Raw genomic sequence first — 56,927 nt, forward strand, 5'->3', positions numbered from 1 at the left:
AGCGGAAAAGCGACGTTCTCCCCGACGCTCATGTGGGGGAACAGCGCGTAGTTCTGAAAGACGATTCCGATCTCCCGCTTGTGAGGTGGAGAAAATGTAATATCCTCATCCCCGAGGAAAATGGCCCCGGAGCTGGGCTGCACGAAGCCGCCGAGGATACCGAGAAAGGTGGTTTTGCCGGAGCCGGATGGCCCAAGAATAGATACGAACTCGCCGGGGCTGATGTCGAGACTTACGTTGTCGAGAGCTCGAAAACTTCCGTAGGTTTTCGTCGCAGATTTGATCGAGACCCCTACACCCTTAGGTTTCGCCATGAGATCCCTTACTCCATATTCCTAGGCTTTTCTGAGAAAACTAAATTCTTTTACTGTGTTCTTCCGCAAAACTTCTTACGCATAGTGATGAAGACTTGAATACCGCCAGCCGGGAAGGCGGAGAGAAAGCTGCGTTGCCCGGTTTCCTTGCGACATCATCAGGTCTGTCTTGGAGAGGAAGAGATCAAAAGCCGGGATGCGACGCTATTGAAAAAAAGTCAGGGCCTATGTTACATGATGTAATGACCTCGCTGCGCAGATCCTTACCTTCGATGAATGCACTCTTCACGTTGGAGGCTGCGGCCCGATGCGGTAACTTCTCGCGTGCTGCCGATGAACTCAACGTAACCCCGGCCGCTGTGAGTCGAATGATCTCGCGGGTTGAGGAGCACCTGGGTATCAAGCTGTTTTACCGCATGCCCTCGGGAGCCGCTCTCACCGAGGAGGGGAAGCTCCTGTTCGATAGCATCACGCGAGGATTTACCGGCATCGAGGCCGCGATCAGGGAGATCAAAGACCGCCAGAATGGAATGGAGACTGTGACACTGTCCGTTTCGACAGGCTTCACGACCCATTGGCTGATGCCGCGGATGGGGAAGTTCAAGGCGGCCTTTCCGTCCGTCGACTTGAGATTCCAGCTTCTGAACGGGCCGCTCGGCGGGCCCGTCGACGACGTTGATCTCGGAATGCGCTTCGTCAGCGGCTCCGACGAGCGGCACGAGGCCGTGTTCGTCATGCCGGAAATCCTACTGCCGATCTGCACTCCCCTCTACTTGGAGCAGCACATCCGCGAGGAGCAGGGCGCCGAGGTCGTTGCGGGCACAGTCGTCAATCTCAGCAACGCCCAACCCGACTGGTCCGGGCTCTTCTCGCCCCGGCGCGGCGGAGAGGCCCTCAACTCCCTGATCTTTTCCGATTATGCCGTCGTCGTGCAGGCAGCGCTCCTGGGACAGGGCGTGGCGCTCGGATGGCTAAACGTAGTCGCCCATTGGCTGCGCACGAAGGCGCTGGTGCCGGCTCGATTGGATCTGATGAAGACCGAGCGTCTCTGCCATCTGGTGCGCGCCCGCGCGAGACCGCACAGGCCGATCGTATACCATATCTGCGACTGGATCATCTCGGAACTGCACGAGGATCTGGCGGAGATCGCCAAGGAATATCCGATGCTGAATCTCGAAGCGGAGCTCAGGAGGAGCCCCTGAGAGCGCGCCTCAATCGTCGTGAGGAGGGCCGTTCTCCTGCTACCGAGCCAGTTCGCGCTCGACGCTCGACGCGATCTCAAGAAGCCGGCGGTCCTGTCCATTGCGTCCAGTCAGCATGAGACCGATAGGACTCGGCATGTCGGGAAGCGGAAGGGAAATGCTGGTGAGGTCGAACAGGTTGGCGACTCTGGTGTTGCGCAGGATGAGGAGATCCGTGCGGCTGTAGAGTTCGGGGTCGAGGGCCAGCGGCGCGATCAGGGGAGCGGAAATCGCCGTCGCCGGCATGACCATGACATCTACCGGCTTCAGCCGCTCGTCCATGGCCGCAGCCAGGGCCCGTCGCTGCCGCATCATCCGAAGATATGCCGGCGCCGGGATCGTGCCGCCCCTGGCGATGCCCACCTGCACGCGCGGATCGATCCTGTCAGCCCTCGCTACGATCCAATCCGCGTGGATCTCGCTTGCCTCAACCGACGCAATCGACGCGAGGGAAGTTGCCCGCGCCATTCCTTCGAGCAGATCCTCGATGTCGTGGTCGAGGATCGTCGCCCCGGCCTTCGAGAGGCGGCCGAGGCTCGCCTCGAAGGCCTCCGTCACCAGCGGCTCGGTCTCCGCAAACAGGCGGCCGCGCGGCACCCCGATCCGGAGCCCGCTCAGCGGAAAGGGCGCAAGGACGGCCGGCTCCTCGCCCGCCATGACCGCATCGGCGAAGGCGCAGTCCTGAACGGAACGGGCGAGCGGCCCGACCGAGTCGAGGCTCAGCGAGAGCGGAAACACGCCCTTGATCGGCACCCGGCGCGCGGTCGGCTTGAAACCGACCACCCCGTTGAGCGTCGCCGGGATGCGCACCGAGCCGCCGGTGTCGCTGCCAATCGAGATCGTGCTTGTGCCCTCCGCGACCGACACGCCCGCCCCCGAGGAGGAGCCACCGGGAATGCCCGCCGGGTCGGCGGCGTTGCCGGGGGTGCCGTAATGCGGGTTCAGGCCGAGACCGGAGAAGGCGAACTCGACCATGTTGGTCTTGCCGAGGATCACTGCCCCCGCCTGACGCAGCCGACGCACGACCTCCGCGTCCTGCCGCGCGGGCGGCGCGTCGCGCAGGATGCGCGATCCGGCCGCGGTGGCCTCGCCGGCGACGTCGAACAGATCCTTGATCGAGACGATCGCTCCGTCGATCGGGCCGAGGGGCACCCCCGCCTGCGAGCGGGCATCGGCAGCGTCGGCCGCCGCGCGGGCCGTCTCCGCATAGACGCGCAGGAACACGCGCTCGTCGTCCGCGCGCGCGGCCAGACGCGCCAGGATGCCCTCAAGTCTCTCGCGAACAATGCCCATCTCATTCCCCAGAAGGCGGATGCCATGATGCTCCTTAGAAAGCTTTCGGCTGTGAGCTCGGCGCTTCCAGTACGGCTTGATCAGGAGACCCTTACGGTTATGCCGGGTTTGTCAAACCCTAACATGGCCATCACCAGCGAGGGATGGGAAAGTGGGCGCGAGAGCTGAATGGCGGAAACTTCGAGATTGTGAGAAGACTCGTGGATGGGGCACCTGAGGGCGGAAGCGGGCCGTGTAAGCTCCGAGACTGGTTGCTGTCGATCCTATCCTGTCACGAGCCGCGCGGCTGCTGTCGTAGACCACCTCTCGCAGTACAGACCGCTGACGCGCGTCGTCTACAGCATCGGATTGGTCCCAAAAGTGCATCTGCACTTTTGGGACCAATCCGATGCTATCTCCTTCAATGAGAGCATCGTTGAGTGCGGAACCGGAGGTCCGCGTCAGCGAAAACCGGATCCACTTTTCGCTGACGCGGCCCTTCGGGTCCGCACGATGCTCTAGCTCGATCAGCATAAGCGGCCAATATTGGCCTAGGCCTGTGCAGATAAGTCTCAATTGCGGGTGAAGAACCCAGTTGGGTTTGCTGTGTTGGGCGCTTGCCGCCCACGGCAGCGCTCCTGCCGAAGGGAGTACAGATGCGGAGGGCGCCCGTTCTCAGAGATAGACTGATCTCCCGTGGCCTTCAGCGCAGCTTAGGGCAGCAGTGTCGGATCGCCGGCAGCAATGCCCCAGGCTTGGTTCTGAGGTGTCTGATTGGACTATGACGACACTGGCGGCCGACATCGAAGTCTGCGGAGCATTGGTTTACAATTTAGCTGTACCCGATTGTGACTTAATCATCACAAGACTGAGCCGTTTACAGATAGTTGCTGAAATTGTTGAGGTGCAAGCTGCCTCTTGATCTGCGGGTCCAAGGTTCGCGTCCTTGTACACCCACCAAAGTGTTCGAGGACTTAGGCAAAGTGGGTAGAGCGTCTTCTAAAGCTGTGTCCGTACTATGTCCAAAACGAACTCCCCCGAAATACCGCCGCTCGCCTGCATTGAGCTTAGCGATCCTGCAGGTTACGCTTCGCGCGCAAGTCCTTTGGTCGGGTGCAGCAAACCAGGTCTAAACCTTTCCGCGCCAGACTGGCTTTAGTCGAAGTCGAGGCGCGATGTTGAGATCACAGGTTTTCTTCTGGGCCATACTGGTGCTGGCCCTCCTCAGTTCGGGCGGTGCCCAAATCCAAGGCGTCCAAGCACAGGTGCTTGCTGCCTCAATCACTTCATCTCCCCAGGATCAGGCTGTTCTCAAGGAATTCCCCGGTCGTTCGCTGTATCTGGACATCATCAGACGAGAGGCGGTCTCTCGTGGACTTCCCGCTGCCATTGCCGATGCGGTGGTGCGGATCGAGAGCGGGTACAACCCAACGGCTGTTGGCTCAGTCGGGGAGATCGGGCTCATGCAGGTTCGACCCACCACAGCTGCGATGATGGGCTTTAGCGGCACGACTGCTGATCTGGCTCAGCCGGAGACGAACATCCGCTATGGAGTGGCTTACCTCGCAAAAGCCTGGCGTTTAGCTGGTGGGGACCTCTGCCGGGCGCTGATGAAGTACCGGGCCGGTCACGGTGAGGGCAGCATGTCTCCGTTGAGCGCCGAGTACTGTCGTAGGGCCCAAGTGCATCTGGCCGCGATCGGGTGGTTCCCTGAAACGGAAGTGCGCCCGCCGCCGGGCGTCAACACGGCTCCCGTTCGGTTGGCCGATGCAAGCCCTCAAGAGGCGGAGATCAATAGGGGACCGAAGATGGTCTCGGTGCGGTCGTCCGGTGCTCTGTTGGCCGCGAACCGTGCGCTAATGGCGGAGGCCTGGCGTCGGATCTCTATTGCGGCGAGAAGGTGATGCTTCCAGAAAGCGTATACGTCTAGGCCCTGGGTGGAGGAGGGGCGGTACCTTAGAAGCGCACTCGTTTGCGCCACTGAGGGCGACTGCCGCACCAGGGGCTCGCCTGTCCTGGTCTCACTCGAGTGCGACCTTGGATGTTGCCGACCGGAACAACAAGTGAGGGTTAGATCCACCGCTCAGTGGATCAGGCCACCGTGACGACGGCGGGCATCTCGATATCGATCTCGGAAGCGGAGTTGCTCGTAGGCTTCTCATCAGATCATGGCCTTGCGCCAGCCGGCCCGTGCCGCATCATGTTCGGAGCAGAACCAACGTTCACCTTTGGGTCAGGTGATCCGTATGGCGTAGTAATAGGGCTGGTTTGGCACGTAATCTCTGCCCGCCTGTGTCGGGGCTGATGTTGGCCTTAATGCTGCAGCCCTTCTCCACGATGAATTTCTGCCATTCTTGAATCTCCATTAGGAGTAGGACTTTTTAGTCACGGCAGTAGCCTAGATGTACTCAGTATTTATACCTGAACTGAAATCAGAGATACCGGGCTAGTACTGAGGAGAACTACCAGCAAGGACATCAATTTCGGTAAGACATGACTCCTAACGTTCAGATTCCGAGTTGGAACTACTGTGAAAGGGGGAGCCATGAAGCCTTCACTCATCCTCGCTGTGTCGGGAATTGCAATGCTCCTAGCGTATCCGACATCATCACACGCACAGGGGGCAAGCCTTAGACAGCAATGCATTCCGGACGTCCCCGACGTTTCAAGGTACGCGAACTGCGGCCTGCAGGTGGTGCGAGGACACGAAGTATGCCGGTGCGCAATCCTCCCCCAGGCACAACGCACGACTACCCGACAGCTCGACCAAGATGCCAAATTTACAAGCCTGACGGAGGGCGTGCCCAGGCGTGATGGTGCGGTTGGCCATTCCGTCACTCTTATCCCGGTTAATCCGTTGCCGCCCCCCACCTGTCTGCAAAGCGGTTGGATCAATCCCGCAACTGGGGTGGAGAGCTGCTCGAACGACAGCGACCGTGGCACTGACAGGGCCAGCAACGACAGAGGAGGCTCCGGTGGCGGTGGCTCGGGTGGCTCCGGTAGCGGTGGCAAGGGCGGTGGTGGCTCCGGCGGGGGTGGCACAGGCAGCGGTGGTTCTGGCGGAGCTGGTTCCGGTAGTGGTGGCACTGGAGGTGGCACGGGTGGTGGCGGCTCCTCGGGTGGAGGCTCTGTCGGTGGTGGCTCATCCGGCGGGGGCTCATCCGGCGGTGGCTCCTCGGGTGGTGGATCGTCGGGTGGAGGCTCCGGCGGTAGCTCTGGTGGCGGCGGATCCTCGGGTGGTGGATCGTCGGGTGGAGGCTCCGGCGGTAGCTCTGGTGGCGGCGGATCCTCGGGTAGTGGTTCCTCGGGTGGCGGCTCTGGCAGCGGCTCTGGCAGCGGCTCCTCGGGTGGTAGCTCCGGTGGCGGCGGCGCCTCGGGCGGCGGTTCCTCGAGCGGTGATTCCTCCGGTGGCGGCTCATCCGGCGGGGGCTCTGGCGGTGGTGGGAGCAATAGCGGTCCCGGCAACGGCAACGGCAACAACGGCAATCCCGGCAACGGCGGAGGAAACACGGGCGGGTCCGGACCAGGCACTGGCAATGGTGGCACTAACAATGGCGGCGGCAACGGCGGCGATGGCACCGGCAATGGTGGCACTAACAACAGCGGTGGGAAGGGCAGTAACGGCAACGGCAGCGGAGGCGCCCCTCCTGGCACGGGCGGCCTTGCAAATAGCTCCCAGGGATCTGGCAATGGTGGCGGTTCGGGCGGAAGAGGCGGCAGAGATCGCTGACGTGGTCTCGAGCCTGGCCTGATGAAGTCAGAACTGAATCTACGGTAGCAGGGGGCAGCACATATTAGCGCTGCAACGGACAATAAGGTTCGCGACAAACATTATAGAAACCGTCAGTACCCTTGGTGTTTGTCATGTGCCCCCTACGGTCTGATGAGACACTGGACAGCCGAACAACCCAAACACTGCGGGGTTGTTCGTTCTCCGCACCTGCCCCCGGCTGGGAAGCCTTACACCCCCAGCTAGGGCCACAGGCGCCCGAAGCCGGAGATTCGCAATGGCCCCCTCAGTTAGGGCGCTATTATTAAATGTTACCGTCAGAGCAAATGTCGCTGAGGGCCGTGTGTGGAATAAGGCTGAGACAGGCGCGGCGCTGGAGGCTATCCACCCGTTTCGGACGCTTGATGTCCGTGCAGCTCTCCGGCTTCCGGGCTGGAAATGGTGACGGCGTTCGCATGATCTTGAGACGCTTATGCGGGTAAGCACAAAGATAGCGATTCTTTTTTGGGCGGCATCACTCGCCGGAGCGTGCGGGCCACAGGGTGCCACGCACGAGAACCAGCGCGCCCCGGCGGCAAAGATCAAAATGGACCTTGACGAGGTGCGGTCGAAGTTGGTGGCGGCCGGGATCCCCGCCACGGCGATCCGGCCCGGCAAGGATCCTGATTACGACATCGATATCCTGATCCTGTCGCCGACCGATCAGATGCTGGCGAAGGCTGACCGAGACGCAATGGCCAAGCTACAGATCGACAGCCATTATGCATTCGACTTCGCCACTGAGGAGCAGCGGGTGGCCTTCGCGCCATTCGTGGTGGCCGAAAACGCCCGGCGTGACCGCGAGGCAGCAATCGCGGTGCTGAGCCAAGACGGCAAGCTCGACAAAGTCCCGCGGTTCGACGGAAGAGAGCCGATGTCCGCCTTCGCGCACCGGCTCGAGCAATTTTGCGGTTTTGAGCCGGGCGAGGCGCTTCGCGTGGTGGACCTGCACTGGCTTGAGTTCAATAACCCATCCTTCGGCCGGGAAACTGCAGTGGCTCAAGCGGAGGGTCGCTCGATTGAATCGTTCTGGTGTCTCAAGCGAGTTATAGACGCCACCGGTCTCAGCCGGCACTTCATCGGCAATCGCTTCCGCAATCCTGACGATGCCACATGACCTCCGCTGCATCCCGGTCCCGGATGTGAGCCGCAGATTGCGTTATTCTACAGCATCGAACCAAAAGTGGATTTGCACTTTTGGGACCCATCCGATGCTTTCTCCTTGAATGAGAGCATCGTGTGACGCGGAAAACCGGATCCACTTTTCACTGGCGTGGCCCTTCGGGTCGCTGACGCAGACCTTCGGTTCCGCACGATGCTCTAGGTGCGGCAGCCGTTCCATTCACACGCGCCAAATTGGCCGAGTGCGGACTCTCGGAATGAGCCGCGATATCGCATAGTTGCCTTTGGGGAACCAGATAGCGTGTCACCTGAGCGTACTCGGAAGACGATCCGGACACTGCTCGGCCCAATAAAGCGAACCGCGAAGACGCTTCGACAGCACCGCGGTGCGCTCACGAATACTGACGAATGCCACGGCTGAAAGCAAAACGAGGACCACGCCCCCCGGCATTGGTCCTCGTCTTTCCCCTCGCCCAAGAACTCCAGGCGAGGAAAACATACCGCAACTCTCGCTGACCCACAGGGGCTAAAAGGGAGTACCCCGTGCGAATTGAAGGAGGAGAGGAGCAAGGGTGGGGCTTGGGGCTACAACGGCCCTCGTCCTCTCCTTGCCCAATGCGAAGGGGGCAAATCGCATTGGGCCATAAGATCATAGCTCAATGCTCATCGCCGCAGCGCGGCTAAGGCGCTGTACCTCACCTGCGTCAAACAATCTCCACCATCGGCAACCGCTCCGGCTCGGCCTTGTGTCGGGGAAGACGGGCCGCCAGCACAGCCGCGATCGGCCCCGACTTCATGGCAAGAAATCTGCCCGCCAGTCCTCAGCATCGATGGACACGAACCCGCTGGTTCGGACCGACCACATAGCTTTGGACCGCGCAGCCAGGACGATCAGCCCGCTGCGGGAGTGCCGGGAGAACTGTGCCAGTCACATCGACATCCCGCGGTGCGATATTCACGTTAGTCTCGCGTGGCCAGATTTGGGCGGTCGCTGGGACGGGGGTTCCATCTGGGTAGCGCAGCACCGGGTCGACGACTGTTCCATCCGGATTGCGAAGGATCTGATCGGCCTGAGCCAGCACCGCCTCGGGCAGAGCTGCCCCAAGAGCCAGAAGACCGAGAAGCAGCATGCGGTTGAGCATGGGTTATCTCCCGTCAGAAAGCCCCTGAAGAAAACGGAAGAACAGGGCTGCCAGTTCATCCGTGGTTAGCCGTGCCAGGATCGCCCCGCTGCGGTCTGGCAGCAGGACAAAGGTTGATCAGGAGGCCAAGAACTTCAGCAGCTTGATCGCGGCTGTCAGCAACCGCACTGCCAACACGCTTGGCCAGATAGAAGCTGACCTTTGGCTCAGAGGACGTGAGCTGGCTCGCCAAGTGCTACCTCGTTCTGCACCAGGTCGACCCGGAGTAGGACATCCGGCGCTTTTACTCCCTCAGGATCGAGCGGGATCTCTTCGGGACCGTGCGCCTAGTGCGCAACGGGGACCGGATCCGCACCAACGGGCAGGAGTTGGTTGAGATCTTTGACGAGGAGGCCGGCGCGGGGCTGGAGATCTTGGCACAGGCCAAGTGGCGACGGGGCTATCGGGACCTCTGATTTCACACCGCGGAGTGCCCGCTATCGACTCATTCCGGGCATTTAGTTGGTTGTGTCGAGCCAGTCTTTAAGCCAGCTCTCCAAGCTGGGATCAAGATCAGTGAACGCCTCCTCGATGGTCAGTTCATCGTCGTAGTAATAGTCATTGAACGCTACGATGACGCCGCGTTCAAGGTCGTATGAGGCAGGGCCGACATTGTGGGTCAACGGCAAGAGATGCGGCGGCCAGGCAGCTTCCCCGGTGTAACCGGGGCCGCGACGGCGAAGGTCGTCATATTCCAGACCGATGCGCTCCAGCGAATAAAACCCTGGCCCGTGCCGGGGCCGAAACCCCATCAGCGATCGAAGAGAGCTGTCGTAAGTCATGCGGGATCGGCCTGCCGATCTTCTCCTCGATCACATCAAAGCCAGTTTCTGTCGCAGGTGGCGCAAGAGGGGAGTTGTTCGTGTCCTCACTCGACGCGCTGAGCCATCCGTCGGCTCGCGTGACATGCATGGGGCATCTTCCGACCCCAGCGTTCCATTTGCTCGGCCGAGAGGCGAACGGAGTTCGGCGAACCGGGGCTCTCCAAGTCAAAGAGCTCAGCGAGCTTATCAGGATCATCTACGACGCCGACAGGCTCGCGCTTCGGCGCAGCGCTCCGTCGACGCGGGTCCTGGATACGCAGCTTGATGGAGGAGATGAGTTCGGGTGAGAGGCTTGGGCACATTTTTCATTCTGCTTGCTCAATGGGCGAAAGCAAGATGCAACGGCAGCGCAGTAACTGTCTCGTAACCACAACTTGAAGCGACCCTGATCCAATCCAGGCATGCGGCGTTCTCCGTCTGCTTGAACGGGGAGGACTGCCCATGACCATTCTCGATCCGATCACCGGAAACCTCGTCACCATCGACACCTCGATCAGACCACGTCGCTAAGGCGCTGGAGGCCATCGCCCAGACGAAGCGGTGGCAGGGCTACCGGGATTTGTGATGGCTTACATTCCAACGCCCATTGTGCCGCAGGATAGCAGTCTATTTATTTCTGCCACCGCCGTTACCGCTGTTGCCACCCCCGCCGCCATTCCCATTGCCGTTGTTGCCGCTACCGCCGTTGCCGTTGCCGCTGTTGCCTCCGCCGCCCCCGTTGCCATTGCCGTTGTTGCCGTTGTTGCCGCCAGTACCTCCAGCGCCGCCGTTGCCCCCCGGGCCTGCGGGCGGCCCGCTGGAGAAAGCGCCACTGATCGCAGTGTTCGCTTGCTGCCACTGGGCTGCAAGCTGAGTGCCAGTCGCCGCGATGGAGATCAGCGCCGCGCCCGCGATCAGGCCGAGCAAAAGCGAATACTCAACCATTGCCGCGCCGGCATCATCCCGAACGACATGCTGCCAGAACCGCCCCCGTGGCCCCATTCCTGTCTCCTGTCGATGTTGTCCAACTATTAGTGACAGCGTTCCTATCGAGCCGCGAGCGATCAAGCGGAGTAATCACGCGGGGTGAGCCTTGTACCGCCCGCCTCGCGCGAGGCGGGTACGCCGTTGCATTCCACAACGCTGATTACCCGCAAATTGAGAAATAACCCATAAGGTCCAATATGGAACCTGAAAAAGCGTATTCGTGAAGTCTTCGCGGCGGCTTATGGAACGCGCCGCGCCCATTCAGTGAAACCGGCCCTGGTGGAGGCCGCGGCGCGCGATACTCGTTACTGCTTTCGCGTCAGATGCCGAAATGCTGCTTGAGGAGTTGGATTGGACGGTGCGCACCACCGCGTTCCGCTTCCGGACAGGAGTTAACCTGTGGCCGCCCTTTCATCGCTATCCTTTGAAGAATGGATCGCCTTCGTCTTTGATCACCCGGCCACGGGGCCGGAGTGGTACTGGGCAGAGGATGTGCCCTACTGGGACGCGCCGGCCCGGCTAACCACCGAATATGTGACGAGACTGTTCGAGGATCCTCTCCCGGCGCTCACCGGGTTCACCGATGCCGAAGTGAACATGGGACTGAATTATCTGATCAGTCCGGGTCTCGGGGAGCATCTGTTCTGCCTCGATGACCCTTCCGTGGAGATCCAGGCACGGGTGCGCTGCGTCCGCGCGTGCGAGAGTCTGTTCCGCCAGCTCTTCCGGCCCCGATGCTCGCCGCATCTGTCCCACCGCGACGAGCCCGGACGGTTCCCGCTCAATGCGGTGTGCTACATGTGGTGGGATCTCATGCCGGTCCATGGCGGCCCGCAAGAGGAAGACCGCCGCGCGCTGCACGCGGCCGCTTTGGAGACCATGGGGGCCATTCTTCGGATGGATTCGGTCGCTTGCCAGGAAAGCGCGCTTCATGGGCTCGGTCACTGGCACACAGCTTTCCCGGAGGAGACCGCGCGCATGATCGACGCCTTCATCCGGTCGCACCCGCATAGCCGGCCTGAACTGCTGGCATACGCAAGGGGGGCACGCTGCGGCTGCGTGCTTTAAGAGATGGAGCCGGCGGTACAGCCGCGGTCGGCCCCGCCTTTCCTAGGTGCCAGCCCTACTCAGTCCAGTGCGCTGCGCTCGTCACCTCGAAAAATCCGGCCGTTTACACGGGTTAGCTGTGGTCCTACTCCCGAGGATGAAGAAATCTCATCTTCAGTAGTCTCTGGAACTGACCGAGCGTGACCATATTGTTCTAGGTGCTTGCCGCCAATGGAGCCAAATGATGCGCACCTTGGATCGCCTTACCCTGATCAGCACCTGTCTTGCCACCACCGTAGTGATCTTCACGACTGTGCCGGTTGTCCAGCAATTCCTGCCACGACGAGAGACGCTGTTTGACTTCCGGCGGCGTGAGCAGCCGGTCGTGCAAACGGTCGACCTGTCGCGTCTGACCCCTCAGATCCGACAGGCCGTCGAGAAGGCCCGAGAGCAGGGGCTCCACCAAGCCCGCTTGGAACTCGACAAGCTGCACGCCCGCATCATGGCCAAGGTCGATGGCGCGTTCCTGGACTGGTACTTTGGCTATGTGACCCAGCAGCGCATGGCCTGGGGGTACGCGTTCAACAAGGCCGCAAGCTGGGTCTCCGGCAGCGATGCCGACAAGGACCTCCAGGAGCATATTGCCCGAGAGTTCGGCCTGCGCGTCATACCGGCGCCGGTCCTCGACGAGGAGCTCCAGAGGATTGCCCGGCAGTCGGTTGCGGTGTTCCTGACATCTCTCCAGGATCACCTGCAAAGCATCCCCAAACAGTACGAGATCCCGCCCGCGCAATGGGAGGCTTACCTGGCAAGCATCTCGACCATGGTCAGCCTGACGGAGGGCAGCCGCAGTGTCCCGCTGACCCTCAAGGCCTTTGCCGCCGGCCTGGTCTGGAGCGGCACAGGCGTGGTGGCCAGCCTGGCACCTGCCGTGACGGCTCAACTCGCCAGAACGGCGGTTGTCGCAGGAACCACCCGCGCAACCGGAGTTCTGACAGGGGCGGTCGCCCGGAAAGCTCTAACGACTGTCGGGCGGCAAGCCGCCGCGCGAGGGGCCGCGGCATCGGCTGGCTCCTGGGGGCCTGTTGTGGGAGGGGCTGCTCTGTTAGGGCTGATCGTCTGGGAGATCTGGGACCACAGGAGCACGGTTGCAGAGAACCGGCCCTTGCTGCGCAACAACATCGATCATTTTCTGCGGCTGTACGAGCACAGTCTTGTCGAACCGGCCGGCATGATTGGCACGATTCTCCACGACCTGGAGACCAGGATCGTCACGAACATTGTCAGCACATAGGCTACTGGCTGAACAAAAAGGCGCTCGGCAGAGAACCGCAAATGTTGCCGCTTGATTGAAGGCTTTGGGTAGGCTGAGTTCCCTTGTGGTGCTTGGGTTGTTTAGCTCCTGTTCGGGCTCGCGGCACTCCTGCATTGGTCCGAAAACGGCTCACCTATACTGATTAGCAGGAGATCAGAAGCGTCGCCGGATACGGATCCCTACAGCTCACAGCGTCGGCTTGATCGTTTTTATCGTGTGTGAAGAGCCGTCCTGTCTTCGCAATGCATCCTGGTGGAAGCGGGGCAGAACCAACAGGCTTATATCCCATCTGCCGCATCAGGTTTGTGACGAGATAGCCCGCTTGTGCCGTATCTTCGTTATGCTTGCCATAGTCAGACCCAAGGGCCTCTTTGAGAAGCGAGTCAATGAATGCCAAGGGCGGCAGACCCTGTTTAACAGCCGCGAGAGCCGCCCGCTTCCCTTCAGGCGAGAAGATGACTTGCTCCATGACCTTTGAGATAAGACCAGTGTGGCAATGGCGATCGTTCTCGAACTTCGCGCCGGCTTGCCAGTTACCTGCGGCCCGCAATTCAAGGGAGTGGGCGGATGCTTGGTACAGCAAAGGAACAATGCAGAACGAAGTGAGAGGAGAAGCGTCATCTAAATGAAAGGAGAGGTCATCATGGACGCCGCGACCTACTTGGTTACTTACGCTTTCCTCACCAACATCCAGCCTGCTCCTCTCCTGCTGCTGATGGCAATCGCCATTCGCTTCGGCTGGAATGTCGCCCATGACATTGGAACCCGCCGTCGCATCGAACAGCGGTTTAACCAGATTATCTGACGAGGCCAGTAACAGACCGGATGTCTAAGCTGCTGAGGGTGTCGACACGCAATTGCCAGCGCGGCTGGACCCAGGACAGAACAGTGCGATGTCGGATGACACCTGCTCGCGTGTCATCCTCCTCCGCCCTGTCTAGGTTGTGGGCTGCCCACGCGAGCAGGTGTCATCCGAGGCCGCTGGGCCGCCTCACCCAGTTTTTCTTCAGATACCTACGACTGCCAGCACATGGATCGCGCCTGATTCGACCTGATGATTGCGGTGCTTGATGTTGAGACCAGGCGCGGCCATCTGGTGGCGATTCATGCCCTGATCCCGGGCCCGCTCATGAGAGGGATATTCTCACAGCCACTACACCGAATGGGGCCGAAGGTGCAGCCCGCCAGTATTGGGGATATCACCATCCGCTCCACGGGCTTCAGCGGTCCAAACCATCCCAAGTCCTCATGAATCACCAGAGAGCTGGGGGAAGGCGGGGGCGGGAACGGTCAGGTCGATAGCCCCCAAACAAGCCCTGCGTCAGGTCTGCGCGCCGGTGCTTGAGAGATGATTGGTTTTCGGAGCTTTCAGCAGGCATGAACGCGAACTGTTGCTCCAGAGAGCACGGTGTACGTCCTCGTCGTGCACGCAGGGCGCGGGAGTGCATTGATGGCGGGAGGCGCTGCGGCTTCGGGAACAGCCTCCAACGAGGGGTCGAGTGCGCCTGTGACATCAACATCCTGTTGCGGAGGGAGGGGGAGTTCAGGTTCTGCTTGGGTCGGTGATGAGGCCGCTGTGGCAGGAGGGATGATTGCCTCCATAGGAGGATCGACCCAGAGGCGCCGCTCCTTGGCAACGGCGTGCAAGGACGGAGTCATCAGACAAAGGAAACACGCCGCAACGGTGCGCAACTTGATCGGCACTTTATCAGCTCCTCTAGCGCTATAACGTGGTGAGCTGTGCTTCGGTTTCTGCGGCTGTACTATTGTGTCGGCCGGCGGAATAGGCACTTCATCCGCGATGGCATCAGGTCTGCCATATGTTTCGTAGCGTTTTACTGCAATGGCAACGGCACGCCTGGTTGGCGATCGTCCAGAACTGCGTCGCAGCCTTATAGACCGCGCGAAAACGTCAATTTGTTTTAAGGACCAATCGACGGTTGCGCGTTTGTGGCTAGCATGGCTCCTGTCGATCAGGCTGCCACCTCACGCGCCGCTTGCAGGTGCCAGCCCACTTGTGGCTACTCCGGAAGAAGCCATCGGTCGTCTCGGTGATCGCTTGCGGCCCTCTGACGGCCCGATATGCTATCAGGCATATTGGGGGGCGAAATGGATCAGTCGCAGTTCACAAATACGGTGTCCAGCATCCAGGCGTCAGGTCGTATCGGGCCCGAGCAAGTCCTGCAGCTGCGTCGGATCATCTACGGCGGCCGGGTTGTGTCAAAGCAGCACATTGAGGGGCTGTTCACCCTTGATTGCACCTGCTCTGAGAAGAGCGATGCCTGGACCGACCTGTATGCGGAAGCCATCGCCGACTTTCTCGTCGAACATCAGGAGCCTGCGGGCTATGTCGATGACCGAAATGCTGACTGGCTCATCGAGCAGGTCAGTCGGGACGGACGGATTGACACCGCTGCGGAGCTTGAAGCGGTGATCGGTGTTCTGGAAAAGTCGAAGAAGAGTCCGGAACGGCTGGTGCGCTTCGCCCTTGAGGCCGCGCGCGACACCGTCCTTCAGGGATCGGGACCGGCGCGCCGCGGCGGAGAATACAAGCCAGGGATCGTCACTGAGGCTGATGTGCAGTTCCTGCGGCGCATTCTCTATGCCTATGGTGGCGATCAGCACATTGCTGTCTCGCGTGCCGAGGCAGAGGTCCTGTTTGAGATCAACGACGCCACCGCAGAAGCTGAGAACCACCCGGCATGGTCTGATTTGTTCGTCAAAGCTGTCGCCAACTCCGTGCTGTTCTATTCTGGCTATACCGTCCCGACCCGCGAGGAGGCTCTGCAGCGAGAGCGCTGGCTCGACGAGCCCATAGATGTGGGCTCGTTCTTCGGACGGATGCTGGAGGGGCTGGCAGGGGTGTTCACTGGCTACCGCGCGCCCGAGGCCCGTGCGAAGGAGACAGGCGTCTGGGGCAAGGCCGAGGTTCGGCAGGCGGGCCACATCACCGGTGACGAGGCACATTGGCTGAGCGCTCGTCTGCAGCGGGACGGAATGCTGCACGAAAATGAACGGGCTCTGTTGGCCTTTCTGCGCGACAAGGCGGTTCTGATCGATCCGGCCTTGCAGGTCGCATAGAGCGGCACGATGGATCAGAATTGCTGTGCAGGCCAGTGACAGTGTGCAACCCATGCTGATGCTAGGTTTCTCAGCGTCCCTGCCATCACAGCGAGAAGACAGAGGTGAGCCAGTGCGGCAGCGTAAGGGAGCTCTGTCGCGCTGTACAATGGTGCATGGCCATCAAGCGGCCTCAGTGCCCACAATACCGGTACGGCGGAGTGGATCATGGCAGGATGACTTCCTGTGCGGCTACGTCCCGGGCCAGGGCACAATTGTCACCGACCGATCCCTTTGCGCCGCTTCAAGCCGCCAAGAAATGCGGCAGGAGTGATGTCAATTCTGCTGGGGTGGTGTGATGCAAACGGCCATGAATGTCATGGGGGCTCTCTCGCTCGGGGTCTACGCGATCCCCATTCTGTTCATCCTCTGGAAGGTTGTAAGAACACCTCTCCGAAGCTGGCTGCCCTTCCTGTTTTTGATCGGCCTGATTTTATTGATCCAGGGACTGGGCGAGTTGATTGGCGCCGACACGATGACCACGCTTATGTACTGGCTCGCCGGCTTTAGGTGGTAGACGAATTCTGGTCTGGCCGATTTAAGGAAAACATCCAAGATGGGATCCTCTTGATCCCTGCCGATCAGAGGACGTTTGTATAAAGCCCCAGCGAGAGGCATCTAAGTTGTCCGTGCGGCTGCGGGCAATTGGGCTGCTCCGCATCACGACCAGAAGCTCAACGCAGGTGAAGGTCGCTCAGAAAGTGAGCGGCACGTCCGGCGCCCGAGACGGGATCGTAGCCCGCGGATGAGCCGACTGATACTGATGGGCGAGGTGCCACCTGAGAGCTGCCCAAGCCCGCGGTCGCTCGTTGTTTCAGGCGGAGCGCAGGTGCGGATGTTCCAAGAACGGCTGTGTACGTGCCGGAGACGAGAGCGGCTTAATCTTCACAGGAAGCTGGCACTCGCTGTTCGAGGCGGAACCTCCAAGCCCGCGTTGGCGGCCTCTTGCGGCCTGACCAGATCCGCTTGTCGCCGTCGAAAGCGCGGATAGCAGGAGTTTAGGCAGTGTGGCATGATTAACTTCTTAAACGAGGGCTCTTTTCAGTGTCTCTTTCGGCGTATTGCATACCCAGTAAGCATTAGGCCATCCGGTCTATGGCTTGCTTAGACCGCTCACTGCGTACTCTCGGAGGAACGGATTAATAAGACCTTAGTGGTTACCTCTGGAGGGAGCAGCAATGTCAGCAGAAACTCTCTGTCGCAGCACCGGTGAAAGCCTCCAGGACGCGAGGGCAGTGAGAAACGTCGGGCAGGCCGTGAAGACAATTCTGTTTGGTCGGAACCCGTTGATCCGCGTAGGGTTCGAACATCTCCTCGCTGGGACCTGCTTTGCCGTAGCAGGCGTTGCGTCCGATGACGCCTCCCTGTCGCACTGCTGCTCAGGTGATGCACCTGACTTATTTATCGTCGATGGCAGTGATCCCTTGCAGCAGGTGATCGAGACGGCTCGTAGCTTGAGGTGTCAGTACCCCGAGGCTCGGATCATGATCGTTGGACACACCTTTGATCCGAACTTCGTGCGGCAGGGGAGGGATGCAGGGGCTGATGGCTTCTGCCTGTCGACCACGGGGCGTGACGTTCTGATTAAGTCTCTGGAGCTCGCAATGTTGGGTGAGGCCGTTCTGCCAGCGGCTTTGGTGTCCTCCTTGCTCGATGACCTCCCGGTTCGCTCAGAACCAGGGTTCTTGGATGCCAAGTCGTCCGTGCAGACCTCGCCTGATCTGAGAGTGCACAATCTCTCAAACCGGGAGGTCGAGATCCTGAAATGTCTGATGCAGGGAGCCTCCAACAAGATTATTGCCCGGCAGTTTGACGTCGTAGAGGCTACAGTTAAAGTTCACATCAAGGCCATCTTGAGAAAGATCGGTGCGGCTAACCGCACGCAAGCGGCTATGTGGGCCACGACCCGCCTGTCGACCGGGAGCAGCGCCGCGATGAGCGCCTGATCGGCGGATTTTAAACGGGCTGGCGAAGCGGCACAGGTAGACCAACTCACAGCCGCAGAGCCATCAGTTCTGGTCGAACGGTGACTTGCTCCAGCCGATCCGGACTGCACCCATGCGGACCTCGGGTGCACCGCCTCGATTCATCATGGGGCCGTTTTAGATACGGCAGGCCAGTGCAGGTAAGCGCTTCAGGGGCAGGGACCATACGGGCATGATCCCTCCAGGGGGTGACGGTCAGCCTCCCGGTTTTGAAAGGGCCTGAGCCACGGTCGTCCAGGCCGCGCCGATCGGTAGGGTAGGGCTCAGCAGATGGCGCCCAGGGTCCCCGTCAGAACCACAGTGCGAACGATGAGGAGCGCGAGTCGCTCCATGGTGACTGTTTCGACTTCGCTCGTCTAATCAGGGAAAGGCAATGGCGGGTCGATTTCCAGAGGAACATGGCCGTCCTGACACGCACCGTCGTCGGGAAACCCGAGGCGTGCACAAGGACCGGACATAAGAGGGTTTGAGGTTCGCCTATATGCCTCTTCAAGCGCCTCAATCCTCACGACGGGACTGATGGGCCAGCCAGAGGTAATCAGCCGGATCCGAGGCCGATCGAAGGATGTACTATGGAAGGCGAGGGTGAAATCGGTGGGTTCTGTTCCGATTTCTCTTGAGAGATGAGAGATGACAACAGGCTGAGGGGCCAGACCGCATCGTTCGTTTGTCAAGTCGAGGGCAGGCAGGAGGTTTTTGCTGAGAACGCTGGGGCGATCACTGTGACGCGCGGAGCAGATGATAACCTCCTTGGGATCTAACATAGGAATAGACTGTTGACTATTTGTGTGGTGTGCTCAAGTCACACAAAAATCGCTGCTGCTAGACGAGGGAGGCGTTTCTCATGTGGACCCTGTACGGTTCGATCGCGATTGGCGGGGTGCTTCTGGCGTTCGCTCCGCCCAAGGATGTGGTGGAGCAGAAGAGTGTCGCCCACGAGGTGGCCTTCATGCTCACGTGGCCCTTCTACCTCCTGCTCGATATTTTCGTGCAGTCCAGGCGCAGGAGACGTCCATAGCCTCGGAAGGTCCAGAGGCGATCACACGTTCTGGCGATCGATTGCAGTGGCTGACTTGCGCGCGTAGCGCAAGTCGTGCGGATGCCAGTGAGCGGGACATTGCCGGCCGTTAGCACTCCAGCCCGTGTCCGGAAAGGACGGCTCTCCGGCCACTGCATACACCATAGGTCTAAGTCGCATTCAGGGTGCCGGGTCGCCTCATCATGATTTAGGTCCCCACGCCTGGTGGTCCGAACGACTCGCTCGTCAGCCGCGTCGTGGCTGGGGTGTAGAACCCATCGGGCTGGCCGCTGCACTCAGGGGGTGGGGGTGGGTTGATGAAAGCCGGAATGAAGCCGTCGAGGAACGTGAACTGAAGCCGTTTGCAAATTGTCACCGTGACCCGCACCGGCGGACCGCCGGGCCGCCCCACGAAGCCAAGGGCGTATTCTGAGGAATCGAACGTCTGATAGGTGACAGTGACCTCGCTGGCTTGCAGGGTGGGAAAGGCCCGTTGCATCTGCGGTATGATCTGGGAAAAATCGCAGCCGACGGTTCCTGACTTGCAAATGTAGGATGTGCCGGGGGCAGGCTTGCATCCTCCCGCCACAATCTCGCAGCTCTCTCCAATGGTATCTGGTACCCACCATCCGATGCTTGCCAGATCTGTTCGAAGAGTTGTGGACACAGGCTGGTTAACGACTGCCCATCGGGCGCCGAGTTGAGCCGCCTTGGTGGCGGCATTCGCTTGGAACAGAAACAGCCCTATCTCGATGGCCCCCACGGTTAGTAACAGGACAAGCGGGAGCACAATAGCCATTTCGACCATTGCCGCGCCCGCCGTGTCGCGAAGCGTCATTCTGATCTGTCGCATTCTGATCCCCAGCACTTTCCACGTAGGAAAGCATGCTCAGAGAGCAGTTTCCAGCGCACTACCCCATTCGATCAAGAGGCTAATTCTTATGAGGCATTCACGCGACCATCGGGCGTATCAAAGGTGCCACCAGTACATTCCCGACCCGATGGCACCCTCCGGCATCGGACGTTACCTCGGGGGATCAGCAGTCAAAAGCATTTTGCCTGAGGACCAGCATTGCCCTAATCAGTCCTGATCCTGAACCAGTGACGCTTACGTTCATCCAGTTACAGCATCGGACCCACAAGTGGATTTGCACTTTTGGGGCTCATCCGATGCTTTCTCCTTGAATGAGAGCATCGGCACAGGAGCTTGCCCGCGTGACCATGTCTTCATTCGCCGACAGCCAGTGCTTTGCGGTTGAGGCGCCTCATCCCCCAAACGGAGCGGGGCACGCCCTGGATTGTTGGGACAGTGATCGTTGTGCAGTAACGGAGTGCTGGGTGCTAAGGCCACCTCCTCACTGGATGTAAGCGCGCTGCTGACGTGCATTGAGCGCGCGCCTACGCGAGAGTGCTCAAATTACCGACGCAGGGCTTTTTGCTGTTGTGCCTCTCCTGCGGGTCCGCCCTGCGATGCTCTTCAAGCACACTAGATGTTGCACCTCAGTTCCCCGTGCTGGTGAAAGATCTGCGCTGCGTCTTATCTGTCCCTCATCTTTAGGGGACCTGCAGGGCGAGATACTATTCTTCTGGGCAGGGGCTATCATCCTTCGGAGGTAGCCGTGCCGAATTGCAAATACCCATCCTCCATGGAATCAATAGGGCATCATTCTTAGGGGGCTTCATGAGCAAGCAATCACTTATGCGCCGGCTCGCTCGTGACGAGAGAGCGGCGGTGATCGTCTGGTTTGCGTTTACACTCCCGGTCATCCTCGGCATGTTTGCGCTTTCGCTCGATCTCGGGCGATACACGAGCATGCATACCGAGTTGAAGGACATGGCCGATGCCGCCGCTCTTGCGGCGGCAAATGCTTTGGATGGAACCGATACGGCCATCCAGAAGGCCGATGCGGCTGCCGCTGCGGTGGTCAACAATTCCAAGTTTGCTGATTCCTGGGGGGATGGAGCTCGTATCAGCCTCGTCTATGCCTCAAGTTACGACAATCTCGGAGCGGGGAACTACCTCGCTAAAGGGGTTGCCGCCGACGAGAAAAAGGCCGCATGGGTCCAGGCCATCACCAACGTCGGAACTGTGAACGGTCTGATCATCCAGGTGCTCGGTGGTGACCCGACCATGACGGCCAGCGTCCGATCAACGGCCGGCACGCAAACAGTAGCATGTGCCGTTCAGCCGCTCTTCATGTGCCTGCCGTCGGGTGGCACCACCTTGACACCGGGCACGATGGTCCGGGTCAGGGAGCAGCCGGGCAGCCAGTGGGGGCCCGGCAACTTCGGTCTTCTTGATCCTCCCAATGCAGCCCCAAACCAGAAAAATGACCTGTTGCAACATGGGCTTGCCGCAAGCTCCCCAAATGTGTGCTACGTCAATGCTCTGACGCCGGCACAAGGTGGCCAAGCAGGCAAGGTGAGAGAGGCGATCAACGCCCGGTTCGACATTTGGGATAACAACCCGGATGCAGACGTCCGAATTCCGCCAGGCCCAAACAACTTCAAGGGGATTGCACCTCAAAATAACAGTGCTTGCGTCAAATCCATTCCCATCGACCCTTATCCACGCAATGGCGGCGTCATGCCGCGCGACAGCTGCTTCCCCGACGGATGCAACGGCCCTTATGGTAACGGTGACTGGCAGGCGGGAGCTGCGACTTACTGGTCCACTCATCACACGACAGCTTATCCCGGCTTTGCGACACGCTTCGCAATGTACATGGCCGAACTGGGTCTCGACGCAGACGGTAATGCTCTGGAATCCGGTCAGCCCGCTCTCAAACCATCGGATCCCGAATACCTAACGATGGGGCCTGTTTGCGCTGCTCAGAGGGGTATCACCGGTCCGACAGGAACCTGGGAACGGCGCGTCATCTATGCTGCGATGATCGATTGTGTGGTGCATGCCGATTGGCTGGTGGGCAATTCGACGAAATCGCCAATCAAGGATGCGGACATCGGCCAGTTCTTTCTGACGGAGCCAACCGAACAGGGGCAGGAAGTCTATATGGAATTCATCAAGCGGATCACCAAGGACGACGACGAGGGTAAGCTTCACGCGATCGTTCAACTTTACCCGAACCCGCAAGATGGAAATTAGACGGCACCATGTCATCGCCTTTGTGGTGCTTCAGGCGATGATCGCGGTCATTTGGGCCGTCGATGTATGGTCTCGAAAGCCATCCGGGTTCATCACAGCACAAGGCGCGCTGCTGTGCCCATCCCCGGACAGCTTGGAGTTTTCGGTCGTAAGGCCGAGCGTGGCTGATGCGCTCGGGTGCAAGGAGTTTCCCTGGGGTGTGCGCGTTTATCGTGCCGACGACACCAGCTTTGAGCCGCCCGGGGTTTGGAAGGTTTATCTTTACGAAAAGCTGGAGGCTGGAGTGCATGAACGGGCGTGGGGTCGACGCAGTGATTTCTTGATGCCGGATGGATCCGTGATCATTGAGGGGGCGACAGTGCAAATCCACGCGCGTGTCCCTAGTTGCAGCAAGCCACAGGAGTGTAGGTGAAAGCGTTGTCAGTCGCGCGGTGTGACCAGCGCCGATGCTGGCATCGAGAGTCAGTCGTAGCAAGTTTCGACCATCAGATTACAATCTCGACGGCCGTACTACCATTGCCTGTTGTTCATCGCTCCTATCAAAATGGCCTTTCAGATAGGCTTGGGGCTAGTAGATTGAAGAGGTAAAGATCGTGGCGCAAATAACTCTCTTCCTGTTTCCGGCCATCATGGCTTTTGCAGCAGCCAGTGACCTTCTCACCATGAAAATCCCGAACTGGCTGACAGGGGGGCTCGTACTTGCGTTTCCCCTTGTGGCCCTTCTCACCGGCTTGGATTTGTCGACCCTCCTGTACCATGTCTTGGCTGGTGTCATCCTGCTCGCGGCGGGAATGGCGATGTTCGCGCCCGGATGGATGGGGGGCGGCGATGCGAAACTCCTCGCTGGAGTGGCGCTGTGGTTCGGACTGAGTTCTGCGCTTGTGAATTTCCTGCTGATTGCAGCTATAGCAGGCGGTGCGCTAACCCTCGCTTTTCTCGCAATGCGCAGTATTCCGCTTCCCGCTTTCACACTGACTTGGGATTGGTTGCAGCGACTTCACAATAAGAAGTCAGGCATCCCTTACGGAATTGCGCTCGCGAGTGCCGGGCTGGTTGTCTACCAGGACTCAGGAATAGGGCGGTCACTCATCAGCCTTGCGGGCTAACATGTCCTGAGGCTGATGCATCGATGGGACTTTTGGTCCGTTGGGAAGCGAACTGGTTGGGCGGGTGGAGGATGTCGCGCTGGTCGGAGACAGCTTAATTGGGCAATTGGCTCTGAAAATCCGGAGTCGTGAGCCGTCTAGTATTAGCGTTTGTAGACTACGTGCCTGGAGCCGCAGTGGCCGGGTCGTCGATGACCTGGACAAAGGTAAAGCACCGACTACGGCATTATTTAACACGAGCGGGACAGCTTTTTGCCTGCGGTGAGTGTGGACGAATAGTGTGCCGTGCATCATCAGGTCTCGATTACGTCTCGGGAGCCACGGGCATTGAAAGCGACGTTGTTGTGGGACGGACCGATCGCGCTTCCGCATCAGTACCGGGGTATCTCAGTGGCAGCCTACCACAGGAGTCGCGTGTATCTGCCTGAGTTCCCGCATGTCTCATGTCCCAATGCGCATGCGGAGTATAGATCATGATGAGGTCGTTATTGTCCGCGCCCGAGACCGCCTTCAGGATGCGGTTCCGTACGCTGGTCGTGGGCGAAAACAAAGAGTGCTGATGGCAGATCGTAGACCAAGTAACAATGGTTGGAGATAATGTTTCAGGAGACCGGGCGCCACGGAAGCATCTCGTTCACTGCGGGATGGTTACTCACTTCCGGCATGCCGCAGAGGCATTCGGCACCTGCAGCGCAAAAACGCGTGCAGGCCGCTCGACGGGTGATCATGCATAAAATCCTCCCACGTGCGAGAGGTCGCCTGTCAGCTCAATGTTAACGACAGTCTTTCACAGAGGCTCGAGCTAACAAGGTTCAGCTGACGTGGCGGCGGCCGCTGGACCGTTGTTGATGTTGATTGTGGGGCTGCCAAATCCTCCGCCTTGCGCCCCGGAGTTATTGCCGCCGCGTGGTCCACACTCATAGCGGCGGACAGTACGGGCAATGCGTTCACCGCTGAACGCAATGTCCTTCTGGCGTGCATGGGGAGGCCAGGGGTCGGTCACATGGGTGACGACATTGGTCTGGACGGCTTCACCGGCACTAAAGGCAATGGTGTCCTTGCGGTCCATGTACTCTGAACACCCGGCAAGGCCGAGACCGCTGATGAGCACAGCAAGAGCAGTCAAACCTCGCACTTGATACCTCGTCATGGCCTTTGCCTTCCGTTTAGGTTCTCTTTCAGCCGCTCGGGTCTGGATTGTTCACGCTCAGCCGGCCTCTGGCGTCTCAGCCACCCGGAGGCAGGCATTTCCTTAGTTCTTGGCTCTAACGACCGGCACTGGATTCGCAGTCTTGACCTTCGCAAAGGCCGCTGGAGCAAGATCACCTTGTTGGGGCAGAATATGTCCGTAGGGCCCGGTCAACTTTGCGCCATTCGCTATGATCCACTGCTGGGTCGGCGACACGGCCGACGGCGTCACTGGCTTCTCAACCTCAAGCTTGCCCGTGATGAAAAGATCAGCATCGTTGGCGGGCACGGTCGTGTCGAGAGGCGACGCGATCAGGTCTCCAGGCTTGCCTGGCTTGACGAGATGCGGCGTCACGATGACAACGAGCTCAGTCTCGCGTGACTGGAACTGCGTGCTCCGGAACAAGGCTCCGAGGACCGGAAGGGAACCAAGCCAGGGGAGTTGCTCCACGTTGCGCTCAGTGATGTTCTGCAGCAATCCGGCCATGGCGAAACTCTGGCCGTCGCGCAGTTCAACGGTCGTTCTGGCACTCCGAACCGTAATGCCCGGGATAGAAATTCCCGAAGTCTGAACTGCCAGCGTCGGATCGATGTCGCTGACCTCAGGGGCCAGTTCCAGATTGATCAGGCCGTTCGACAAAACGGTTGGTGTAAAATTGAGCCTGACGCCGAAGGGTTCGAACTGGACGGTGATCGTCGGAACGCCAGCCTGTGTCGTCGAGGCAACCGGGATCGGGATCTTGCCACCAGCGTGGAAGGTCGCGGTGCCGCCAGACAGCGCAACTAAGTTCGGCTCCGCGAGGCGGCGAACCAGCCCTTTGCTCTCGAGTGCGTCGATGTGCAGGTCCAGCATGCGTGAATTATTGGCGAAGCGAAGTAGGACATGCGCAAATGGTTGTGTGCCACCGATCAGTGTGGAGAGGAGATTACCTTCCTCGTCACGTCCTCCACGTCCGATAAATGCATCATTGCGACGCCCCAGATAATCTGAACGGATACCCAGATCTCGGCCGGCACTGCGGTTCACCTCAATGAAGCGCACCTTCAGCATGACCTGTTGCGGCGATGCGACTTTGGTCGCATTAATGACGCCGCCTGGTGATACGCTTCTGGCAATCTCAACGGCGCGATCCACGGCCTGGCTGTCAGCGGCTGTTCCTTCGAGGATCACTTGATCGCCACTGCCCCGGACCCGGATGCCGCCAGCGCCGCCGCCGGCATAGACCTTTTCAGCCACACTGGCGGTGTCGGGTCCGACCTCAACATCAACAACGGCGACAACCTGTTTTCGCTCGTTCAAGATCGAAACGTTGGTCGTGCCAACCTTCTTACCCAGAATGTAGAGCGTCTGATCGCTCAACGGGATGACATCAGCAATCTCCGTTGCGCCAACCAGAACATCCGTGAAGGGCTGCTCAATGCGCACCGTTTGAGATTTGTTGATAGGGACCCGCTTCCGAATCAAGTTGGCGCCGCCTGAAACCGTCTCTGGACGCCCCTGGGCATAGCTTGGTGCCGGGATCAGCAGAGATGAGCCGGTGATGACGCTGGCTGACAGCGCAAGGACAATTGCCGCAGCAAGTCTCGGTTTGTGCTTTGCAGCCATGTCACCCCTCACAGGTAGTCACAAAGGTTCTAGTTAATCGTTTTCTACTGGTCCCCTTAGGGCATAACAAGCGCGATGTTTAGGTTTGGTGAAGAGATCGTGGTCTTCGCGGACAACTGGGATCGAAATGCCACAGTATGCATAAACGGCTTGAACAGGCCGGCAACGATGTGTCGTGTCCAGAGATTTCTTGACGGCTGCAGCCACTATCCGCGGGACAACGGCTGAGAGTGCCAATTTATCACGTCAGCGCATGGATGGTGCCGGATCTGGGTGGCCCCGTGTGGATCTGAACTCTTGCTCAAGAGAACGGGAGCGATCTGCGGTCGTCCCATTCTCGTCAGGTGCGAGCCTGGTCCGGTCTAACACGAGAGATTGGCTATTCGGGATTCAGAGTGCAGGTGCTTGCGTACGCGAGACGGACAACTGAGGTTAAATGATAGAACTGATTGGGCGATTGGGCGTCCGTCATTGAACTCCGTGTCCGGGTTCGTGGGTCAGAAGACTTCAACAGGATGTCTGCTGGCGAAGGTTCGAGAGAATCGGACGGCTAGCTTGTTGTGCGATGCTTCGCGGTGCCGAGCTGCGAGTGGCACCGCGTTTTTGAGCTTGAAGTTGGCGGTAGATCGTCTGTGGCTTTGCTCCCAGCCCAACTGGCAGGAGTACCTCCAAAGGAGATTTCCGCAGTGCGCGGCGCTGTTCTCGGCGTCCTATCCCAAAGTTTCCGGCTCTAACTCGCCCGTATAGTTCCGTACTTAGGAAGTATTAAATCGGCCTGGTCCGAATTGACTCTCTTCGTGGTAAAGATTTTCCTAATTGCGTCGGGCCAAGATCGGTTCGAAGTAAAGGGCTAGGGGTTCTAGCTCAACAAGGGGAAGCTAGATATGACGAAGTTTATCAAAGGTTTTGTGCGCAATGAAGATGGTGCAACGATGGTCGAATACGGCCTGCTGGTCGGCCTGATCAGTATCGCTGCTCTCGCGACTCTTATTCTTCTTGGGCCAGAACTAAATGATATGTTCAATCGGGTCCTGGTGGCGCTGCAGGCCCTGTGATGCCTACCTAACTCCAAGATGCACCCTGCTGATAATCCAGTCTAAGCAGGGTGCCTCCTCTGAATAACTCCGATTTAAGGGTGACAATTGCTCGTACTGAGCAATTTCAACTAACGCGCAAGAGGCAGCAATGAGAGCCGGATCGGCTATTTCGTTAGGGGTTGCAATCGTTCTCGGTGGTGCCGCGGCATACCTTTCAAAGGGCCTGATTCAGCCGGGGGCTTCTGGCGCAACCAAGTCATCGCTTGCTGGTACAGCTGTCGTTGCAGCGCAGCCTCTGGCTTTCGGAACACCGCTGACGCCTGATAATGTTCGTGAAATTTCCTGGCCGTCTGAAAACATTCCGGATGGAGCCTTTCGCACTGTCGAAGAGTTTCTGAAGGATGGACGGCGGGTTGCGCTAGCCTCGTTCCAGAAAGACGAGCCCATTCTCAGCCAGAAAGTGACCGGCCCGAACCAGCGGGCAACGCTTTCAACACTCATTGAGGAGGGGAAGCGCGCGGTGTCGGTCCGGGTTGACGAGGTTCGCGGTGTGGCCGGCTTCATTCTTCCGGGCGACCGAGTCGACGTGATCCTGACCCGCGGCGAGAATAGTCAAAGCTCCGATAAGGCCTCTGCTGACGTCCTCATCCAGAATACCAAGGTCCTGGCGATTGACCAGATCATCGATGAGAAGCAAGAAAAGCCGACGATCGCAAAGGCCGTGACTCTTGAGCTCGATATGCAGCAGGCCCAGAAGGTGGTGCTGGCGCAGGGGATTGGCCGATTGTCACTCGTGCTCAGACAAGCGGGGGAAGCCGAAGCCGCGCCCGCCCGGCGGGTGCTGGCGTCGGAACTCAGTGCAGGCGAAATTATCGAAGCCAGTCGCAAGGAAGCTGAGAAGGTCGAGGAAAAGAAGGTGCCCCTGCGGGCAGTGGCTCTCGTGCCGCAGCCACTGGTTAACGTGATCCGGAACGCCGTGAAGCGTGAGCAGTATACTGTTCACAGCGAGAGATCTCCTGTGCAGGTCACATCTGCTGATGTGCCCGAGAAAGCGAAATAGCTGCGCCTGGTAATGTGGCTGCACTGTCGCCCCTCGGCTCCTCTCCGGTGGCTGATGTTCTGGTGTCCTTGAAGGCTTTATCCCTGCGGTGAGAATGACGCTACCGGTCTGCCGCCGAACAGGCCCCGAGGGGGACAACTGCTCCAGTAGCCCCTTTTAGGGGGGCAGACATGGGCGATTTCTTAATAATGGTGGGGGAATTCATGCAGACCTTTGTTATTCATACCGACCCGGCAAACGAGCGCATCGAGACCTTGACCCGTTTGCTGCAACAGTTGGGGCATTCGTCTTCCATTACTGCGGGCTGGCCCGAGGCATCCGAGGGTCCGGGCTATTCGCGGAGCCACAAATTCATCACCGTTCCAGATACGGCTGGGGACGCTAGCCTGGCTGAGAAGGCCGTTCAGTACCTGACGGCCGACCAGAGTGGATCATTCCTGGTTTACATCGCCGATACCATGGCTCCGGATCTCTACAAGCGCCTCGTGAAATCAGGGCGGGGCGAGTGGATCTCTTGGCAGGCGGTCCCGCAGGAATTCCCGGACCTGGTCAACAAACTGAGCGTCTCAGCCGGCGAGGGGGCGGTGGCGCGTGTTATTAGTTTTCTCCCAAGCGCAGGAGGAGTCGGAAACACGACGCTTGCCCTGGAAACCGGATTCTGCCTTGCATCGGAAAAGAAGAAGGATGGGCTGAGAGTCGCTGTGGTCGATCTGAATTTTCAAACCAGCACGCTCGCGGATCTCCTCGACCTAGAGCCGAGTCTCGATGTGTCCGAGCTCATTGACAGGCCTGAGCGGCTGGACGACCGGCTGATCGATGTGTTCACGAGCCGTCATTCTTCGCGTCTGGATGTCTTTTCGAGCCCCACACGCTTCGACCATCGTGAGCTACCGTATTCGGGTGTCGTATTCTCTCTGCTGGATGGGCTTAGCCGACGGTATGATTTTGTCATCATCGATCTACCGCACCAATGGGCGCCCTGGGTCGATAGCGTGCTCCAGGGCTCTGATGCTGTCACCATCGTCGGCGGGAGCACTGTGCCGGCGGTCAAGCAGCTCATGAAGCGCGTCCAGCACGTGGACTCCTTGGATATTCCGCTGGAGCGAACGAAGGTCGTCGTCAACCAGTGCGATGCCACCCTATTCGGGTCGGTTGCCAGAAAGCCCGACATTGATAGGGTTCTGGTCCGGAGCACTCCGATCTACATTCGGCGGGATGCTGCGACGGCAAATCAGGCGGCCAATACGGGAAGGCCTATGCTGGACCTCGCACCCCGTCGGCCCGTCAGCAAGAGTATCCGCCAACTAGCAACCTGGATGCAAACCGCGATGGGCTAGCCTCACAACTTGCTGCGACTGCTTAAAGGGAGGGGGAAAGACGATGCGTTGGGGAAGATCCGAGCGGTGGCGCGCGAGCGAAGCCAAGAGTCAGGGCGTGGCTCTGGCCCTGATGCCGAAAGAGCCAGAACCTAAGACCGAAACCAAGATCTACGAGGAAGTCGTCGCTTCGAAGCCGACACTGATTGACGAGAAGGTCAAACTGCACGGCCAGTTGATTGAAGAGTTTAACCTGGCCCTTATTGAACGCGTCTCGCCGGAGGACTTGGCTCGCCAGGTGAAGCAGTTCGTCACTGAGTACGTGCAACGGGAGCGCGTGCCGCTCAATCAGAAGGAACTGGAGGCATTTTCCGACGAAGTGCTCGATGAGATGATCGGTCTTGGTCCGATCGAGCCGCTCCTGAAGGATCCAACGGTCAGCGATATCCTGATCAACGGGCACATGTCGGTTTTTGTAGAGCGCTTCGGACAATTGGAGCCGACAGCGACCCGCTTCAAGGACGAAGCCCATCTTCTGCGTATCGTCAATAAAATGGTCGCAACCATCGGCAGACGGGTGGACGAGGCTTCCCCGATGGTCGATGCCCGTCTGGCCGACGGGTCGCGCGTCAACGTTGCAGTCAGACCGGTTGCTGTCGACGGTCCCCTCGTTTCGATCCGCAAGTTCTCAAAACGCCCCTTCTCGTTGGACCGCCTCGTCGAGATCGGGGCACTGAAACCCGCCATCGCTGAGGTTCTTACAGCTGCGGTGAGCGGCCGGATGTCTATCATTGTATCGGGAGGTACCGGCTCAGGTAAAACGACGATGCTCAATGCCCTGTCATCGTACATCTCTCCCAAGGAACGCCTCATCACAATCGAGGATGCTGCCGAATTGCAGCTGCAGCAGCCGCACGTCGCGCGAATGGAGACCCGCCCTCCCAACATCGAGGGAAAGGGCGAAATCCGTCAGCGGGAATTGGTCAAGAACGCCCTGCGTATGCGCCCGGATCGGATCATCATGGGTGAGTGTCGTGGCGAGGAAGCCTTCGATATGTTGCAGGCGATGAATACCGGCCATGAAGGCTCGATGACTACCATTCACGCCAATAATCCGCGGGATGCGATCAAGCGCCTCGAGCAGATGGTGGGAATGGCGTCCATGCCTATGTCGATGGGAGCGATCCGCGGCCAGATTGCTTCCGCCATTCAGATCGTCGTTCAACTCCAGCGTCTCAGTGACGGTAAGCGGCGGTTGATGAGCGTATCCGAAATTACCGGCATGGAGGGCGAGGTCATCCAAATGCAGGAAATCTTCAAGTACGTCCGGGAAGGCATGGACGATCAGAACAACGTGATCGGCTCCTTCAGAGCCACGGGCGTGCGGCCGAAATTCGCCCAGGAGCTAAAATCGCATGGAGTGGACCTGCCCGGTCACCTCTTCGATCCCACTGTTGTTTTGTGAGACGTGCCATGAGTGAGCAGTGGACAATCTACATTCTGGTCTTTGGAGCCGTCTTTCTGGCAGTCCAGGGGCTCCGAGGCGTTCTTGCCACCCGGAAGCAAACACGGCGGACTGCAGAGAGGTTCGCCACGATCGACAACTTTGCCAAAAACCGCGAGGAGGTGGAGCTTCTCAAAAAGCGCACCGCCCTGAGGGGATGGCCAAGTGCTTTAAATCGGTTGAACAAACTAGTTATTCAATCCGGGACGAACCTGGATGGCACCAAACTGCTCCTTATCTATGCCGCTTTGTTTGCCGTCATATACGTCTTGACATGGAGGCTGAGCTCTGTTGCTGGCCTTGCGATCAGTGGCACCGTGCCAGCTGTGCTGCTGTTCCTTGTTCTTCTTCGGAAACGGTCGCGGCGTATGGGAAAGTTCGGTGAGCAGTTGCCGGATGTTCTTGATGTCGTTGTTCGGAGTCTCAAGGCGGGGCATCCTCTGCCGGTAGCCCTCTCCTTGGTCGGGCGGGAAATGCCGTCCCCGGCAGGGTCCGAATTCATGGTGGCCTTTGAAGAGATCAGCTACGGCCGTGAGGTGCGGGAAGCCCTGGAGGGCGTCTACGACAGGGTAGGGCACCCTGACTTGAAATTCCTGATCACGTCGATTGCTATTGCGCATCAGACGGGTGGCAATTTGGGTGAGATCCTGTCGCGCCTCTCTAAGCTGATCCGGGAGCGGTTTCGGATGAAACGGAAGATCAAGGCCCTCTCAGCCGAGGGGCGGATAGGTGGATATGTGCTATCGGCCGTGCCACTTGTAGTTTTTGGAGCTGTATCAGGTTTGAACCCTAGCTATTATGCCGAGTTCTGGGGGCACTCAGGCCAGAATACTATGCTCGGCCTTGCCACTTTTCTTCTTATTACAGGGAACATCATCATCTACAAGCTCGTGAACTTTAAGGTTTAGTGCAATGATAGATCCTACTGTATCGGCGTGGGCTGTTCCGCTCCTCATCTTCCTGTCGGTTGGACTTTTCGGATTTTTCATTGCAGCAAGTCTGCTGGAGGGGCGAAAGGTACGTGACCGCTATGCCGCTGCCTTTGCGGGTGGGGCCGTAGCTAATGGTGTGCCTCAAAATGCGGCTGACCGTCGCTTTCATGTAGATGCAAAGAAGCTGGGTCTCGATGCTGAGGCGAATAAGAAACTCCGGAACGATTTGATCAGGGCCGGGTACTTTGCTCCGAATGCCGTTCTGATCTACATGATCGTCCGGACTGTTTTAGTGATTCTTCTACCGCTGGCTGCCTACCTGGCGGTTCTGACGTATTTCGGGCACTTGCACGGTCTGCTGAAGTTTTTGATCGTTGCGGGCGCGTTTCTTGTCTCCTACTATTTGGGAAAAGCTTACCTGGGCCGCCGCCAGCGGCTATTGGAAAACGAGCATCGCCTCTTTTTCCCTGATTTCCTGGACATGCTGGTCGTCTGCGTCGACGCAGGTCTGAGCTTGGAGGCGGCCTTGGAGCGTGTCGCGCTGGAGATCGACACGAGCCAGCGGGCCTTCCGTATAAACCTGCAACTCATGATGGCCGAGATGCGGGCCGGCAAGAGGACGATTGACGCTCTCAAGGCTTTTTCGGAGCGTCTGGGGCTCGAAGAGGCCGCATCCCTCGCCACACTCCTCCAGCAATCGCTTGAACTCGGAACGGATGTCTCGGCGTCACTTTCAACCTACAGTGAGGAAATGCGGGACAAGCGAATGTCCCGGGCGGAGCAGAAGGCCTTTGCGTTGCCCGTCAAGATCACCCTACCGCTTGCGCTCTTTATCCTTCCGACAATTTTTATTGCCATCATGACGCCTGCTGTGATCAAGATGTCGACAACACTGTTCAAGTGAGTGCATATCAAGATCAAACGACTGGGGCATACCACGTGAGTAAACAGCTTTTTCTGGCACTTCCGCTTGTAGTTCTGATGGCGGGTTGTCAGTCTGTAACAGGGGGCAACGACGGCCTGGGAGGCACGCCTTCACCCGAAGCTTTCGTTGCCAGCAATGATCCGGCTTATCTGGGACGTGAGCACTTCACTCGGGCTAACTACGCCCTTGCCGAGGAGAATTTCCGCAAGGCCGTGGAGTTGAAGCCAAACGATGCAGCGTCATGGGTTGGTTTGGCTGCCAGTTATGACCAGTTGGGGCGCTTCGATCTTGCTGATCGTGCTTATGAAAAAGCCACCCAGCTTTCCGGCAATACTTTCGAAATCCTGAACAATCGTGGCTTTTCCTACATGCTGCGGGGTGACAACCGACAGGCGACCGTGATGTTCAAGAGGGCGAAAAGCCTGCGCCCGAACGATCCTGTGGTGAGCAATAACCTGCTCCTTCTGACGCAGGCCCGCACCTGATTCTCCTGTGCGGCCCGCAAGCCGTCTCTTTTTGGAGCATGGTATCGTCGCGCCGGCGCATTGATACTCCATCATCCAGAGAGGCTGTCCATGAAATCTAAAGTTGTCTTTCACGGTGCGGTTATTGGGATAGCCTTCACGGTCCTGCCGATAGCAGCATCTGGTAGCGAAATATCTGCTATGAGGCCGTTCATCGGCGAGACAACCCGGGAGTTCGAGGCCAGGAAACGGGGTATCGCCCTCGATAAAGAAAACGGCTCAGGGGATGCTTTCCGGGTGCCTGCCGATTCGAGCGGGCACTTTTTCGTTGAGCCGCTGCTCGATGGCGAACGTGTTCGCATGTTGGTCGATACGGGAGCCAGCCTTGTAGCGCTCTCTCATGAGGATGCCGAACGAATGTCCCTCTCCGTGTCCACGAGGGACTTCACCCGGCAGGTTGCAACTGCAAACGGGGTCGTGGAAGCTGCTCCAGTGCAGATTGCTGAAATCCAGCTCGCGGGCATCACCGTGCGCAACGTTGAAGCCCTCGTGTTGCCACCCGGTCGCCTCAAGACAAGCCTTCTCGGCATGACATTCTTGAAGAGACTCAGTGCCTTTGAGATCTTCGAGGGCCAGCTGGTTCTGCGGCAATAGAGGCGCTTGGTTTAGCGGCTTGGTAAACTCTTCGACTGAGAACCAGCAGGCGGTTCCGACCGGCGCCATGAGTATTTAGTCGTTGGAGAGAGAGCACATTGGAGGTTGCGTACAGGTGACTCTTGCTCCAGGCATCAAAACAAAGCCAGTAGAGATTCAGGCGCGCTCGCGCAAAGTATTTGGTCAGCGGGGAACGATCTGACCCGAAAGTTTCCGCTTCCAGGGGCTGTTTCGTCCACATGGGAGTGGCCGCTTCGAAGCCTCGGCCCTAAGATGCCGGATCTTCTAGCGTTTGGCACAGGCGGTTTGCCGGTGATCGCCCTTGGTTTTCTCACAGGCGCATGATTCATGGGCCGGCCCCAAATTGGAGAGATCGTCCGCGCCTCCGAGTTCGAGTGCACGGATGTGTTCGACGATCCATCGCTCACGTGCACCGTCAATCCTGCAGCCGCACAGGACACACCTGCCACCCGTCCTTTCCCAGGCCTGAAGCCGTCGACGTGCTGTCAAGTTCCGCCGAACCGTTGTGCCCACATCCACCGTGAGAACGAATGGCATGGCAGACCTGCTTCGTTCGTTGGGAGATAAAGAGGAAGTGCCGCGGGATCGCGCCTGCCGAATATCCTCAAGGAGGTCAGCGATCCGGTTAAAAAGGTGCTTACATTTAACCTGCAAGGCCTCACAGGCCGCGATGAGGTCAGGGGTCTTGCATTCGCGACGAGTCTTCGCGGGGACGGGGTGCACCCGAATCCCAAGGCAGGCAACGGTCGGGAGCCGGGTTTTGGTGGCCGATGATGTCGCTGCAGTCGTGACCGACGGCTTTGGATCGGAAGTACGGCGAGCTTTTGTCATGTTAGAGCCTCCTGCCTGAGATGAAGAGCTCTCGAAGGCGAGCGACCGAAACCAGGTCTGCTGAGAGGTTGGTCGCTCTGGGTAATGCTGTTCAATGTATAAATTCATCGACAGATGTATAGTCCCTCAACAAGTGATAATCTATGATAGCAAAATTTATTATTTTTACAGGTAAATACTTTAGGTATTGTATGATAGGTAAAATTAGTGCTTTTTCTGAACTATGCATATGTCATTTTAAAAATGACTCAATGGTTTTGGTGCGGATCGCTCATTACGGAGTCAAAGGAGAGGGCCTTCGTTCAGTCCCGGTGGAGTAAGCGGCGGAGGAGTGTTATCGGATCGCAACGCGTTAGCTGGAACGTCTCAGCCGCCCGGAGCGCAGTCATTTGCTGTGCGACCGCCGCGCTCCTCTGCAATGACCACTGCTTGCCCGCGCCAAACTGGTTGCCTTTTCTTGTTTCCTCTTATGCTGACTTAGAACATTTTTCGGCGAAGTGGATCCGGTTCGCCGTCAAAAATGCGGCAAACCAAAGAAAAGAGATGATTCCACGCAAGTGGAAACAGCTCTAGGCCGCCGCCGTCATCCTGATCGCTGCATTGACGCAGACAGTCATCGTCATGGCTCTCGTCGGCAATCAGAGTGCCGATCTCGATTCCTTTGACCGTGGGCTCAGCGCCGATGTTGTCATGCCGCTTTCCATCTGGATGGACGAGGCTACAACGACGCCATCTCGGTTTAGGGCAGCCCCGTCAACCGCGAGGGCCCCGCCGCTCGGGTCGGGCTGCACGGCGACGAGGCAACACATCCGTTTTAGGGATCGTGAAGGGTAGCGTGAGAAAGTGGGGGCAGGCTATATCCCCCCGCCCTCATCAGCATTCGATGCTTTATCTTCGGCCCACTATGCCGCGAGTTCGCTGTTTTCAAGCATCTGTGCAATCGCTGCATAGTCTGTCTTCCCCGTTGCTAGGGTCGGCAGAGACGAGACATGGATGACCTCGCGCGGGATCATGAGCTCCGGCAGCCCGGCCGCCCCGGCGAGCTCGATCCAACGCTGGCGAGTCAGGCCCACTGCTTCGGTCACCAGGATCACCTGCTCTCCCTTGCGAGCATCGGGGCGCGCCACGGCGGCATGCCGGACCTCGGGTGCAAAGCAGGAAGCCGCCTCCTCGACTGCTCCGAGTGACACCATTTCGCCCGCGATCTTGGCAAAGCGCTTGGCCCGACCACGGATTGCAACGAACCCGTCGTCATCGACCGTCACAATATCTCCAGTGTCATACCAGCCTTCGGCAGGGGCATCGAGGATTCCGGGGTTTGCGGCCCGGAAATAACCAAGCATGACGTTCGGCCCCCTCACGATGAGCCGCCCGCCTTCAGCGATCCCGGGCACCGGCTCAAGGCGGTAGCTGATCCCAGGCATGAAGCGGCCGACCGTGCCGGCTTTGGCGTGCATTGGTGTGTTGAACGAAATCACTGGCGCGGTCTCGGTTGCGCCATACCCCTCCAGGATGCGCACACCAAACCGATCACTCCAGATCTTGCGGGTTTCGTCGGAGACCCTCTCGGCGCCTGCCCCGATCAGGCGCACCGCATGAAAATCATAAGGATTGGCCATGCGGGCGTAGCCGCGGAGGAAAGTGTCGGTGCCGAACATGACCGTCGCATTGGTCTGATAGACCAGCTCCGGCACGATGCGGTAGTGGAGCGGCGATGGATAGAGGAAGGTGCGCACACCGGCGAGCACCGGCAGCAGGGTTCCGACTGTCAGCCCGAAGGAATGGAACATCGGCAGCGCGTTAAAGCAGACATCGCTCCGGTTGAAGGCGATCCGCGCGCCCACCTGATGCCGGTTAGCCTGAATGTTCCGATGGGACAGCACCACGCCCTTGGGCGATCCTTCGGAACCTGAAGTGAACAACACCACGGCTGGGCTGTCCGGATTGCAATCCCGATAGGCGAGGCCCGGCGTGAAGGACGCCAGAAGGCCACGGAGCTTGGCGCTCAGGCTAATCGTCTGCCTCAGGTCATCGAGATAGACGACGGTGACACGCTGGGAGAGCTGCTCCAGCACGGGTTCGAGTTTCGCTTTCGCGACGAACTGCCGGGCACACAGGACTGTCTTGATCCCGGCCGTCCGACAGGCGGCCTCGATCCCCGCAGCTCCCGCCGTCGGATTGAGCATCGCGGGCACCCGGTGATAAGCGTGAAGGGCAAGGAAGCCGACCAGCGCCCCAGCCGAATTCGGAAGCAGCACCCCGACAACCTCTCCTTCCGTGGTGACCTGCGTCAGGCGTCGTCCCAGCACAAAGGCGCCCGTGAGCAGCTTCCCGTAGGTGACGGGCTCAAAATTGATATCCTCGACGATGGGGAAGCCTCGGCCGTTGAGCCGGGTGGCTTCGATGAGCGAGCGCATCAGGGTCTTCGAGATGTCCGTTGTTGCAAAGATGGCATCCGACAGCACGTCGTACAGCTCGCGACCCGCAGCCCGGCGCCGGTCACGACCCTTCAGCGATGGGCTCAATGCCAGCTGTCGGGGCGGCAAGACGCTCATGCGCACTTTGGGAAGCGCCTTGCGCGCCACCCGGCCCTTCAGGCGGGTGAAGAACGTATGCTGCAGGCCATCGAGGCGAACCGGGATGAGATCGGCCCCTGTCTTGTCCGCAATCATGCCTGGACCATCATAGACCTTCATGAGCGAGCCCGTGACGGTCAGGCGGCCCTCAGGGAAAATCACCACCGGGCGCCCAGCTTCAACCTGGCGCACGAGTGACTTCATGGCCATCGGGTTAGTGGGATCAATCGGTGCAAAGTCGACAAGCCAGAGGATCGGCTTGACCCACCACCGTTGAGAGATCCGGGTGTCGACCGCAAAGATCGGATTGCCAGGCAGGAAGGCGGCCACCACGAGACCGTCCAGGAGTGACAGATGGTTGGCGACAATCACGCGGCGCTCGCCGGCAGCGGCAACGTTCTCGATACCTCGTACTTCGACGCGGTAGAGGGCTGTGAGGATCGCGCGCACGACGGACTTCAGGAACACGCGCGACAGCAGGCGGATGGCAATGACGGCCGCGATGAGATTGAGACCCGCCATGATCGCCAGCACCAGCGCCGGCGGTGTTTTCAGCACGGTTGTGAGGACGCCGAGCACGACGGCGCCTGCGACCATCATGAGGGAGTTGATGACATTGTTGGCACCGATCATCCGCGCTTTGGCCGATTCAGGCGCGTCGTGCTGCAATATCGCGTAGAGCGGCACCGCATAAAAGCCAGAGACAACCGACAGCACAAAGAGCGTGCTGATCAAAAGCAGCGCCCGCGGAGCTGTCAGTACGGCCCAGGCTGACTGTCCTGTGATGGTGGCAGGCGGCAGGGCAGCGACCACGATCGCCAACACCAGGAGCACGGCCGTCATGGCCAACCCGGCAAAGGGCACTGGCCGGGCCGTGATCTCGCCCTTCAGGTGACGGGCACAGGCCAGCGACCCGACCGCAATGCCAATCGAAAACACCGCCAGGAAGGCGCTGGCCACCGCCTCGTCGCCACCGAGCACGTCGCGGGTTAGGGGCGTCACCAGGGCCAGCACCGACGCCCCAACGGTCCAGAACCACGAGATGCCAAGAATGCACAGCCACAGACCGCGCTGGCTTTTGGCGTCGTCCAGAAGATCGCGCGTGTCCTGAAGCAGATTCCAGGACAGCGGCGGGCCTTGCACCACAGGAGGCGCTGGCGGGATCTGCCGGGCAGTGCCATAGCCGAGAACACCGACCGCGATGACTGCACCAGCTACCACCTGCGGGCCGTACTCGGATCCAATCAGAAGACCACCCGCAATGCTACCGATCAGGATCGCCAGAAAGGTGGCGCCCTCGACCAGGGCATTGCCGGCGACAAGCTCGTCATCGCGCAAGTGGGCCGGCAGCAGGCTGTACTTGACCGGGCCGAACAACGCCGCTTGGCACCCGAGCAGGAACAGTACGCCAAACAGGAACGGGATGCTGCCCGAGACGAGCGAGAATGCGGCGAGCACCATCAGGCCTAGCTCCGCGAGCTTGAGGCGGCGGGCGACCACGGCCTTGTCAAAGCGGTCAGCCAAGCGCCCGGCGAGACCAGAGAGTAGAATGAACGGCGCCACGAAGGTCGCCCCACCCAATGCAGTGAGCATGGCAGGATCGGCGCCGCCGGATGTAGTCAGGCGAAACACGATCAGCAGATTCATCGCCTGCTTGAATACATTGTCGTTGAAGCCCCCCAGAAACTGGGTCCAGAACAACGGCGCGAACTTGCGGTGGCGCAACAGGGGCAGGATTCGGGAATGGGACATGAGTCTGTCTCGACTGGGGGAATTTTGAATATTGGCAGGGCTGTCAGGAGAGTTTTCCAGCAACCCCGCCCCACCACAAGGATGTCTTTCGGGCTAGGCCGCCTCATCGCGCAACAGGCGCTCGGTCTTGACCTCATCAATCCGGTTGATCAGGCGTCGGGCCTCGTATTCGTCCCGCTGGGTCTTGGCCAATGTGAACGTTGAGCCAATCGAGAACACCGCGGCCATGGCGAGGTAGCCTTTGGCCCAGAGGTCGGCCGGCAGAGCGTAAATCCCGAGGGCGAGCATGCCAACGGCGAGCGCGAAGCTCACAAGGGTGAAGGCTTTCCAGGACGCGGTATGGGGCATTTGCGAATTCACTGATGTTCTCCTGATCGTTTACTGTTGCGGTGAGTTGGCTTGGGCCTTCAGGCGCGCAAGAACAGCCATGGGATCGGTTTTTGGAGAGGGGCCGTAGCCAGCTTCGGCAAGGGCGGCTGCGGCATCGTCCGCATTGTCAAGCGATCGCAGCGCCTCATCGAAATCGGCGGAGCGACCGCTACTTTCCTCAAGCCGGGACAGGGTCGCTTCTGCGGCCGCTAGCTTGCCGGTCGAGGCGGTCACGCCTTCGTGCGCCGAGAGGCCCGCACGGCGCAAGGAGGCGTCGACCCGGGCGCGCCGGTAGCCATCGCCGAGGCGGCGCAGCCGTTCCCTTCCCTGGGTGACGATTGCGCGCTGCTCCTGGATCGTGGCTTCGCGTTTATGAACATTGGCAGTCCGTTCGGTCCGCTCATCCTCAAGCGCGGCGATCTGCACGGAAGCTTTGAGGGCGAGATCCTCGCGGCTGTCGGCCAGCGCTTTTTTTGCGGATGTTGAGAGGGCCTCGATCTGGGCATCAATCTCGCGCAGGGAGCGCTGCTCGCCCTTCAGGGCGGCGATTGCTATGGCGAGATCTCGGCGGGCAGTATCGAGTGCAGCGGCTGCCTCGCGGATCTGCTGCCGCAGCAGCGGTAGGGCGACGCTGTTTTGGAACACTTCCTCCTGGTCCGCATACATGCCCCGGATCAGTGTGAGCACTGTTTGCAACATGGCTTCTCCCTTCTGCTATGGCCTTGTGGCCCCGCGGCAAGCGTTGTAAACACTGTTTACAGAATGAACATAGCAGGTTTTTTGCAGGACTCAAGAGTATCATGAACGCTGTTTACGAAACTCCTCAAGGGCCAGGCAGAGGGCCAAAAGACCGCGAACGCCGGGAACAAGACCGGGAACTGCTCATTGCTACTGCCCGCCGCCTCATCCATGAGAAAGGGTTGCGGAACCTGAGTGGGCGCGAGATCACCCAGACGGCTGGTTTTTCGCCGGGCTTCACCAACCGTCTGTTTGGTGGGCTAGACGGCCTTATTGTCGCCGCCAATCTTCCCACCCTACGGGCCCTGAAGGCACATCTGGCCCAGGCGGATCAACCGCGGGCGAGCGTTGAGGGTCGGCTCCTGGCACTCACCGACGCCTACATCATGTTTGCGGAACAGGAGGGCCAACTCTGGTGCGCCTTGTTTGAGCACCAAGTGGAGGCTGCCCCTGATGTAGTGGCCCACGAGATGAGTTCACTGTTCGCGCTGCTCGAACGGGTGTTGGCTGATGCGGGAGTAGCGGAGGAGGAGTGTCCTCTCATGGCTAAGGCATTTTGGTCCGGGGTTCATGGCATTGTGTATCTCGGGCGGACGGGGGGCTTGGGCCCGGTGGGACCGGACTCGGTTCGAGCTATGGTCCATCTGCTGGTCAGGACGCTGGCTCGGGGCCTCGCCGCCAGACCATCCTGAGATGGTCCAAACCAGACGCTCTAAGGACCAACCTAGCTTTTGAATGCCTGATCCCTAAAGCCGACTGACGATCGACCACACCTGGAAAGCCAACTGCAGGCAAACAGCCAGGCCACCGCTTGGGCGCTTTGGGCTTCCGGAGAGCCGCCCTGTTGTGCCGCAGGCATTCCCAGGACTGGCTTTGCTGTTCTGTGGACACCCAACATGCATCACTGCACTCGCCCAAGGCATGGAACCAAGCTTGGCCTTACGAAGTTTTCACGGAGGCAGGAGGTGCTCATGCGGATCGTTCTCGGCTTAGTGTTGGCCATCACAGCAGCTTCCGGAGCTTCGGCTGCGGATTTCGGGTCTGGCTCCTATGAGCCCGGCTACTATGAACCCGACATCGTGTACGCGGACGAAGTGTACGCGCCCCCACCATCCCGCCGCGTAGTCAGGGTTGGGCGCTTGCCCTGCGTAACCTGCCCGGGCGCTCGCCTGCCTTACGGGGGCCTGCGCCGAACCTATGAGGCAGATCTACCCTGGGGTGGGTTGCCAGAATACTGCCCACCGGAATTCGTGGCGCAGCAGCCAGTCCTTGTCCGCAAGTACTGAAAGCTCCAAAGCGGGTCAGGAACTGCGCCTCCACCCTGCACAAAATTCTCCTCTGCCGTAAGCCGGGTGTAGGACTCTCTTGCGCGACAACTTTGGGAAATGCAGACAGCATTGAACCAGGGTATGGCACAGCCCGTCCGCATGGCCTCGCCAATAGAGACTCCGGCTGATCAGTTCCGGTTTCTCCTAGACTGATATGAGTCATGAACCCTTCTGTGCCTGACTGGCTCCTCAGCCAGACGACACACCTGCTGTCGGTTGGGGACTGGACTTCCAGCGAAGTCCAAAGAGGCACATGCCGCACTGGAAATCCACGCGCTCCCACGCCCCGCACGCCGAGCGCGGTGAAGTTGAAAAGATCTCCGTCGAACGCATCCTCTTCGTTCTGGCGCAAGCCGCATTCCTGGCGATCATGCTGAAGATCCTCGACTGGAGCATCTGGTCCCCCATCGCTGATGTCTGGGCAAACGTATCTCACATCCTCTCAAAGCCCAGAACCTAATCAGCAGGCCCTGCGTAGAAGCCTCTCCCCAGGCCTACGTCTGCACCTCGCTATTTTTGGGCTTCTCGTCCTTCTGGCCTCTCAGCGCCAAAACCGGCGCCACCAGGGCTCTTTGATCCTGCACGAGGTTGAGTAAACAGGCCGACCGAGCCTCTGGAGTTCACGGATGCACTCTTGGCTAGCCCTGTAACGGCCCACACGCTCCTGCTGATCGCCTTGTCTAGAGCATCGGACCCAAATGTGGACTTGCACTTTTGGGATCCATCCGATGCTCCCTCTTATAGAGAGCGCATCGTTGGGTGCGGAAAACCGGGTCCACTTTTCGCTGACGCGGACCTGCGGTTCCGCACGATGCGCTAGCCATGGGCTGATCCCGTCGACCCGCATCGAGAGCAAATGCTGCACTCGCAGGACCGGCAGGCAGCAATATACCGAGGGCGATTGCCATTGAGCGTCGCGCACTCATCACATGGCCCGCCATTGACATCTTCTCCCTATCCTGCACTGCTCAGTAGACTGACGTCAGCTGCGAGATCTGCCGCTAAGATCAGTGATTGGATTTGTCCCAGTCTGTTGGGGTGTCGGTCGGCATAACCCACCTGCTCGCCCGTGCAAGCGCAGCATGCCTCACCGGTTTTGCCGTGATATCATGAGCTCTCGCAGACGAAGCAGGAGGCCCGCCCCGACAACAGCGAGCCCGATATAGCTTCCGAGCCACGCGAGTAATCCCAATCCCAGAGCATTCCCGACATAGTCTCCTCTGGGATCGAATGTCCCTGCCAAGAGGATCGGAATCCACGCTCCAATCAGGATCAGTGCTCCGGCTCCCAACACGGCACGAGGAGGGCGCGTCCTGGCCGTGAAAGCTGCAACGATCGCCACCAGAGCAGCCAGTAGCGCGACCACTATCATCGACCCAGGCCTCTCGGAACGACAAAAGAGATGAGGCGGTGTTCAAACCGCAGCATAATTTGAGCGGCTGCCTTGTGGTTTTGTCGGTCTACCAACAAGTAGGGCATTTTTGCCTAATCTCTCACACCCCGGCCTTGGCGCTCTCTTCCCCGGCAAGGCAAAGCTTGGATGACGGCTTACCACTCCCGGTGATGCAGGTCGAACCACTCTAAAGAGGTACCAACTCAGCCAAAGGAGACATTGCTGCTCCAGGGCAGGTATGGCTTCCTAAAGCGAACGAAGAAAGGGGCAGCGGGGGATGGACCGGCTTACGAGGATCATGAAGAGGCCCTTGGAACTGTGGCAGGATCAGTCTGGTGCGGCGTTGGTCGAGGCGGCAATCGTTGTTCCCGTCGCCCTCATTGTCCTTGCCGGCGGCCTGGAACTGGGGCGTGCCATTTCGTATCACCATGCGGCCGACAAAGCTGTTCGGAATGCCGCCCGTTACATCGCCAGGGTTCCGGCGGCGGACGTCAGCAACGATCAGAATGCAGAAAATCTGGTTCGTTACGGCACTTGGTCATCCTCCGTTCCATCAGGAGTGCGATCCGCCTTGTCGCCCGGCAATGTAACGGACGTGAGGGTGGTCGTGACCGATGATGCGGCAACGCCTCCGCGACCAGTCCGCGTCCGTCTTGAGGCTGATGTTCAGTATTCGCTTCCGCTTCTCACAATCCTCGACAGTAATGCCTCCCTTTCCGTCACGGTCGCCCACGAGCAGCCGTACATCGGCGAGTAGGGTTCTCGAGCCGGCGCAGCGAAGCGCTCGCCGCGTTCACTTTGGTGCTCCAGAGCATTCTGGCACTGACGGCAGATAGTACTGCCGCAGCGCTGCAAAAGCTGCCGACTTGCGTGGAACGGTGCAGCGCTTCCACGTCGTTCGCCTTGATGAAAGCCTTGGCAACATCTATGGCTTTGAGGGACTGTGTTTTCGAGCGCCAACGTGAGGGCCAGCGGAAAACATGATCACGCGGCGGCGCTCTTGTTCGGCCCTGCACAGATCACAGGCCCACTCTCAGTCTGGGTCTCACAGCCTGCGCGGGTTTCGCCATCGGCAGCTCATCCGATCCTGAGGCTTGGAACGAGATTGCCAGATGCCAACCTGTGGGAACTGGCCGAGGCAGTTGGACAGGATGTTGAACCTGCACTTCGTGATTGTTCGCAGAGCGCCAACCGCCTGCTTCGCGAGCCGTGAGCCTGGTCAGGATTCCGATTGTGTGGGTTTGAGCCGGAGCCACAATCTGTTAACGGCCACGGCAATCAGCACGGCCCCCCCCGCGCAGACCACCACGACGCAAGTCGCAAACCCGCCGGCTGCGAGAAAGTGAACTGGCGTGAACGCTCCGGTGAGCACAAGTTTAACCGCTGCAACGATCCAAGCAATGACAACAACGGCAAGCACGTCGTTGGTTTCGCCCGGAGCAACAATTTGAACATGATTGTCATTGACGTCCAGCGGACGCTGTCTCGATGCCCGTTCAAATGAATTGCCGATGTCCATCTGGAAGCCCCCTCGATAAAGCCAAGTATACTGCGCTTGCCTTCAGGGTGATTAGCTCAGGAGGGGTAGATTCAGGCGCATTAGAGATGCACATCCTCAAAAGGATTAGCCGAGAGGTTCTGTCTGTGAGGCACGTAAAGAAATCGCTCAAACTGACGAGCTCTGCCTGATCAGCAAGGTACCTTCAGGCAGGCTTCGCTTCTCTCCTAGAATGAGCGTTCAGCCTCTTGCGGTCCACCATTGCTCTATAGATCTATTTACAACTAAAAATTGTAAATAGATCTATCAGCCACTGATTGTCCGATGCTAGCCACGGAGGGCGGCGAGCCCAGTCGGGCTGCAGAGGCAGGAAGCTGTGTCTTTGAGTTCTGGCAGAACGAACCCAATCAAGACGGGCCCAAGATGGGGCTCATCACCCGTGGCGTGCCGGCGGGCGTGAGTTGCTGCGGGGATACACCTTCGCTCCTTCTTTTCCCGCCCCACGCCAGTGGAGAATGGAACGACCGAAGCTCAGGCCAGCTTTAGAGTCCCTCTTCTCACGTTTGCGCCACGAGCCTGTTACGGTTAAGGTTGTTCACTTACAGCCGGGTTGTGAGGAGTGTGTCGTGCCTTCGATGGCGCATTGGGCTGATTGGTGGTGTCGCTTGCTCGGGTTCCCAGGCGGCTGCTATGGACTGTCTCCACCCGAGATGATCATCGTGTTCGGTTTAGCGCTTGCTGCCTGCATGTTTGCAGTGCTGACTTTAGTCAAACTCGCAGCCAAACTGTAATACTCGTTGGGGACAGAAATCGGGACTGACCCAAATTGCCTCAGGGCCGTTTGAGAATAAGCCCCAACGGGCTTAAGACTCCGATCCCCACAAGCACGTATCTCAAAACAATGAATCCCTTTGTTGTGTCGCATTGACAAATGCTAAGGGCTTGCATGCTATCCTCCCGGCCAGACCTGATCCAACGGGCGAACACTACGAGACTGGCAGCTGGAGGGCGGATGAAACGACGAGTGCTCATGCTACTCAGCCTGCTGCTGGCGCCGCCAGTGGCTGCCCAAACTTTCGTAGTCGGGGAGAGCGGATGGCATCTCGAGCGCCTTGCGGACGATTTCGTGCTTCTGCGCACCGATGTGCAGCAGTTCGAATCGGCTGACCGGCTCCCTCGTCAAGGTCTCCTGATGCTCACCTGCGAGCGGCAGGCGCGTCGCATCCGATTCCAGATCGGAAGCTCGCCGCGCCTGCCGAACACTCAATTCTCCGAGCTGGGGCGAGCCCGCATGCGTGGCGAGCGTGCAGGAGCCTCACTGATGCTTAAAGCGGTACACCCGCAGGTCCGCTTCTTCCAAGATGGAAGTTTTGAATTTCTCGAAGCAATCGGTTTTAGTGACGCCGTTATGCGGGAGTTTCTGAGCTTGCTGCAGCAATTGCCCACTCAGCTCGAAATCGTGCTCTTCAAGGGGCCCGAAACGAGAGCGTTCCTGCGCGGGACGGCGCTCCGCTTCCATTTGGTGCGCCTCAACGATAGCCTTGGTAATATTTATGGCTTCGAGGGATTGTGCTTTCGCGCACCGAGGTGAAGGGTGGTCCGGTTTCAGTCACACGACCTTTAGGCAAGAACGAAGGGTTTCCTTATCAAACTTGCGTTCTGATTGTGCTCCAGGAGAAGAAAAAGCCCTCTGAAAATCGCGAACTGAGGCGTGACCACAAAGGGGCTCATCAAGAAGCCGATCTGCCCGACAGCGCCCATTCCACATTCACGGCTTTGCAGCGCCTGCGGATTCCAGTGCTCCGCCCTTGGTCATGAGTCAGATCCAAGTCCGTGCAACTGTGGAGGGCGGATGGCCACGGCCGGGTGCAATGCGATGGAGCCGCATCGGTTCGTAATGATCCTCGGCGGCGCCAGAGGCAGGGAAGTGATCAGCGAACTCGTCGGAGACGAAGAAGGCGTTCACGCCATTGATGTCGCACCCGACGAGTTTCAGGCCTTTATCCCGCCCGATCATCTCGAGGGCCTTGAGGCTCGCGCCATACCAATTTGTCTGCGTCCAGAAAATCGCAGGATCTGGGCTCGCCTCGGCTGCGACCGAGGGGGGCAGGGCAGCATTGTATTCAAGGCACCCCACTCGCGAGCGAAACGTGAGAGCCCGCCAGACGTGGGATGTGTTGTGGTCGATATCGAGAGACAGGAAATCAAACGTGCGAGGCACGCCCGCCTGCTCGAAGAGCTCGTTCACATTGTCGGTCGTGACCATAGCCTGCACGATCTTGAGCGATCCGGCCTCGATGAACTGCGCAAAGGTTTCCGATGCCGATGCGACGGATGCTTCGTTCCCTTCGAACCATACACCTCGCCACCCTTGCTCCAGTAAAAGGCGAGTGTTGTTCTGCTGGCCGTTTTCGATGCCGATCTCGACGAAGAATCTGTCAGAAGTCCCAATTCGCCGGAAGATCTCCCCAATAATCCCATCTTCGCCGTTTTGGCTGTAAACTCTGGAGTCGAAGCGCGAAATCGACTTGGGATCCTTATATCTGCCCGTTTCCTGCCAGAGCTTGAAGATAAGGTCTTCGCTAACAAGTTCCTGGTTCAGGTTCTGGGCGACTCGAATAAGCTCTTCAAGCCGATGAATTAACAAGCCTGTATTTCGATCCGCGCTGCTCAGAATTTCCTTTTGTAAAAGGTCGGCTTTGCTAAGCTTTTCTTGGTGCAGCCGGTTCGCCTCTTCGCCCCACAGAAAGTCTGCTAGAGACTTGAGCTTCCTAGTAAGTCTACGCATCTGAACCTTCCGTCGAGCGATATCGCTTTTCATTATGACACTGAGTGCCAACATTCAATGATGGGCCTGGCCTGGTCGCGGTCGCCCTCCCCATTGGACGGACTTGCTCTATCATAACGAAGGCTAAGCCTTTGCTTCACTTGATCGCATCGAAGATCGGCCCTGAGCACTGGACGACGAAGATCAGGAGCAGGATGCCGATGAACCAGAGAAGCGAGCCTGACTTCTGTGGCTTTGAGGGAGCTGCGGCAGCCGGTACTTGAGGCTTGAAGATGGGGACAGGCGGGGCGGGGAGACGCTCGATGAGTTCGGCTGCTTCCGCCTGAACGCGGCCTGCCGTGCCGATGAACCGGAAATGCACGGGGATGCCGCCGACGAAGCCGACTTCCGCCGGCTGGATCTCGGAATCATGGCGGACCCACCAATATTCCGTGCGTTCGTTCATGCTGCAGCCTCTCACAAATGGAAGGGTACTCAGCCTGTTTTGCCAGGAGGTTGCGCTGGAAATCCAGTGTCATTCGGGCAACGATGACGAAAATGGCAGTTCGAGGAGATCCCGTGAACGTTCTGGTGACTGGGGGCGCCGGTTATATCGGCGGCCACATGGTGCTGGCCCTGCGCGATGCCGGGCTGAGACCCGTGGTGTTGGACAATCTCTCGACCGGGTTTCGCTGGTCGGTGCCGGAGGATGTGCCGCTCGTCGTCGGCGATGCGGGTGATTACGAGCTGGTGCTGCAGACGCTGAAAGCCCATTCCATCGACGCCATCGTGCATTTCGCCGCCAAGCTCGTCGTGCCGGAATCCGTTCGCGATCCCCTCGGCTATTACCTGAACAACACCGTCAAAAGCCGCTCCCTCCTGGCGGCGGCGGTGGCGGCGGGCATCAAGATCTTCGTCTTTTCCTCGACCGCGGCGGTCTATGGCAACGCGTCCGAGAAGCCGCTCGCAGAGGACGCGCCGCTTGCGCCATTGTCGCCCTATGGCAGCTCCAAGCAGCTGACCGAGGTGATGCTGCGCGATGTGGCGGCGGTCCACGACATGCGCTTTGTCGCCATCCGCTATTTCAACGTGGCGGGAGCCGACCCCACCATGCGCCACGGCCAGTCGACCGCGAATGCGACCCACCTCATCAAGGTGGCAGTCCAGACGGCGCTCGGCATGCGCCCTTCCATGGAAGTCTACGGAACGGATTATCCGACGCCGGACGGCACCTGCATCCGCGACTACATTCATGTGACCGATCTGATCGCGGCCCACATGCAGGCGCTGGACTATCTGCGGAAGGGCGGCGAGAGCGTCATCGTAAATTGCGGCTACGGGCACGGCTATTCCGTTTCGGAGGTCATCGACACCGTGCGCAAGGTCTCGGGGAGGCCGATCGAGGCCCGGGTCGCACCCCGCCGCGCGGGAGATCCGGCCACCATCGTGGCGGATTCGACCCGCATCCGCGCGCGGCTCAACTGGCAGCCCCGCTATGACGATCTTGCCACCATCGTGGATCACACCCTGCGCTGGGAGAGCATGCTGCGCGAGCGGAACCTGACGCTGTGACAGGGCGCTCTCAAGGCACCGTGGACAAGTCAGCGACGCTAAGAACAGGTTAAGAACCTCTGCCTCTAATACGCAGCGGCGGCCCCCGATTCTGGCCGCAGCCGAAGAGGTGAGGGGCTTGGTCATGAATGCGGGCACAACGAATGGAATCCTGCTCCTGAGCCGCCTGTTGCTCGCGGGCTGCTTCCTGCCGCCCGCTATTGCCCGGCTCACCAACATCTCGGGGTTTGCGGCCGCGCTGACCATGAAGGGTGTCCCTTACGGGGATATCGTGGCCACCATGATCGTGGTGGCCGAGATCGTGGCTCCGCTTGCCTTGATCCTCGGCATCGCGCCTCGCGCCACCGCCTCCGCACTGATTGCCGCCCTCGTCATCACCACCGGCGCCCTGCACCGGTTCTGGGATTATGGCGGCCTGACCCGTCAGGGAGAGCAGGCGATATTCCTCGCCAATCTCGGGGTTTTATCGGGGCTCCTGTTCTACATGCTCGTGGGCCCCGGCGCCTGGAGCTGGCAGAGTTGGGTGGGCGGCATCGGCGCGAAGAAGCCTGCCAAGAAGAAACGCCAGTCCCGCCCGCGCGCGGCGAAGCCGAAGCCCGCTCCGGCCCGGCCCATGCCCATGGATGACGAGGACGAGTACGCCGACGCGGCCTGACCGGCGATTGAGCCGTGTAAAGCCGCGCCCGATCCCTGGACGCGACTCGCTTTCATCTGCAAGCTCCTGCCTTCATTCAGCCTCTAATCGAAGCGATAAGGCGTGACCGCCACGGTATGCGGTTTCCAGCCGTGGCAGCCGTTTCTTGTTTTTCGGGTTTGCAGTCGAGTCATGCTCAAGAAGTCCTTGCGTTGCTTTATCGGTCTCGCCGTCGTGGCCGCGTGTGCGTCTCCCGCCACTGCTCAGCAACGCACGCGCGATCCGCTGACACGCTTTCTGGACGGCATCTTCAAGCCCAATCAGGGGCAGGGCACGCCTACAGCCGAGCCTCAGGCCGCACCAGCCCCGCAGGCAGCGGAACCAGCACCTGCGACCCCCGCCAAGCCTCAGGCCACGCCGAAGGCCAAAACCGCCGCGCCTAAGCCGAATCCTCCCGCCAAACAGCAGGCCGCGCAGCCCAAGCCTCAAGTCCGGCCGCAGGCGCAGCCGGTCACCGCAGCGCCTGCGGCCGCTCCCAAACCGGCTCCTGCCGAGCCTGAGGTCAAGCAGGCGGCTCCTGTCGCGCCCGAGTCTCCCGCCCAAGCTGCCGAGAGGCCGAAGGCTCCTGAGCCTGCTCCGGTAAAGGTCGCCGAGCCGCCGAAGCCCGCTCGCTCGACGCCCGCTCAGGCTGCTCCGACGCCGACCCCGGTCGCGGCGGCTGCCGCACCCGCGACGCCCGTTTCGCCGCCGAACCCGACCTCGCCCGCGGCCGCTCTGGAGCGGGTGAACGCCTATTTCAACAACATGGACACGCTGTCTGCCTATTTCGTCCAGAAGAACCCCAACGGCCAGCAGGTGGAGGGTACGCTCTCCGTCCGGCGCCCGGGGCAGCTGCATTTCGCCTATGCGCCGCCGAGCACGCTCGAAATCGTCTCCGACGGCCGCAACGTGGCGATCCGGGACAAGAAGCTCGGCACCAACGACGTCTATCCCGTCAGCCAGACACCCCTGAAATTCCTGTTGCAGGACAATGTGGACCTGGCGCGGGATACGAAGGTCCGCGACGTGCAGATCGCCCGTGACGGGATGATCACCGTGATCTTCGACGACAGCGCCACATTGGGCGGCACGTCCAAGATTACGCTTCGTTTCGACAGCCGCGCCAATGCCCTCAGGCAATGGACGGTCGTGGACAGCCAGGGCTATGAGACCACCGTGGTTCTCTCCGGCCTCAACGTGGTGCCGCGCCGGAACGCCAGTGCCGCCAACTGAACCCGTGGAAAGGCTGAACTTTCTGAGCTTTAGGCCTAGCCTGCCGGTCAATTCAGTCTAGAACTCGGCGGACGAGAACCCGAACAGCCGTGTGGCAGGTGAGCATGGTCGATCAAGCAGCCCTTCGGGCATATGCCGGTTACGTCCTCGATGATGCGACGATCCCGGAACTGCCGAACCATTACCGCGGCAAGGTGCGCGACAACTATGATCTGCCGGACGGGCGGCGCATCATCATCGCCTCCGACCGCATCAGCGCCTTCGATATCAATCTCGCGTCCATTCCGCTGAAAGGGCAGGTGCTCACCCAGACCGCCCGCTTCTGGTTCGAGAAGACGGCGGACATATGCCCCAACCACATCATCGAATATCCCGATCCCAACGTGGCTTTGTGTAAGAAGCTTACCATCCTGCCAGTGGAGATCGTGGTGCGCGATTACCTTGCCGGCACCACGGGCACCTCGATCCTCTCGCTCTACAAGCAGGGCCAGCGGGAGATGTACGGCATCCGGCTTCCGGACGGCATGCGCGACAACCAGAAGCTGCCGCAGACCATCATCACGCCCACCACGAAGGCCTTCCATGGCGGCCATGATGAGCCTTTGACCGCGCGTGAGATCGTGGAGCGCAAACTGCTCACCGCCGAGCAATGGAAGACCGTTTCCGATTATGCGCTCGCGCTCTTCGCCAAGGGCCGCGAGATGGCCGCCGCGCGCGGTCTCATCCTCGTCGACACGAAATACGAATTCGGCATCGACGAGGCAGGCCAAATCATGATCGCCGACGAGATCCACACGCCCGACAGCAGCCGCTACTGGTTCGCCGAGAGCTATCCTCAGCGCTTCGAGGCAGGCGAGCGCCCCGAGAGCTTCGACAAGGACTTCGTCCGCAGCTGGGTCGTCGCCCGCTGCGATCCTTACAAGGATCCGATCCCGGAAATCCCCGCCGACGTGATCCTCGAGACCTCGCGGGTCTATATCGACGCCTACGAGCGCATCACCGGCCAGCCCTTCGCACTGCCGGACGCAAGCGTGCCGGTGCTGGAGCGGATCCGGAAGAACTTGGCGCAGTATTTTTAATCCTGGTGCAGCGTGTCCTCAGGCTTGCCGGGTGTCAGGGTGATGCTGACACGGTGAGCTTGGATCTTGCCTGATAGTCCATAGCAAGGCTCAAGAATGATCTCGAAGAGATCAGGCAGCGGCTCTGGCGGCTTGAGCCATTGCATGTTGAATGAAGGCACCTCGCGCGCGATCTTCCTCAGCTCCAGACCATAAATGACGTTCTGGATGCTGAAGTCTTCCAGTTGCAGTTCTGTGATGTATTCCAGCGTGAAGGTGACGATAACGTCTTTGATGAATGGAGGCCATGTATCGGTCTCTCTTTCCGTTACCGTTTCCCATGTATGAATTTTAAGCGTGCTTTCTCCTTTGCGATTGAGATGCAGCGAAATGATCTCAGCATCATGGAAGTCAGGCACATAGCCGAACCACGCCAGCAACTCCGCGCCGCCGGGCACGGAAGCGAAATCGCTATTGAGGTTAGAGGGATCTTCGTCTGACATGATCTGACAATAAACCTATCTGCCGCCCAAAGCCACGGCACACAGCATCGCTGAGTGTAGCAAGCTAACGAAATCTATCGCCCGATGACTGCCCTCCATCCGTCAGGGGATCCCGAAGGGATGGTGCGGCGTTTGTCAGGGATCCGGAATCCACGTTCGGCGACATCGATGAGTGAATCAACTCCGGCGCTTCGTGCGCGAATCAAGGATATTGACCTCGACCTCGGCTGCGTCGAGGGGCCGGCGGCCCGGTGAGGGCGTTGCGGGGAGGTCTTTGATGGAGCATCGATCCAGTAAACGGCAGCGCACCATTCTTGAAGGGCGGATCGTATTCAATAATCGGTTCTCGCTCATCGAATGTCGTGTCAGAGATCTCTCCAACACGGGAGCTCGGATTATGTTCGAGCACCCTGTGACCATACCGCCGGAGTTCGAATTCGAAATCCCATCGAGAGAGCTTTCCGTCTGGGCGAGGGTCATGTGGTCGAGCGGAAGAGAGCACGGAATCAGGTTTACTAAAGGTCCTCAAGCTGCCGTATCCAGTGGAGCTTCGGCTTCAGTCGAGACAGGACAGCCACAGGACAGGAGCGTGCTGGAGCCAACCCCAGAGGACAATGCGAAACTTCAGGAAATTCTTAATGAAGCGCAGCATCGAATCGCGCAGATAACGGGCGTTCCTGCCGACAGCATTCGGTTGAAGTTGGACATTGGCGTGGCGGGAACTGGCACGACAAAGAAATAGCCCTGTTCTCATATCCCCGAGCGCGAAACGGCTTAAACAGGTCCGCGTAAGATCAGCCTATGGCGGGATTGATCTACACTCCCGCCATAGGCTGTCGATCACCACAGAAACGCCTTCACCACCTTCGCGACGTCTTGCGCCCGCTCGATGGGCAGCATGTGCGTTTCGCCTTCGAACAGCTTGAGTTGTGTCCAAGGGATCAGGTGGGCGGCTTCCTTCATAGCGCTCACATCGAAGAACGGGTCGTGCGTTCCGCCGATGATCAGCGTGCGGGCCTGGATGCGCTGCAGCCATGATGGGTCCTTGCCGACACTCTCGTCCGCAACGGCATGGAGCCCGCGAACGATCGTCGCCGGGTCGCTCATCTTTTCATGCAGCTTGTCCCGCTCCTGCCAGAAGCGCAGGCGCAGCAACCAGTTAAGCCAGGGGCGACGGAAGACGAGGCCGAATTCGTTCAGAAGGCCCTGAAAATCTCCTTGCCAGGCGCATTCGATCTGGCGCTCGATGCTGCGTTGGCCTTCGGGAGAAAAGCGGTGGGCACTCACCATCACGATCAGATTCTTCACGAGATCGGGATGGTCGGCGGCAAGACGGGTCGCCACGAAGCCGCCGAACGAGATGCCCATGATGGTCGCAGGGCCGATCTCGTCGCGCAGGATCGTCGCCATGTCCTGAACGATCATGTCGATGCTGTAGCCTGCGGGCGGCGCTGAATCGTAGCCCATCACATAGATCGTGCGATGAGAGGGCAGGAGGCGCGCAATACGCTTGGCATCCCTTTCAATGCGCGCTGGCGTCGGTCGCCTGACGAAGGCCTGTCCTCCGTTGAAGACAACAATGGGGTTGGGGCCCGAGCCGATTTTCACGAATGGGATCCTGCTCAGGAAGAGGCCTGTTTCGAAAGTCATCATGGTCGATAATCATCACTGCAAGCAGCCCATCGCGGCATGCGCATGTTGGGCCTGAAAGGTGCTGCTTAGAACTGGGAGAGAAACCTGCCGAAGGGGATCGCGAGCCGATGTGCGCGATCACACGTCATCCACGTGGGATGAAGCGGAGATCAAAGCAGATTGTGGAGCCGACGGACGCTGGAAGGGCGGCGGCGGCTGGCGGGCCGGTTGTTCCAGCTAAGCTGCGTGGCCGATGCAGTCAACGACTCGTCGAAGGCATGAGGATTTTTTGCTCATGCGGGTGGCGCAGATGCAACAAACCCTCCGGGCCGTTGGGTCCGGAGGGTTTGTGTGAGGCACGAGCTTTTTTAACGCGCGATGCTGGAGGTTTTCTTGGACGCTTTCGTGGTCGCTTCCGCCTTCAGCGTCTCGGTCTTTTCGACGACCTGCGCCACTTGATCGTCCGTGAGCGTCGTATCGAGCAGTGCATTCAGGTTCTTCACGGTCTCTGCGGTCACCGTCTTGTTGCTCGCCTTGGCGAGGGCAGTAGCCGCGGCATCGAGATCGTTGGCTGCAACGGCAGTCTTATAGGCGCCGATCCGGCCGACAGGAGAGTTGAGCGAGGCACGCTCCATGGCGCGCGGCGAGGCATGCGCTGCGTTGAGGCGGCCCATGGATTCCGGTGTCTTCGTGGGCTCCACCGGTTGCTCCATCGTGGTGGCAGCGGTCGTCGTTGTCGTGATCGTGGTCGTCGTCGTGGTGGTCTCAGTCGTCCTGGTCTCGATGACTTCGACCTTGTCGACGAGCGTGGTGACCTTCGCGTCGTCGAGCTCTAGCCCGAGAAGATCATTCAGGCTTTTCACCGATTCTTCCGTCACGGCCTTGTTGCTGACGGAGGCGAGCGCTTCGGCCGCTGCATCGAGATCACCATTGGCCAGCGCATCCTTGTAGGAGGCGATCCTGCCGACCGTCGAATTCGGTGAGGCATTGGCGAGTGCCTGCGCGGACGCGTGAGCAGCGTTCAGCTTTCCGAGCGACGAGGCGGAGGTCTTCGCCTTCGTTGCGCCTTGCTCGGACTTGGCCGTCTTCTTCTCCGTTGCGGTCGACTTGGTCTTCGTTTGTTCAGCTTTCTTCTCGCCCTTGAGATCCTTCAGGAAGCCTTCGACGAGTCCGAGGTTCTGCTGCTGGCCGCGCGAAGCGCTTCGCGAGCCATGCTGCTCTGCTGCCCTGTCGGCTCTGGAACTGTTGCCATTGCCGCGTCCGCCGTCGTTCTCACCGCCGCGGCCACCACCATTGCCTCCGCCGTTGCCACCTCCATTCCCACCGCCGTTGCCGCCGCCATTTCCTCCTCCGTTGCCTTCCCGGGCCAGGGCCTTCGTGAAGCCAGCATCGAAGGACGAAAGATCGATGGAGAGAGGCTGGAGGCCGAGGGCAACGCCCACCACAACAACGGACGCGAAGGTAGAGAGACGCGAGACGATCTTCATTCGATTTCTCCGGGAAGGTTTATGCAGACAAGGCGAAGAGATACGGGCGGTTGAGGTGTATGGTGACTGCAAATAGACGCAATATCCATGAAACGGTTTCATTCTTATCACGGAATATGTTCTGATAAAGGCTGGATTTTCTCCTTCTTTTCATGCGCTTTATATCGCTCCCATGGCCAGCGCCCTTCGATCTCGACTTCCAGTGAGAAGCTCAAGAAAGTGCGGATGAGCACGATCCCGCCGAGAATGAAAAGGCTTTGAAGGGAGGGCTCGATGGCAACTGTGTTGATGATGTCGGCAGCCACGAGAAATTCGAGACCCAGCAGGATCGCCCGGCCGAGATTGGATCGGTAATGGTTGAAGGCGTCCTCTCCTGATCGGCCCTGAAAAACCTGCCAGAGAACGGAGATGGAGGCTCCCAGTGTACCTAGAACGATGATGGCGATGCCGCCCACCTCGATGATGCGCGTCGTGAGCTTCAGTGCCTGAGGGAACCATTCGTCCATGGACAATCCTTTGCGAAAGGCATGGACCTTGATTCATAGGACAGTGAGCAAAAGCCTCCAGGGGGATGGTGCCTCAGGTGAAACCGGGTTTGCTGGGAAGCCCAAGCCGCTTGAACATCATCACGACGGGGCAGAGCCCCGTAAACGATGCCTGTACAAGATGAACGCCAAGGATCCCGGTCAGCCAGAGCCAGTTGAGATTGACGTAAACCGCGAGTAGGACGCTGATGATGATCAGCCCGCCGACGGTCAGAAGGATGGCGCGTTCTACGGTCATGGCCGTGCCTCCATCAGGACGCACCGATCATACATCAAGCCAGGCAGGACGACAAAGAGAAGGGCCGGCAGAGCATCGTTGGTTGCGAACCTTCGGTTCCGCACCATGTGCTGGCGGCCAGCCCTTCCTTCTCACCGATGATGTATCGGCTCAGTAGAACGATACACGCTGTTCGTCCTGTTCGACATCGTTGAAGGGACTGCGTCCTCGCAGCACCACCACCGGCGAGCCCACGGGCACGCGGTTGTAGAGGTCGATCACGTCCTGGTTGAACATGCGGATACAGCCGCTCGACACCGATTGGCCGATGGACCAGGGCTCCGTCGTGCCGTGGATGCGGTACATGGTGTCGGCGCCGTTGTTGTACAGATAGAGCGCCCGGGCGCCGAGCGGGTTCTCAAGACCGCCCGGCATGCCGGCGGCCCAGGGGCGGTTGCGCTCGGGCTCGCGCTTGATCATCGCGGCGGTCGGCGTCCAGCGCGGCCACTGCGCCTTGCGGCCCACCTGGGCGCGACCGGACCAGGCAAGACCTTCCTTGCCGACGCCGATGCCGTAGCGGATGGCGCGTCCGCCCTCGCGGACGAGGTAGAGGTAACGAGCCGCGGTATCGACCACCACGGTGCCGGGCTCCTCGCGGCCGT

The 56,927-nt window shown here is 59.4% G+C and carries 53 protein-coding genes (2 of these 53 cut by a window edge); 32 read left to right on the forward strand and 21 right to left on the reverse strand.

The genetic code is table 11. From position 1 onward, the window contains the following. A protein-coding gene (locus tag DC522_RS04820) for an ABC transporter ATP-binding protein (RefSeq protein WP_116527561.1) crosses the window boundary here: on the reverse strand, nucleotides 1–314 show its 5' end (the start). It extends 766 nt beyond the left edge of the window; only the first 314 of its 1,080 coding nucleotides appear in the window; its start codon is at nucleotides 312–314; the stop codon falls past the left edge of the window. A gap of 242 nt (nucleotides 315–556) precedes the next feature. Here DC522_RS04820 and DC522_RS04825 point away from each other — a divergent pair, with 242 nt between their 5' ends. Then, nucleotides 557–1,516, forward strand: a complete 960-nt coding sequence (locus DC522_RS04825) for a LysR family transcriptional regulator (protein ID WP_116527562.1) — start codon at nucleotides 557–559, stop codon at nucleotides 1,514–1,516. 39 nt (nucleotides 1,517–1,555) lie between these two features. On the opposite strand, the gene DC522_RS04830 is transcribed toward DC522_RS04825, so the two are convergent. Next, nucleotides 1,556–2,848, reverse strand: coding sequence for an amidase (locus DC522_RS04830; protein ID WP_116527563.1), 1,293 nt, complete (start codon nucleotides 2,846–2,848; stop codon nucleotides 1,556–1,558). A 1,154-nt stretch (nucleotides 2,849–4,002) separates the two neighbouring features. On the opposite strand from DC522_RS04830, the gene DC522_RS04835 reads away from it, so the two are divergent. The 3 genes from DC522_RS04835 (at nucleotide 4,003) to DC522_RS04845 (ending at nucleotide 7,713) form a co-directional block, all read left to right on the forward strand. After that, a complete protein-coding gene (locus tag DC522_RS04835; RefSeq protein WP_116527564.1) occupies nucleotides 4,003–4,731 on the forward strand; it encodes a lytic transglycosylase domain-containing protein in 729 nt (242 codons plus the stop codon). Between the two features lie 1,071 nt (nucleotides 4,732–5,802). Continuing rightward, the gene (locus DC522_RS04840; RefSeq protein WP_116527565.1) at nucleotides 5,803–6,579 is read left to right on the forward strand and encodes a hypothetical protein; all 777 of its coding nucleotides are present in this window, start codon (nucleotides 5,803–5,805) and stop codon (nucleotides 6,577–6,579) included. 564 nt (nucleotides 6,580–7,143) lie between these two features. Then, nucleotides 7,144–7,713, forward strand: a complete 570-nt coding sequence (locus DC522_RS04845; RefSeq protein WP_133239227.1) for a hypothetical protein — start codon at nucleotides 7,144–7,146, stop codon at nucleotides 7,711–7,713. 826 nt (nucleotides 7,714–8,539) lie between these two features. On the opposite strand, the gene DC522_RS04850 is transcribed toward DC522_RS04845, so the two are convergent. Continuing rightward, a complete protein-coding gene (locus tag DC522_RS04850) occupies nucleotides 8,540–8,860 on the reverse strand; it encodes a hypothetical protein (protein ID WP_116527567.1) in 321 nt (106 codons plus the stop codon). Nucleotides 8,861–9,132: 272 nt separating this feature from the next. Here DC522_RS04850 and DC522_RS35760 point away from each other — a divergent pair, with 272 nt between their 5' ends. Next, entirely contained in the window at nucleotides 9,133–9,315 is a 183-nt protein-coding gene (locus DC522_RS35760) for a WGR domain-containing protein (protein ID WP_256369836.1), read from the forward strand. Between the two features lie 42 nt (nucleotides 9,316–9,357). On the opposite strand, the gene DC522_RS04860 is transcribed toward DC522_RS35760, so the two are convergent. Continuing rightward, entirely contained in the window at nucleotides 9,358–9,681 is a 324-nt protein-coding gene (locus DC522_RS04860; protein ID WP_116527568.1) for a hypothetical protein, read from the reverse strand. 606 nt (nucleotides 9,682–10,287) lie between these two features. Here DC522_RS04860 and DC522_RS34630 point away from each other — a divergent pair. The 3 genes from DC522_RS34630 (at nucleotide 10,288) to DC522_RS04880 (ending at nucleotide 13,030) form a co-directional block, all read left to right on the forward strand. Beyond that, entirely contained in the window at nucleotides 10,288–10,737 is a 450-nt protein-coding gene (locus tag DC522_RS34630; protein WP_165820051.1) for a hypothetical protein, read from the forward strand. 351 nt (nucleotides 10,738–11,088) lie between these two features. Then, a complete protein-coding gene (locus DC522_RS04875; protein WP_116527571.1) occupies nucleotides 11,089–11,757 on the forward strand; it encodes a hypothetical protein in 669 nt (222 codons plus the stop codon). Nucleotides 11,758–11,977: 220 nt separating this feature from the next. Beyond that, entirely contained in the window at nucleotides 11,978–13,030 is a 1,053-nt protein-coding gene (locus tag DC522_RS04880; RefSeq protein WP_133239228.1) for a hypothetical protein, read from the forward strand. Between the two features lie 163 nt (nucleotides 13,031–13,193). On the opposite strand, the gene DC522_RS34245 is transcribed toward DC522_RS04880, so the two are convergent. Then, nucleotides 13,194–13,805 carry a hypothetical protein gene (locus tag DC522_RS34245; protein WP_133239229.1) on the reverse strand — a complete coding sequence of 204 codons (612 nt, stop codon included), beginning with the start codon at nucleotides 13,803–13,805 and terminating at the stop codon, nucleotides 13,194–13,196. A 1,355-nt stretch (nucleotides 13,806–15,160) separates the two neighbouring features. On the opposite strand from DC522_RS34245, the gene DC522_RS04895 reads away from it, so the two are divergent. The 4 genes from DC522_RS04895 (at nucleotide 15,161) to DC522_RS34640 (ending at nucleotide 19,174) form a co-directional block, all read left to right on the forward strand. After that, nucleotides 15,161–16,132 (forward strand): hypothetical protein, encoded by a 972-nt coding sequence (locus tag DC522_RS04895; protein ID WP_116527575.1) that lies wholly within the window; start codon nucleotides 15,161–15,163, stop codon nucleotides 16,130–16,132. Nucleotides 16,133–16,469: 337 nt separating this feature from the next. Then, nucleotides 16,470–16,688, forward strand: a complete 219-nt coding sequence (locus tag DC522_RS04900) for a hypothetical protein (protein ID WP_133239230.1) — start codon at nucleotides 16,470–16,472, stop codon at nucleotides 16,686–16,688. A gap of 967 nt (nucleotides 16,689–17,655) precedes the next feature. Then, nucleotides 17,656–18,117: a response regulator transcription factor gene (locus DC522_RS34635; RefSeq protein WP_165820052.1), complete on the forward strand. Its 462-nt coding sequence runs from the start codon at nucleotides 17,656–17,658 to the stop codon at nucleotides 18,115–18,117. An 883-nt stretch (nucleotides 18,118–19,000) separates the two neighbouring features. Continuing rightward, a complete protein-coding gene (locus DC522_RS34640) occupies nucleotides 19,001–19,174 on the forward strand; it encodes a hypothetical protein (RefSeq protein WP_165820053.1) in 174 nt (57 codons plus the stop codon). 208 nt (nucleotides 19,175–19,382) lie between these two features. Here DC522_RS34640 and DC522_RS04910 read toward each other — a convergent pair whose 3' ends face one another. After that, entirely contained in the window at nucleotides 19,383–20,027 is a 645-nt protein-coding gene (locus DC522_RS04910) for a TadE/TadG family type IV pilus assembly protein (RefSeq protein WP_116527578.1), read from the reverse strand. Between the two features lie 846 nt (nucleotides 20,028–20,873). On the opposite strand from DC522_RS04910, the gene DC522_RS04915 reads away from it, so the two are divergent. After that, the gene (locus DC522_RS04915; protein ID WP_256369837.1) at nucleotides 20,874–22,280 is read left to right on the forward strand and encodes a pilus assembly protein TadG-related protein; all 1,407 of its coding nucleotides are present in this window, start codon (nucleotides 20,874–20,876) and stop codon (nucleotides 22,278–22,280) included. A gap of 593 nt (nucleotides 22,281–22,873) precedes the next feature. After that, complete coding sequence (locus DC522_RS04925) at nucleotides 22,874–23,386, forward strand: prepilin peptidase (RefSeq protein WP_256369834.1); 513 nt, start codon at nucleotides 22,874–22,876, stop codon at nucleotides 23,384–23,386. An 802-nt stretch (nucleotides 23,387–24,188) separates the two neighbouring features. Here the strand turns inward: DC522_RS04925 and DC522_RS04930 are convergent. Together DC522_RS04930 and DC522_RS04935 are read right to left on the reverse strand one after the other, a co-directional pair. Further along, nucleotides 24,189–24,536 carry a hypothetical protein gene (locus tag DC522_RS04930; RefSeq protein WP_133239231.1) on the reverse strand — a complete coding sequence of 116 codons (348 nt, stop codon included), beginning with the start codon at nucleotides 24,534–24,536 and terminating at the stop codon, nucleotides 24,189–24,191. Between the two features lie 102 nt (nucleotides 24,537–24,638). After that, nucleotides 24,639–26,180, reverse strand: a complete 1,542-nt coding sequence (locus DC522_RS04935; protein WP_116527582.1) for a type II and III secretion system protein family protein — start codon at nucleotides 26,178–26,180, stop codon at nucleotides 24,639–24,641. An 884-nt stretch (nucleotides 26,181–27,064) separates the two neighbouring features. Between DC522_RS04935 and DC522_RS04940 the strand changes: the two genes are divergently transcribed. The 8 genes from DC522_RS04940 (at nucleotide 27,065) to DC522_RS04975 (ending at nucleotide 34,072) form a co-directional block, all read left to right on the forward strand. Continuing rightward, nucleotides 27,065–27,235: a Flp family type IVb pilin gene (locus tag DC522_RS04940; RefSeq protein WP_116527583.1), complete on the forward strand. Its 171-nt coding sequence runs from the start codon at nucleotides 27,065–27,067 to the stop codon at nucleotides 27,233–27,235. Nucleotides 27,236–27,365: 130 nt separating this feature from the next. Beyond that, a complete protein-coding gene (gene cpaB / locus DC522_RS04945; RefSeq protein WP_116527584.1) occupies nucleotides 27,366–28,277 on the forward strand; it encodes a Flp pilus assembly protein CpaB in 912 nt (303 codons plus the stop codon). A 203-nt stretch (nucleotides 28,278–28,480) separates the two neighbouring features. Further along, nucleotides 28,481–29,614: an AAA family ATPase gene (locus DC522_RS04950; RefSeq protein ID WP_165820054.1), complete on the forward strand. Its 1,134-nt coding sequence runs from the start codon at nucleotides 28,481–28,483 to the stop codon at nucleotides 29,612–29,614. Between the two features lie 43 nt (nucleotides 29,615–29,657). After that, the gene (locus DC522_RS04955) at nucleotides 29,658–31,058 is read left to right on the forward strand and encodes a CpaF family protein (RefSeq protein ID WP_116527586.1); all 1,401 of its coding nucleotides are present in this window, start codon (nucleotides 29,658–29,660) and stop codon (nucleotides 31,056–31,058) included. An 8-nt stretch (nucleotides 31,059–31,066) separates the two neighbouring features. Continuing rightward, nucleotides 31,067–32,005, forward strand: coding sequence for a type II secretion system F family protein (locus tag DC522_RS04960; protein WP_116527587.1), 939 nt, complete (start codon nucleotides 31,067–31,069; stop codon nucleotides 32,003–32,005). 4 nt (nucleotides 32,006–32,009) lie between these two features. Beyond that, nucleotides 32,010–32,933, forward strand: a complete 924-nt coding sequence (locus DC522_RS04965) for a type II secretion system F family protein (protein WP_116527588.1) — start codon at nucleotides 32,010–32,012, stop codon at nucleotides 32,931–32,933. Between the two features lie 35 nt (nucleotides 32,934–32,968). Beyond that, nucleotides 32,969–33,439 carry a tetratricopeptide repeat protein gene (locus DC522_RS04970; RefSeq protein WP_245443962.1) on the forward strand — a complete coding sequence of 157 codons (471 nt, stop codon included), beginning with the start codon at nucleotides 32,969–32,971 and terminating at the stop codon, nucleotides 33,437–33,439. Nucleotides 33,440–33,529: 90 nt separating this feature from the next. After that, entirely contained in the window at nucleotides 33,530–34,072 is a 543-nt protein-coding gene (locus tag DC522_RS04975) for a TIGR02281 family clan AA aspartic protease (protein ID WP_245443964.1), read from the forward strand. Nucleotides 34,073–34,357: 285 nt separating this feature from the next. Here the strand turns inward: DC522_RS04975 and DC522_RS37175 are convergent, their stop codons facing one another. The 4 genes from DC522_RS37175 to DC522_RS04995 form a co-directional block, all read right to left on the reverse strand. Next, complete coding sequence (locus DC522_RS37175; protein ID WP_116527591.1) at nucleotides 34,358–35,032, reverse strand: HNH endonuclease; 675 nt, start codon at nucleotides 35,030–35,032, stop codon at nucleotides 34,358–34,360. Nucleotides 35,033–35,826: 794 nt separating this feature from the next. After that, a complete protein-coding gene (locus tag DC522_RS04985; RefSeq protein WP_205769505.1) occupies nucleotides 35,827–39,252 on the reverse strand; it encodes an acyl-[ACP]--phospholipid O-acyltransferase in 3,426 nt (1,141 codons plus the stop codon). 93 nt (nucleotides 39,253–39,345) lie between these two features. Next, a complete protein-coding gene (locus tag DC522_RS04990) occupies nucleotides 39,346–39,612 on the reverse strand; it encodes a YiaA/YiaB family inner membrane protein (RefSeq protein ID WP_116527592.1) in 267 nt (88 codons plus the stop codon). 18 nt (nucleotides 39,613–39,630) lie between these two features. Beyond that, on the reverse strand, nucleotides 39,631–40,320 hold the full coding sequence (locus DC522_RS04995) for a PspA/IM30 family protein (RefSeq protein ID WP_116527593.1): 690 nt from the start codon (nucleotides 40,318–40,320) through the stop codon (nucleotides 39,631–39,633). A 101-nt stretch (nucleotides 40,321–40,421) separates the two neighbouring features. On the opposite strand from DC522_RS04995, the gene DC522_RS05000 reads away from it, so the two are divergent. The 4 genes from DC522_RS05000 (at nucleotide 40,422) to DC522_RS05020 (ending at nucleotide 43,837) form a co-directional block, all read left to right on the forward strand. Next, nucleotides 40,422–41,051 carry a TetR/AcrR family transcriptional regulator gene (locus DC522_RS05000; protein WP_165820056.1) on the forward strand — a complete coding sequence of 210 codons (630 nt, stop codon included), beginning with the start codon at nucleotides 40,422–40,424 and terminating at the stop codon, nucleotides 41,049–41,051. Nucleotides 41,052–41,330: 279 nt separating this feature from the next. Continuing rightward, nucleotides 41,331–41,645: a hypothetical protein gene (locus DC522_RS05005; protein WP_116527595.1), complete on the forward strand. Its 315-nt coding sequence runs from the start codon at nucleotides 41,331–41,333 to the stop codon at nucleotides 41,643–41,645. A 295-nt stretch (nucleotides 41,646–41,940) separates the two neighbouring features. Continuing rightward, nucleotides 41,941–42,147: a hypothetical protein gene (locus DC522_RS05010; RefSeq protein ID WP_116527596.1), complete on the forward strand. Its 207-nt coding sequence runs from the start codon at nucleotides 41,941–41,943 to the stop codon at nucleotides 42,145–42,147. A 1,231-nt stretch (nucleotides 42,148–43,378) separates the two neighbouring features. Beyond that, complete coding sequence (locus DC522_RS05020; RefSeq protein WP_165820057.1) at nucleotides 43,379–43,837, forward strand: TadE/TadG family type IV pilus assembly protein; 459 nt, start codon at nucleotides 43,379–43,381, stop codon at nucleotides 43,835–43,837. 462 nt (nucleotides 43,838–44,299) lie between these two features. Here DC522_RS05020 and DC522_RS05025 read toward each other — a convergent pair whose 3' ends face one another. Further along, a complete protein-coding gene (locus DC522_RS05025) occupies nucleotides 44,300–44,599 on the reverse strand; it encodes a hypothetical protein (RefSeq protein ID WP_116527599.1) in 300 nt (99 codons plus the stop codon). 1,105 nt (nucleotides 44,600–45,704) lie between these two features. Between DC522_RS05025 and DC522_RS05030 the strand changes: the two genes are divergently transcribed. Further along, nucleotides 45,705–46,169, forward strand: a complete 465-nt coding sequence (locus tag DC522_RS05030; protein ID WP_133239232.1) for a hypothetical protein — start codon at nucleotides 45,705–45,707, stop codon at nucleotides 46,167–46,169. 228 nt (nucleotides 46,170–46,397) lie between these two features. Here the strand turns inward: DC522_RS05030 and DC522_RS05035 are convergent, their stop codons facing one another. Both DC522_RS05035 and DC522_RS05040 read right to left on the reverse strand, forming a co-directional pair. Beyond that, complete coding sequence (locus DC522_RS05035; RefSeq protein WP_133239233.1) at nucleotides 46,398–47,366, reverse strand: hypothetical protein; 969 nt, start codon at nucleotides 47,364–47,366, stop codon at nucleotides 46,398–46,400. A gap of 136 nt (nucleotides 47,367–47,502) precedes the next feature. Continuing rightward, the gene (locus tag DC522_RS05040) at nucleotides 47,503–47,811 is read right to left on the reverse strand and encodes a hypothetical protein (protein WP_116527602.1); all 309 of its coding nucleotides are present in this window, start codon (nucleotides 47,809–47,811) and stop codon (nucleotides 47,503–47,505) included. Nucleotides 47,812–47,924: 113 nt separating this feature from the next. Here DC522_RS05040 and galE point away from each other — a divergent pair, with 113 nt between their 5' ends. The 4 genes from galE to DC522_RS05060 all read left to right on the forward strand — a co-directional run bounded on the left by galE (nucleotide 47,925) and on the right by DC522_RS05060 (nucleotide 51,902). After that, entirely contained in the window at nucleotides 47,925–48,917 is a 993-nt protein-coding gene (gene galE / locus DC522_RS05045; protein ID WP_116527603.1) for a UDP-glucose 4-epimerase GalE, read from the forward strand. A 124-nt stretch (nucleotides 48,918–49,041) separates the two neighbouring features. Beyond that, nucleotides 49,042–49,572 carry a DoxX family protein gene (locus DC522_RS05050; RefSeq protein ID WP_116527604.1) on the forward strand — a complete coding sequence of 177 codons (531 nt, stop codon included), beginning with the start codon at nucleotides 49,042–49,044 and terminating at the stop codon, nucleotides 49,570–49,572. A 171-nt stretch (nucleotides 49,573–49,743) separates the two neighbouring features. Next, nucleotides 49,744–50,823 carry an outer-membrane lipoprotein carrier protein LolA gene (locus DC522_RS05055; protein ID WP_116527605.1) on the forward strand — a complete coding sequence of 360 codons (1,080 nt, stop codon included), beginning with the start codon at nucleotides 49,744–49,746 and terminating at the stop codon, nucleotides 50,821–50,823. 104 nt (nucleotides 50,824–50,927) lie between these two features. Beyond that, on the forward strand, nucleotides 50,928–51,902 hold the full coding sequence (locus DC522_RS05060) for a phosphoribosylaminoimidazolesuccinocarboxamide synthase (protein WP_116527606.1): 975 nt from the start codon (nucleotides 50,928–50,930) through the stop codon (nucleotides 51,900–51,902). On the opposite strand, the gene DC522_RS05065 is transcribed toward DC522_RS05060, so the two are convergent. After that, nucleotides 51,899–52,384 carry an Imm50 family immunity protein gene (locus DC522_RS05065; protein ID WP_116527607.1) on the reverse strand — a complete coding sequence of 162 codons (486 nt, stop codon included), beginning with the start codon at nucleotides 52,382–52,384 and terminating at the stop codon, nucleotides 51,899–51,901. The two genes, DC522_RS05060 and DC522_RS05065, sit on opposite strands and share 4 nt — an antisense overlap. A 277-nt stretch (nucleotides 52,385–52,661) precedes the next feature. Between DC522_RS05065 and DC522_RS05070 the strand changes: the two genes are divergently transcribed. Continuing rightward, complete coding sequence (locus DC522_RS05070; RefSeq protein ID WP_116527608.1) at nucleotides 52,662–53,126, forward strand: PilZ domain-containing protein; 465 nt, start codon at nucleotides 52,662–52,664, stop codon at nucleotides 53,124–53,126. 98 nt (nucleotides 53,127–53,224) lie between these two features. On the opposite strand, the gene DC522_RS05075 is transcribed toward DC522_RS05070, so the two are convergent. The 5 genes from DC522_RS05075 to DC522_RS05100 form a co-directional block, all read right to left on the reverse strand. Beyond that, on the reverse strand, nucleotides 53,225–53,992 hold the full coding sequence (locus DC522_RS05075) for an alpha/beta fold hydrolase (protein WP_205769507.1): 768 nt from the start codon (nucleotides 53,990–53,992) through the stop codon (nucleotides 53,225–53,227). A 392-nt stretch (nucleotides 53,993–54,384) separates the two neighbouring features. After that, nucleotides 54,385–55,503 (reverse strand): hypothetical protein, encoded by a 1,119-nt coding sequence (locus tag DC522_RS34250; protein WP_133239234.1) that lies wholly within the window; start codon nucleotides 55,501–55,503, stop codon nucleotides 54,385–54,387. Nucleotides 55,504–55,610: 107 nt separating this feature from the next. After that, nucleotides 55,611–56,009, reverse strand: coding sequence for a DUF1622 domain-containing protein (locus DC522_RS05090; protein WP_116527612.1), 399 nt, complete (start codon nucleotides 56,007–56,009; stop codon nucleotides 55,611–55,613). 73 nt (nucleotides 56,010–56,082) lie between these two features. Further along, the gene (locus DC522_RS05095) at nucleotides 56,083–56,286 is read right to left on the reverse strand and encodes a DUF2892 domain-containing protein (RefSeq protein ID WP_116527613.1); all 204 of its coding nucleotides are present in this window, start codon (nucleotides 56,284–56,286) and stop codon (nucleotides 56,083–56,085) included. Nucleotides 56,287–56,436: 150 nt separating this feature from the next. Continuing rightward, nucleotides 56,437–56,927 carry the 3' portion of a L,D-transpeptidase gene (locus DC522_RS05100; protein ID WP_116527614.1) on the reverse strand. The gene runs 244 nt beyond the window's last position, so only the last 491 of its 735 coding nucleotides appear in the window; its start codon lies off the right edge, out of view; it ends in the stop codon at nucleotides 56,437–56,439.

The organism is Microvirga sp. KLBC 81 (genome assembly GCF_003075415.1).
GTDB lineage: Bacteria > Pseudomonadota > Alphaproteobacteria > Rhizobiales > Beijerinckiaceae > Microvirga.

Bases quoted from the DNA above. Each gene is read 5' to 3' on its own strand.
- DC522_RS04950 (WP_165820054.1), top strand. From the start codon at position 28,481: ATGCAGACCTTTGTTATTCATACCGACCCGGCAAACGAGCGCATCGAG.
- DC522_RS05070 (WP_116527608.1), top strand. From the start codon at position 52,662: ATGGAGCATCGATCCAGTAAACGGCAGCGCACCATTCTTGAAGGGCGG.
- DC522_RS04895 (WP_116527575.1), top strand. From the start codon at position 15,161: ATGGATCAGTCGCAGTTCACAAATACGGTGTCCAGCATCCAGGCGTCA.
- DC522_RS05025 (WP_116527599.1), bottom strand. From the start codon at position 44,599: ATGGACATCGGCAATTCATTTGAACGGGCATCGAGACAGCGTCCGCTG.
- DC522_RS04985 (WP_205769505.1), bottom strand. From the start codon at position 39,252: ATGTCCCATTCCCGAATCCTGCCCCTGTTGCGCCACCGCAAGTTCGCG.
- DC522_RS05090 (WP_116527612.1), bottom strand. From the start codon at position 56,009: ATGGACGAATGGTTCCCTCAGGCACTGAAGCTCACGACGCGCATCATC.
- DC522_RS05040 (WP_116527602.1), bottom strand. From the start codon at position 47,811: ATGAACGAACGCACGGAATATTGGTGGGTCCGCCATGATTCCGAGATC.
- DC522_RS04845 (WP_133239227.1), top strand. From the start codon at position 7,144: ATGGACCTTGACGAGGTGCGGTCGAAGTTGGTGGCGGCCGGGATCCCC.
- DC522_RS05055 (WP_116527605.1), top strand. From the start codon at position 49,744: ATGCTCAAGAAGTCCTTGCGTTGCTTTATCGGTCTCGCCGTCGTGGCC.
- DC522_RS05020 (WP_165820057.1), top strand. From the start codon at position 43,379: ATGAAGAGGCCCTTGGAACTGTGGCAGGATCAGTCTGGTGCGGCGTTG.
- DC522_RS05065 (WP_116527607.1), bottom strand. From the start codon at position 52,384: ATGTCAGACGAAGATCCCTCTAACCTCAATAGCGATTTCGCTTCCGTG.
- DC522_RS04930 (WP_133239231.1), bottom strand. From the start codon at position 24,536: ATGACGAGGTATCAAGTGCGAGGTTTGACTGCTCTTGCTGTGCTCATC.
- DC522_RS34245 (WP_133239229.1), bottom strand. From the start codon at position 13,805: ATGGGCGACATTCCAGCCGAAGCGAATGGCGATTGCCATCAGCAGCAG.
- DC522_RS05095 (WP_116527613.1), bottom strand. From the start codon at position 56,286: ATGACCGTAGAACGCGCCATCCTTCTGACCGTCGGCGGGCTGATCATC.
- DC522_RS05050 (WP_116527604.1), top strand. From the start codon at position 49,042: ATGAATGCGGGCACAACGAATGGAATCCTGCTCCTGAGCCGCCTGTTG.
- DC522_RS04900 (WP_133239230.1), top strand. From the start codon at position 16,470: ATGCAAACGGCCATGAATGTCATGGGGGCTCTCTCGCTCGGGGTCTAC.
- DC522_RS04975 (WP_245443964.1), top strand. From the start codon at position 33,530: ATGAAATCTAAAGTTGTCTTTCACGGTGCGGTTATTGGGATAGCCTTC.
- DC522_RS05010 (WP_116527596.1), top strand. From the start codon at position 41,941: ATGCCGCACTGGAAATCCACGCGCTCCCACGCCCCGCACGCCGAGCGC.
- DC522_RS34640 (WP_165820053.1), top strand. From the start codon at position 19,001: ATGTGGACCCTGTACGGTTCGATCGCGATTGGCGGGGTGCTTCTGGCG.
- DC522_RS05035 (WP_133239233.1), bottom strand. From the start codon at position 47,366: ATGCGTAGACTTACTAGGAAGCTCAAGTCTCTAGCAGACTTTCTGTGG.
- DC522_RS04960 (WP_116527587.1), top strand. From the start codon at position 31,067: ATGAGTGAGCAGTGGACAATCTACATTCTGGTCTTTGGAGCCGTCTTT.
- DC522_RS34635 (WP_165820052.1), top strand. From the start codon at position 17,656: ATGATCGTTGGACACACCTTTGATCCGAACTTCGTGCGGCAGGGGAGG.
- DC522_RS04940 (WP_116527583.1), top strand. From the start codon at position 27,065: ATGACGAAGTTTATCAAAGGTTTTGTGCGCAATGAAGATGGTGCAACG.
- DC522_RS04860 (WP_116527568.1), bottom strand. From the start codon at position 9,681: ATGACTTACGACAGCTCTCTTCGATCGCTGATGGGGTTTCGGCCCCGG.
- DC522_RS04880 (WP_133239228.1), top strand. From the start codon at position 11,978: ATGATGCGCACCTTGGATCGCCTTACCCTGATCAGCACCTGTCTTGCC.
- DC522_RS04850 (WP_116527567.1), bottom strand. From the start codon at position 8,860: ATGCTCAACCGCATGCTGCTTCTCGGTCTTCTGGCTCTTGGGGCAGCT.
- DC522_RS34250 (WP_133239234.1), bottom strand. From the start codon at position 55,503: ATGAAGATCGTCTCGCGTCTCTCTACCTTCGCGTCCGTTGTTGTGGTG.
- DC522_RS04825 (WP_116527562.1), top strand. From the start codon at position 557: ATGACCTCGCTGCGCAGATCCTTACCTTCGATGAATGCACTCTTCACG.
- DC522_RS05060 (WP_116527606.1), top strand. From the start codon at position 50,928: ATGGTCGATCAAGCAGCCCTTCGGGCATATGCCGGTTACGTCCTCGAT.
- cpaB (WP_116527584.1), top strand. From the start codon at position 27,366: ATGAGAGCCGGATCGGCTATTTCGTTAGGGGTTGCAATCGTTCTCGGT.
- DC522_RS04965 (WP_116527588.1), top strand. From the start codon at position 32,010: ATGATAGATCCTACTGTATCGGCGTGGGCTGTTCCGCTCCTCATCTTC.
- DC522_RS37175 (WP_116527591.1), bottom strand. From the start codon at position 35,032: ATGAATTTATACATTGAACAGCATTACCCAGAGCGACCAACCTCTCAG.
- DC522_RS04835 (WP_116527564.1), top strand. From the start codon at position 4,003: ATGTTGAGATCACAGGTTTTCTTCTGGGCCATACTGGTGCTGGCCCTC.
- DC522_RS04935 (WP_116527582.1), bottom strand. From the start codon at position 26,180: ATGGCTGCAAAGCACAAACCGAGACTTGCTGCGGCAATTGTCCTTGCG.
- DC522_RS04830 (WP_116527563.1), bottom strand. From the start codon at position 2,848: ATGGGCATTGTTCGCGAGAGACTTGAGGGCATCCTGGCGCGTCTGGCC.
- DC522_RS34630 (WP_165820051.1), top strand. From the start codon at position 10,288: ATGGCTTACATTCCAACGCCCATTGTGCCGCAGGATAGCAGTCTATTT.
- DC522_RS05005 (WP_116527595.1), top strand. From the start codon at position 41,331: ATGCGGATCGTTCTCGGCTTAGTGTTGGCCATCACAGCAGCTTCCGGA.
- DC522_RS04995 (WP_116527593.1), bottom strand. From the start codon at position 40,320: ATGTTGCAAACAGTGCTCACACTGATCCGGGGCATGTATGCGGACCAG.
- DC522_RS04915 (WP_256369837.1), top strand. From the start codon at position 20,874: ATGCGCCGGCTCGCTCGTGACGAGAGAGCGGCGGTGATCGTCTGGTTT.
- DC522_RS04955 (WP_116527586.1), top strand. From the start codon at position 29,658: ATGCGTTGGGGAAGATCCGAGCGGTGGCGCGCGAGCGAAGCCAAGAGT.
- DC522_RS05000 (WP_165820056.1), top strand. From the start codon at position 40,422: ATGAACGCTGTTTACGAAACTCCTCAAGGGCCAGGCAGAGGGCCAAAA.
- DC522_RS04910 (WP_116527578.1), bottom strand. From the start codon at position 20,027: ATGCGACAGATCAGAATGACGCTTCGCGACACGGCGGGCGCGGCAATG.